At 45.9% G+C, this 57,671-nt stretch carries 55 protein-coding genes (1 of these 55 only partly in view); 11 read left to right on the forward strand and 44 right to left on the reverse strand.

Annotated elements, in window-relative coordinates:
- From JOC27_RS05310 to JOC27_RS05330, 5 genes are all read right to left on the reverse strand, one after another.
- On the reverse strand, window positions 1–347 hold the 5' portion of the coding sequence (locus JOC27_RS05310) for a histidine phosphatase family protein (RefSeq protein WP_205005973.1). It extends 250 nt beyond the left edge of the window; 347 of the gene's 597 nt are visible here — the first part of the coding sequence; the start codon lies at window positions 345–347; its stop codon lies off the left edge, out of view.
- A 365-nt stretch (window positions 348–712) separates the two neighbouring features.
- On the reverse strand, window positions 713–1,678 hold the full coding sequence (locus JOC27_RS05315; RefSeq protein ID WP_205005974.1) for an ABC transporter permease: 966 nt from the start codon (window positions 1,676–1,678) through the stop codon (window positions 713–715).
- Window positions 1,675–2,742: an ABC transporter permease gene (locus tag JOC27_RS05320; protein ID WP_205005975.1), complete on the reverse strand. Its 1,068-nt coding sequence runs from the start codon at window positions 2,740–2,742 to the stop codon at window positions 1,675–1,677. Before JOC27_RS05320 ends, JOC27_RS05315 begins: the two co-directional genes overlap by 4 nt.
- Window positions 2,739–4,262 carry an ABC transporter ATP-binding protein gene (locus tag JOC27_RS05325; RefSeq protein WP_205005976.1) on the reverse strand — a complete coding sequence of 508 codons (1,524 nt, stop codon included), beginning with the start codon at window positions 4,260–4,262 and terminating at the stop codon, window positions 2,739–2,741. Before JOC27_RS05325 ends, JOC27_RS05320 begins: the two co-directional genes overlap by 4 nt.
- 607 nt (window positions 4,263–4,869) lie before the next feature.
- The gene (locus tag JOC27_RS05330; RefSeq protein WP_205005977.1) at window positions 4,870–5,946 is read right to left on the reverse strand and encodes a BMP family ABC transporter substrate-binding protein; all 1,077 of its coding nucleotides are present in this window, start codon (window positions 5,944–5,946) and stop codon (window positions 4,870–4,872) included.
- 358 nt (window positions 5,947–6,304) lie between these two features.
- Here JOC27_RS05330 and JOC27_RS05335 point away from each other — a divergent pair, with 358 nt between their 5' ends.
- Window positions 6,305–6,664: a Lin0512 family protein gene (locus tag JOC27_RS05335; RefSeq protein ID WP_205005978.1), complete on the forward strand. Its 360-nt coding sequence runs from the start codon at window positions 6,305–6,307 to the stop codon at window positions 6,662–6,664.
- Between the two features lie 190 nt (window positions 6,665–6,854).
- On the opposite strand, the gene JOC27_RS05340 is transcribed toward JOC27_RS05335, so the two are convergent.
- Both JOC27_RS05340 and JOC27_RS05345 read right to left on the reverse strand, forming a co-directional pair.
- A complete protein-coding gene (locus JOC27_RS05340) occupies window positions 6,855–7,790 on the reverse strand; it encodes a nucleoside hydrolase (protein WP_205005979.1) in 936 nt (311 codons plus the stop codon).
- Window positions 7,787–8,122 (reverse strand): MazG nucleotide pyrophosphohydrolase domain-containing protein, encoded by a 336-nt coding sequence (locus JOC27_RS05345; RefSeq protein WP_205005980.1) that lies wholly within the window; start codon window positions 8,120–8,122, stop codon window positions 7,787–7,789. The genes JOC27_RS05340 and JOC27_RS05345 overlap by 4 nt, the downstream gene beginning before the upstream one ends.
- Before the next feature lie 205 nt (window positions 8,123–8,327).
- Here JOC27_RS05345 and JOC27_RS05350 point away from each other — a divergent pair, with 205 nt between their 5' ends.
- Window positions 8,328–9,542 (forward strand): MFS transporter, encoded by a 1,215-nt coding sequence (locus JOC27_RS05350; protein WP_205005981.1) that lies wholly within the window; start codon window positions 8,328–8,330, stop codon window positions 9,540–9,542.
- 137 nt (window positions 9,543–9,679) lie between these two features.
- Here the strand turns inward: JOC27_RS05350 and JOC27_RS05355 are convergent, their stop codons facing one another.
- The 4 genes from JOC27_RS05355 to JOC27_RS05370 all read right to left on the reverse strand — a co-directional run bounded on the left by JOC27_RS05355 (window position 9,680) and on the right by JOC27_RS05370 (window position 12,824).
- The gene (locus tag JOC27_RS05355; protein WP_205005982.1) at window positions 9,680–11,125 is read right to left on the reverse strand and encodes an MDR family MFS transporter; all 1,446 of its coding nucleotides are present in this window, start codon (window positions 11,123–11,125) and stop codon (window positions 9,680–9,682) included.
- A 217-nt stretch (window positions 11,126–11,342) separates the two neighbouring features.
- The gene (locus JOC27_RS05360) at window positions 11,343–11,714 is read right to left on the reverse strand and encodes a hypothetical protein (protein ID WP_239529837.1); all 372 of its coding nucleotides are present in this window, start codon (window positions 11,712–11,714) and stop codon (window positions 11,343–11,345) included.
- A complete protein-coding gene (locus tag JOC27_RS05365) occupies window positions 11,711–12,172 on the reverse strand; it encodes an RrF2 family transcriptional regulator (protein WP_205005983.1) in 462 nt (153 codons plus the stop codon). Before JOC27_RS05365 ends, JOC27_RS05360 begins: the two co-directional genes overlap by 4 nt.
- 142 nt (window positions 12,173–12,314) lie before the next feature.
- A complete protein-coding gene (locus JOC27_RS05370) occupies window positions 12,315–12,824 on the reverse strand; it encodes a YbaK/EbsC family protein (protein ID WP_205005984.1) in 510 nt (169 codons plus the stop codon).
- Window positions 12,825–13,002: 178 nt separating this feature from the next.
- Between JOC27_RS05370 and JOC27_RS05375 the strand changes: the two genes are divergently transcribed.
- Window positions 13,003–13,374, forward strand: a complete 372-nt coding sequence (locus JOC27_RS05375; protein WP_205005985.1) for a ParB N-terminal domain-containing protein — start codon at window positions 13,003–13,005, stop codon at window positions 13,372–13,374.
- Window positions 13,375–13,440: 66 nt separating this feature from the next.
- Here the strand turns inward: JOC27_RS05375 and JOC27_RS05380 are convergent, their stop codons facing one another.
- From JOC27_RS05380 to JOC27_RS05400, 5 genes are all read right to left on the reverse strand, one after another.
- Window positions 13,441–14,163 (reverse strand): amino acid ABC transporter ATP-binding protein, encoded by a 723-nt coding sequence (locus JOC27_RS05380; RefSeq protein ID WP_205006042.1) that lies wholly within the window; start codon window positions 14,161–14,163, stop codon window positions 13,441–13,443.
- Window positions 14,163–14,819, reverse strand: coding sequence for an ABC transporter permease subunit (locus tag JOC27_RS05385; protein ID WP_205005986.1), 657 nt, complete (start codon window positions 14,817–14,819; stop codon window positions 14,163–14,165). The genes JOC27_RS05380 and JOC27_RS05385 overlap by 1 nt, the downstream gene beginning before the upstream one ends.
- A gap of 83 nt (window positions 14,820–14,902) precedes the next feature.
- The gene (locus tag JOC27_RS05390) at window positions 14,903–15,718 is read right to left on the reverse strand and encodes a basic amino acid ABC transporter substrate-binding protein (protein WP_205005987.1); all 816 of its coding nucleotides are present in this window, start codon (window positions 15,716–15,718) and stop codon (window positions 14,903–14,905) included.
- Window positions 15,719–15,937: 219 nt separating this feature from the next.
- A complete protein-coding gene (locus JOC27_RS05395; protein ID WP_205005988.1) occupies window positions 15,938–16,576 on the reverse strand; it encodes a nitroreductase family protein in 639 nt (212 codons plus the stop codon).
- A gap of 73 nt (window positions 16,577–16,649) precedes the next feature.
- Entirely contained in the window at window positions 16,650–16,997 is a 348-nt protein-coding gene (locus tag JOC27_RS05400) for a winged helix-turn-helix transcriptional regulator (RefSeq protein WP_205005989.1), read from the reverse strand.
- A 242-nt stretch (window positions 16,998–17,239) separates the two neighbouring features.
- Between JOC27_RS05400 and JOC27_RS05405 the strand changes: the two genes are divergently transcribed.
- A complete protein-coding gene (locus JOC27_RS05405) occupies window positions 17,240–20,167 on the forward strand; it encodes an insulinase family protein (protein ID WP_205005990.1) in 2,928 nt (975 codons plus the stop codon).
- 201 nt (window positions 20,168–20,368) lie between these two features.
- Here JOC27_RS05405 and trpB read toward each other — a convergent pair whose 3' ends face one another.
- The 9 genes from trpB to JOC27_RS05450 form a co-directional block, all read right to left on the reverse strand.
- Window positions 20,369–21,556 (reverse strand): tryptophan synthase subunit beta, encoded by a 1,188-nt coding sequence (gene trpB, locus JOC27_RS05410; RefSeq protein ID WP_205005991.1) that lies wholly within the window; start codon window positions 21,554–21,556, stop codon window positions 20,369–20,371.
- Window positions 21,557–21,920: 364 nt separating this feature from the next.
- Window positions 21,921–22,394 (reverse strand): DUF5362 family protein, encoded by a 474-nt coding sequence (locus JOC27_RS05415; RefSeq protein ID WP_205005992.1) that lies wholly within the window; start codon window positions 22,392–22,394, stop codon window positions 21,921–21,923.
- A 93-nt stretch (window positions 22,395–22,487) separates the two neighbouring features.
- Window positions 22,488–23,372 carry a zinc metalloprotease HtpX gene (gene htpX, locus JOC27_RS05420; protein WP_205005993.1) on the reverse strand — a complete coding sequence of 295 codons (885 nt, stop codon included), beginning with the start codon at window positions 23,370–23,372 and terminating at the stop codon, window positions 22,488–22,490.
- Window positions 23,373–23,401: 29 nt separating this feature from the next.
- Window positions 23,402–23,950, reverse strand: a complete 549-nt coding sequence (locus JOC27_RS05425) for a LemA family protein (protein WP_338062775.1) — start codon at window positions 23,948–23,950, stop codon at window positions 23,402–23,404.
- Window positions 23,951–24,123: 173 nt separating this feature from the next.
- Window positions 24,124–25,338: an MFS transporter gene (locus JOC27_RS05430; RefSeq protein ID WP_205005995.1), complete on the reverse strand. Its 1,215-nt coding sequence runs from the start codon at window positions 25,336–25,338 to the stop codon at window positions 24,124–24,126.
- Window positions 25,339–25,745: 407 nt separating this feature from the next.
- Window positions 25,746–26,516 (reverse strand): tyrosine-protein phosphatase, encoded by a 771-nt coding sequence (locus JOC27_RS05435; RefSeq protein WP_205005996.1) that lies wholly within the window; start codon window positions 26,514–26,516, stop codon window positions 25,746–25,748.
- A gap of 224 nt (window positions 26,517–26,740) precedes the next feature.
- Window positions 26,741–27,310 carry an LOG family protein gene (locus JOC27_RS05440; RefSeq protein ID WP_239529846.1) on the reverse strand — a complete coding sequence of 190 codons (570 nt, stop codon included), beginning with the start codon at window positions 27,308–27,310 and terminating at the stop codon, window positions 26,741–26,743.
- A 235-nt stretch (window positions 27,311–27,545) separates the two neighbouring features.
- Window positions 27,546–27,866: an AzlD domain-containing protein gene (locus JOC27_RS05445; RefSeq protein ID WP_205005998.1), complete on the reverse strand. Its 321-nt coding sequence runs from the start codon at window positions 27,864–27,866 to the stop codon at window positions 27,546–27,548.
- Window positions 27,859–28,554, reverse strand: coding sequence for an AzlC family ABC transporter permease (locus JOC27_RS05450; RefSeq protein WP_205005999.1), 696 nt, complete (start codon window positions 28,552–28,554; stop codon window positions 27,859–27,861). Before JOC27_RS05450 ends, JOC27_RS05445 begins: the two co-directional genes overlap by 8 nt.
- A 94-nt stretch (window positions 28,555–28,648) precedes the next feature.
- Between JOC27_RS05450 and JOC27_RS05455 the strand changes: the two genes are divergently transcribed.
- Entirely contained in the window at window positions 28,649–29,197 is a 549-nt protein-coding gene (locus JOC27_RS05455; protein WP_205006000.1) for a helix-turn-helix domain-containing protein, read from the forward strand.
- A 95-nt stretch (window positions 29,198–29,292) separates the two neighbouring features.
- Window positions 29,293–30,546 carry an MFS transporter gene (locus tag JOC27_RS05460; protein ID WP_205006001.1) on the forward strand — a complete coding sequence of 418 codons (1,254 nt, stop codon included), beginning with the start codon at window positions 29,293–29,295 and terminating at the stop codon, window positions 30,544–30,546.
- 93 nt (window positions 30,547–30,639) lie between these two features.
- Here the strand turns inward: JOC27_RS05460 and JOC27_RS05465 are convergent, their stop codons facing one another.
- From JOC27_RS05465 to JOC27_RS05515, 11 genes are all read right to left on the reverse strand, one after another.
- Complete coding sequence (locus tag JOC27_RS05465; RefSeq protein WP_205006002.1) at window positions 30,640–32,178, reverse strand: GH32 C-terminal domain-containing protein; 1,539 nt, start codon at window positions 32,176–32,178, stop codon at window positions 30,640–30,642.
- A gap of 92 nt (window positions 32,179–32,270) precedes the next feature.
- Entirely contained in the window at window positions 32,271–33,794 is a 1,524-nt protein-coding gene (locus JOC27_RS05470) for a glycoside hydrolase family 68 protein (RefSeq protein ID WP_205006003.1), read from the reverse strand.
- Window positions 33,795–34,640: 846 nt separating this feature from the next.
- Entirely contained in the window at window positions 34,641–35,408 is a 768-nt protein-coding gene (gene aroD / locus JOC27_RS05475; protein ID WP_205006004.1) for a type I 3-dehydroquinate dehydratase, read from the reverse strand.
- 3 nt (window positions 35,409–35,411) lie between these two features.
- Complete coding sequence (locus JOC27_RS05480; protein ID WP_205006005.1) at window positions 35,412–36,302, reverse strand: shikimate dehydrogenase; 891 nt, start codon at window positions 36,300–36,302, stop codon at window positions 35,412–35,414.
- A 58-nt stretch (window positions 36,303–36,360) separates the two neighbouring features.
- Window positions 36,361–37,371, reverse strand: a complete 1,011-nt coding sequence (locus tag JOC27_RS05485) for a D-2-hydroxyacid dehydrogenase (RefSeq protein ID WP_205006006.1) — start codon at window positions 37,369–37,371, stop codon at window positions 36,361–36,363.
- Between the two features lie 307 nt (window positions 37,372–37,678).
- Window positions 37,679–38,458, reverse strand: coding sequence for a glutamate racemase (gene murI, locus JOC27_RS05490; protein ID WP_205006043.1), 780 nt, complete (start codon window positions 38,456–38,458; stop codon window positions 37,679–37,681).
- Window positions 38,459–39,034: 576 nt separating this feature from the next.
- Window positions 39,035–40,351 carry an Nramp family divalent metal transporter gene (locus tag JOC27_RS05495; RefSeq protein ID WP_205006007.1) on the reverse strand — a complete coding sequence of 439 codons (1,317 nt, stop codon included), beginning with the start codon at window positions 40,349–40,351 and terminating at the stop codon, window positions 39,035–39,037.
- Window positions 40,352–40,541: 190 nt separating this feature from the next.
- Window positions 40,542–42,458 (reverse strand): heavy metal translocating P-type ATPase, encoded by a 1,917-nt coding sequence (locus JOC27_RS05500; protein ID WP_205006008.1) that lies wholly within the window; start codon window positions 42,456–42,458, stop codon window positions 40,542–40,544.
- An 810-nt stretch (window positions 42,459–43,268) separates the two neighbouring features.
- Window positions 43,269–43,634, reverse strand: coding sequence for a fluoride efflux transporter FluC (locus tag JOC27_RS05505; protein WP_205006009.1), 366 nt, complete (start codon window positions 43,632–43,634; stop codon window positions 43,269–43,271).
- The gene (locus JOC27_RS05510; protein WP_205006010.1) at window positions 43,624–44,019 is read right to left on the reverse strand and encodes a fluoride efflux transporter FluC; all 396 of its coding nucleotides are present in this window, start codon (window positions 44,017–44,019) and stop codon (window positions 43,624–43,626) included. Before JOC27_RS05510 ends, JOC27_RS05505 begins: the two co-directional genes overlap by 11 nt.
- 73 nt (window positions 44,020–44,092) lie before the next feature.
- Complete coding sequence (locus tag JOC27_RS05515; protein ID WP_205006011.1) at window positions 44,093–44,767, reverse strand: YczE/YyaS/YitT family protein; 675 nt, start codon at window positions 44,765–44,767, stop codon at window positions 44,093–44,095.
- A 230-nt stretch (window positions 44,768–44,997) separates the two neighbouring features.
- Here JOC27_RS05515 and JOC27_RS05520 point away from each other — a divergent pair, with 230 nt between their 5' ends.
- The 3 genes from JOC27_RS05520 to nfsA all read left to right on the forward strand — a co-directional run bounded on the left by JOC27_RS05520 (window position 44,998) and on the right by nfsA (window position 47,782).
- Complete coding sequence (locus JOC27_RS05520; protein ID WP_205006012.1) at window positions 44,998–45,885, forward strand: DMT family transporter; 888 nt, start codon at window positions 44,998–45,000, stop codon at window positions 45,883–45,885.
- A gap of 330 nt (window positions 45,886–46,215) precedes the next feature.
- Complete coding sequence (locus JOC27_RS05525) at window positions 46,216–47,040, forward strand: alpha/beta hydrolase (RefSeq protein ID WP_205006013.1); 825 nt, start codon at window positions 46,216–46,218, stop codon at window positions 47,038–47,040.
- Window positions 47,030–47,782 (forward strand): oxygen-insensitive NADPH nitroreductase, encoded by a 753-nt coding sequence (gene nfsA, locus JOC27_RS05530; RefSeq protein ID WP_205006014.1) that lies wholly within the window; start codon window positions 47,030–47,032, stop codon window positions 47,780–47,782. Before JOC27_RS05525 ends, nfsA begins: the two co-directional genes overlap by 11 nt.
- Before the next feature lie 413 nt (window positions 47,783–48,195).
- Here the strand turns inward: nfsA and JOC27_RS05535 are convergent, their stop codons facing one another.
- A complete protein-coding gene (locus tag JOC27_RS05535) occupies window positions 48,196–48,873 on the reverse strand; it encodes a type 1 glutamine amidotransferase (protein ID WP_205006015.1) in 678 nt (225 codons plus the stop codon).
- Between the two features lie 287 nt (window positions 48,874–49,160).
- Here JOC27_RS05535 and JOC27_RS05540 point away from each other — a divergent pair, with 287 nt between their 5' ends.
- Window positions 49,161–49,781, forward strand: a complete 621-nt coding sequence (locus tag JOC27_RS05540; protein WP_205006016.1) for a pentapeptide repeat-containing protein — start codon at window positions 49,161–49,163, stop codon at window positions 49,779–49,781.
- A gap of 127 nt (window positions 49,782–49,908) precedes the next feature.
- Here the strand turns inward: JOC27_RS05540 and JOC27_RS05545 are convergent, their stop codons facing one another.
- The 7 genes from JOC27_RS05545 to JOC27_RS05575 form a co-directional block, all read right to left on the reverse strand.
- Complete coding sequence (locus JOC27_RS05545) at window positions 49,909–50,805, reverse strand: G1 family glutamic endopeptidase (protein ID WP_205006017.1); 897 nt, start codon at window positions 50,803–50,805, stop codon at window positions 49,909–49,911.
- 535 nt (window positions 50,806–51,340) lie between these two features.
- Window positions 51,341–52,693, reverse strand: a complete 1,353-nt coding sequence (locus JOC27_RS05550; RefSeq protein WP_205006018.1) for an aspartate kinase — start codon at window positions 52,691–52,693, stop codon at window positions 51,341–51,343.
- A 276-nt stretch (window positions 52,694–52,969) separates the two neighbouring features.
- On the reverse strand, window positions 52,970–53,659 hold the full coding sequence (gene queC, locus JOC27_RS05555; RefSeq protein WP_205006019.1) for a 7-cyano-7-deazaguanine synthase QueC: 690 nt from the start codon (window positions 53,657–53,659) through the stop codon (window positions 52,970–52,972).
- Between the two features lie 40 nt (window positions 53,660–53,699).
- A complete protein-coding gene (gene queF / locus JOC27_RS05560) occupies window positions 53,700–54,188 on the reverse strand; it encodes a preQ(1) synthase (protein ID WP_205006020.1) in 489 nt (162 codons plus the stop codon).
- The gene (locus JOC27_RS05565; RefSeq protein ID WP_205006021.1) at window positions 54,185–54,871 is read right to left on the reverse strand and encodes a queuosine precursor transporter; all 687 of its coding nucleotides are present in this window, start codon (window positions 54,869–54,871) and stop codon (window positions 54,185–54,187) included. The genes queF and JOC27_RS05565 overlap by 4 nt, the downstream gene beginning before the upstream one ends.
- Window positions 54,872–55,080: 209 nt before the next feature.
- On the reverse strand, window positions 55,081–55,728 hold the full coding sequence (locus JOC27_RS05570) for an alanyl-tRNA editing protein (RefSeq protein ID WP_205006022.1): 648 nt from the start codon (window positions 55,726–55,728) through the stop codon (window positions 55,081–55,083).
- Between the two features lie 164 nt (window positions 55,729–55,892).
- On the reverse strand, window positions 55,893–56,279 hold the full coding sequence (locus JOC27_RS05575) for a winged helix-turn-helix transcriptional regulator (RefSeq protein ID WP_275587784.1): 387 nt from the start codon (window positions 56,277–56,279) through the stop codon (window positions 55,893–55,895).
- 126 nt (window positions 56,280–56,405) lie between these two features.
- Between JOC27_RS05575 and JOC27_RS05580 the strand changes: the two genes are divergently transcribed.
- A complete protein-coding gene (locus tag JOC27_RS05580) occupies window positions 56,406–57,431 on the forward strand; it encodes a zinc-binding alcohol dehydrogenase family protein (protein WP_205006024.1) in 1,026 nt (341 codons plus the stop codon).
- Window positions 57,432–57,671: the final 240 nt, after the last annotated feature.

Here is a 57,671-nt window from a genome sequence, read left to right on the forward strand (position 1 = left end):
TGAACCTGCTCAAATCGCTCCATGCCGGGGATATTCATATCCGGAAAATGCTGATCCCGCTCGGCAACAGTCATACCCGATGCTTCTCCGTAATCTTTTTCAATAAAATCGGCGCTCTCAATAAGGGGAAGCGCTCCGATGTAGGAATTGATCACTTCTGCGGTCTGCTTGGCGCGAAGAAGTGGGCTTGTGTATACTGCCGCAAATGATTCCTTACTCAAGAATCTGCCCACAAGATCCGCCTGCTGTCTGCCTCTTGCGTTAAGTGGGATGTCTTCACGGCCTTGCAGTTTCCCCATCGCGTTCCAATCTGTTTCCCCATGCCTGACCAGGCATATTGTTGTCATGACTCAGCCTCCATCATTAGTACTCCAGCAAATACTTGCTCTCGTTTGATGCTTCCTTTTAGTATAACGAAAATAAAGTGACTGTGTCTTGTACAAATATCGCCAATTTCACGAAAATTGTCAAATGACGTCGAGTAATTAGAAAAACTAGGCTTTTTTTAACAATTGCGCTCTGGTCGCTCGCTTGCCGCGGGCGATCCGTGAGCCTCCTCGAACAACCTAGAATCCGCGGGGTCTCACTTGGCTCGCTTTTCCCGCAGGCGTCTCGCGCCTTCGCTACATTTTTGCGTAAAGTCATATACACTCTTTATAAAAATAAACAGGGGCGGAATTCGCTACTCCACTCCTGTTCTCAGATCAAATTTTTATCTTTGGCCTTTTATATATGGCAAACCATCTGCTTTCGGCGCAACTGCTCGTCCAACAAATCCTGTCAACACGATGAGCGTAAGCACGTACGGTGCAATCAGCAGATACACAGATGGGAGTTGGTCCAAATAGGGAATCTGCTGGCTTGTGATGCTCAGGGACTGGGCAAAGCCGAAAAACAGTGAAGCACCAAGCGCGCCAAACGGATGCCATTTACCAAATACAAGTGCAGCTAGCGCAAGAAACCCTTGGCCAGCAATTGTCGAAACATTGTAATTCGAGGTAATCGTCACGAGATAGACAGCACCGCCGATTCCGCCGAAGATACCACTCAACACAACCCCGATATAACGCATTCTAATAACGTTTATACCAAGTGTATCAGCGGCTGCAGGGTGTTCGCCGACCGAACGCAATCTGAGTCCAAACGGTGTTTTGAAGATCACATACCAACAAACAAAGGCTGCGAGTATCGCCAGATAAGATGTATAAGTCACTTGTTGAAAAAATATCGGTCCAATGATTGGTATTTTGGAAAGCAGCGGAATATTGATTTTATCAATATTATTCTCAATATAAGGTGTCTGCCCTCCGCCATTATAAATTAATTTGACAAGAAAGATTGTCAGTCCTGCAGCCAAAAAATTTAAAGCTACACCGCTGACCGTCTGATCCGCGCGGAAAGAAATTGACACGACCGCATGGATTAGCGAGAAAATGCCACCTGCAACTCCTGCAATCAGAATGGCTAGCCAAGGCGAAAAAGCACCAAAGCCCGAATGCTCTAAAGCTAGTGTAGCAACCGCCGCAGTAAAAGCCCCTACGGACATTAAGCCCTCGAGACCGATATTGACGACACCCGATCGCTCGGTGAAAACGCCGCCGAGCGAGGTGAAAATCAACGGTGCCGCTGTCAGCAGGGTCGAAGGAACGATGATGCACAGAACTTCGAAGAAACTCATGCTTTATGTCTCCTTCCCATGAAACGGCCCCATGCCCACTGGACAACATATCCCGAGCCGACAAAAAATATAATCAAGGCGATAATAATTTGAATTAATTCAATCGGTACACCGGCAACTGATTGCATGGTCAGGCCACCTGTCTGCAAACCAGCGAACAGAGCGCCTGACAAAACAACGCCAATCGGCGTATTCAGCCCAAGTAGCGCAACTGCGATTCCGTTAAAACCAATCCCGGTGAATGTCGCATTAATCATCATATACTGATAGGTGCCCAAACCTTCCATAGCACCTGCAAGTCCGGCAAAAATTCCTGATATCGTCATCGATAGAATGATATTGCGGCTGACGTTCATTCCCGCATATTGCGATGCATCCTGACTGAAGCCTACGGAACGGAGCTCAAAGCCCATTGTTGTCCGCCACAGAATAAACCACATGGCGATTACTGCGAGTATGGCAACAATGAACCCCCAGTGGAGCCGAGAACCTTGTGTCAGGTTGGCAAGGAAATTTGACGCAAGTGACGCAGCAGGCGGTATCGTTGGTGTGCGTTCACCTTGCGTGAATAAGAACGTTTTAATCAAATAGCTTGTCGTATAAAGACTTATGTAGTTCATCATGATTGTCGATATGACTTCATGCACTTTAAAGCGCGCCTTAAGAAAACCTGGGATGAGCCCCCATAAACCGCCGGCCACTGCGCCGGCCAAAATGCTGAGCGGCAAAAGGATAAATTTTGGCAGGCTGTCAAATCCGATGGCGCAGGCAACCGAGGCGAACCAACCAGCCATCAGCTGGCCTTCAACACCGATATTGAACAAACCCGTGCGAAACGCAAAAGCAACCGCAAGTCCGGAAAGCACGAGCGGAATCATCGCTCGTATGGTCTCCCCTGCGTAATAAGGCTGTAAAAAAATCGACTGGACAATGGAACTATACGCGAGCAGGGGATCGTATCCTGTAGCCCACATGATAATGGCACCGCAGAGCAGGCCGAGTATGACAGAGATCACTGGAATCAGCAAAGTCATCCAGCTGATTTTCTTCAATAATTGATTCATGCTTGTTCTGCCCCCTTCTTACGCCCAGCCATTAGAAGACCGAGTTCACGTTCATCTGTCTCCTTTGGATTGACAATATCAATGATTTTCCCTTCGTAAATCACAGCAATCCGATCGCTGAGATGCAGAATTTCATCGAGTTCGAAGGAAACAAGCAGAACTGCTCGCCCCTTCTTTTTCTCTTCGATTAATTTTCCATGGATAAATTCAATGGCCCCAATATCGAGACCACGTGTCGGTTGCGCAGCAATCAGCAATTTTGGGCTGCGATCTACTTCACGGGCAACAATGACCTTTTGTTGGTTGCCTCCAGATAGCGAACGGGCAAGAACTTTTTCCGAAGGTGTCCGCACATCAAATTCCTGAATGAGCTGCTTCGCCTTTTTAGAAATAACACTGTGATTCAGAACACCCAGATTTGAGAATGGTCGCTGATAGTAGGTCTGCAACACCGTATTTTCGCCGACGGTGAAATTCATCACCAAGCCGTGCTTCTGCCTATCTTCCGGAATATAGCCAAGGCCTGCCTCAATGATTTTCCGAGTATGCCGATTCGTGATATCTTTCCCATCTAAAGCGATGGATCCTTGCGTTACCTTGGCCAAGCCGGCAATCGCTTGAACCAATTCCTGCTGACCATTGCCGTCGACGCCGGCGATACCAAGAATTTCTCCGCCATGAACCGTCAAATTCAGTCCATTCACCGTATGAACCTTGCGGGCATCCTGAACAACGAGGTCCTTAATTTCGAGAACCGCTTCTTTCGGTTCATAAGGTGCGTTGTTGATTTGTGTATTGACTTTGCGTCCAACCATCATATTCGCAAGTTCTTCAGGACTCGTTTCGTCAATCTTGACGCGATCAATCATTTTGCCGCGACGAATGACCGTACATGAGCTACAAGATTCAAAGATTTCTTTGAGTTTATGTGTGATCAGGATAATCGACTTGCCCTCTTGAACGAGCTTCTTCATAATCTCTATGAGTTCCTGTATTTCAAGCGGCGTCAATACAGCGGTCGGTTCGTCCAAAATCAGAATATCGGAACCGCGATACAAGGTCTTGAGAATCTCGACACGCTGCTGCATGCCCACAGTGATATCTTCAACTTTTTTCAACGGATCCACTTTCAGACCGTATCTTTCCGATAGTTCGCGAACAATCCGAACGGCCTCTTTCATATCCAGCCTGCCAAATCGTTTCGGTTCTTTTCCAAGCACAATATTTTCTGCTACTGTAAAGTTCTCAACGAGCATAAAGTGCTGATGAACCATGCCGATTCCAAGTTGATTGGCATCATTCGGATTATGAATTTCCGCCTTTTTTCCGTGGACATAAATTTCGCCTTGATCGGGCTGATACAGGCCGAATAATATATTCATCAGCGTTGATTTTCCAGCACCGTTTTCACCGAATAGCGCGTGAATTTCTCCTTCTTCGACTTGGAGCGTTATATCATCATTTGCGACAATGCCCGGAAACTCTTTTCGGATATGTCGCATTTCAATTGCATAGGGCATGCCTTTGTCTCCCATCTCAGAATATGTAATGACAAGCAGATGAAGCAGCTTCATCTTCCTTTAACTTGAATGAATTGTCTCATTTCGGATGAAAATTTATTTATTTTCTCACCTAGTATAGCAAACATGTTCATTTATTGACTATGGCTTTCCGTAACAAAAAAATCGAGAAAACGCTGTTTTACTTATTAAGATAAACTTGGTATAGCCAAGTCTTTTTTAACAATTTTGCTTCGGCTGCTCGCTTGTAGCGGGCGCACCGCGAGCTCCTCAGACAAGCTGGAATCTGCGGGGTCTCGCTGGTTCGTTTTTCCCGTTGGCGTCTCGCGTCTTCGCTACATTCTTGCGTAGAAAAATTTGGCATAGCCAAAGTCCTTTTTTGTAACAATTGCGCTCTGGTCGCTCGCTTGCCGCGGGCGTCAGAGCGCAGTTGCTGCGTTTTTCGCGCAGAATCATAAAATTCCTTGTAAGATAAACTTGGCGTAGCCAAGTCCTTTTAGGCGCCAGAGCACCTCGCTACATTTTTGTGCAAAAATCTTTATACTTTCTTAAAAAAACGAAGGATGAGGCGCATGTGTTCGGCGCCTCATCCTTCTTGAAAGACAGATTATTTTAAAGTTGCAAGGAAGCTTTTGTATGCTGCATCCGTCGCAGGAACTTTAATGCTACCGTCAATAATCTTCTGCTTATATGTCTTGACAGCAGCAAGTGCTTTAGGCGAAATGTTTTTGGTTGTCGGTGCAATGCCAACACCATTTTGTTTCAAACCATAAACGAGTACTTTGCCACCAGGGAATTTGCCTGCTTTTGTTCTCGCCGTTACATCATAGATTGCTTTGTCGACGCGTTTTACCATCGAAGTCAGCGTAACGTTTTGAGGAAGACCCTGTGCGTATTGATCCTTGTCTACACCAACTACCCAAACTTTCTTGCCATTCTTTGTCCGGTTTTTCGCTTCAGTGAATACACCGTTTCCTGTATCGCCTGCGGCTGCATAGATAATATCAGCGCCTTCAGTGTACATCGTCGAAGCGATGCTGCGTCCTTTATCTGGTGCGTTAAAAGCTCCAGCATATTGTACGTAAAGAGTAGCTTTCGGATTAACGGATTTAACACCGGCTTTGAAGCCGTTTTCGAATGCCTTGATCAATGCGGAATTGATACCACCGACAAAGCCGATTTTGTTCGTCTTTGTTGTCAGTCCAGCAACAACACCGACAAGAAAGGATCCTTGTTCTGCTTCAAACGTCATGCTCGCAACGTTTTTCAAAGGTTTGTTGTTTTTGTCGACAGCAACTGCATCGACAATACCGAGATTTGCTTTAGGATTCTGTTCCGCAACTTTCTGAATGTCGCTCTGCATCAGATAGCCGATACCGAAGACAACGTTGTAGTTCTGGTGAACCAATTGGTTCAAGTTCGGAGAATAATCTGAAGCTTGAGTTGATTGAAGGTATTTAACCTGACTGCCTACCTTGAGGTTATTATCCTTACCGAATGATTTCAGGCCTTCCCAAGCTGACTGGTTGAATGATTTGTCATTGACACCGCCTGTGTCCGTAACCATACCTGCTTTGAAACTTTTCTTGGCAGTTGTACCTGCACTGCTATTTCCACAACCTGCGAGCGCAGTTGCCAGAACAACGACGAAAGCAAGAAGAACTGCTAGTCTCTTTTTAAGCACACAAAAACCCCCTACACATTTTTCCAAACTCACATTTTTTACTATAGATCATCTATCCCAAAAAAGAAACAGAAAATGCAACAAAAAGCGTAAATTATTGTAACTAAATAAAATAGTGTTCGTCTTTAATGCAGTTTCCTCTTAAAAAAACATTCAAAAGCAAGCAAATCCATCTTTTTAGCAAAGCAACTGTGTCATATAATATATTACCTTATTTTGTGAAAAATATGTGGCTTTCTGTCGGATTTTCTGACAAATCGTTTATTGACACTATTTTTTTAAAAAGACATGCTTCCACTGCCAATTGGAAAACTTGTGTTAAAATGAACGAAGCAAAAAAATATCAGGAGGAATGATGATGGATCATTTACTGTTTATTGAAACCGGCGTCGGTATCGATGTGCATGGGCAAAGTGTGACGAAAGCCGCCGTTCGCGCTGTCATCGACGCTGTGCACAGAAATTCGATGCCTGGATTGACAGAATTGCTCCCCAAAGGTGATCTGAACAATATGAAAGTGACCATTCGGCTGGCGGTGCCTCGAGATAAAGATACGCTTGACCTTGAACGGATCAAAAAAGAGATTCCATACGGAACAGTCACAGTGACTGTCATGGACGGCGGCATGATCGCGCCCAGCGGTATTGTTCTGAAAGATAAAGAGGACAAAAATGACTTAATGTATATTGTCAATGCTTCTGTTGAAGTCGGGTATTAACTTGCGTGCCGCAGAATGAATAAAGAAACCCACAGCTAAGAAACGGCACCGAAGATAGTTGAAAAAGCGGGTCACTTGTCTCCTAACAAATGATCCGCTTTTTTATCTTTTTTTGGACGTGTGCCCTTACTTTAGAGAAATTAATTTCTGAGCTTATGCAGGACACTTAATCGATTCATTGAGCCAACCATTAATCAACTTTCTGAGCCAGTTCCTCTATCTTATTAAAGAAGCCAGTAGAATCAACGTCATAAACGAGTTCGATCATACGACCGCTCTCTGATGCTTCAATCCTTCCCTGTGCAGGCTCCTCCGTGTGAACAATTGTCCGCACATCGCGCGTTCTAACGAGTTCAGGAAATCCTGCTGACACGGCCGTCAGAACATCCCAAAGAAAATACGTTGAATTGGTTTCCTGATGCACGAGCGGCGGCACCGCCGCATAACACTGACCGAGAAAATCAATCCCTGTATATTTTCTCCGTCTGGCCCATTGCTGTCGAACGGCTGGAGTGAGCGGTACCTGATGCGTGCTTTCCAGTGCAACCATCCGGATAGTCAAACTACTTTGCCACACCCGAGCGACGGCCTGCGGATCCCAGAAGGCGTTCCATTCAGCCGTACCATCATGTTCCGGTTCCTCAACATTGCCGACTGGCTGCAAAGTACCGCCCATCCAAATCAACTTGTCAATCTTAGCTTCAATATCCGGCGCTTCATCCAAGGCACGCGCGACATCAGTCAAAGGTCCGGTGCAGACAAGTGTGGTTTTCTCCTCATCCCGGCGTACACATTGAATTAAATGTTGATGTGCGGGCAAATCGCTTACCGTTGTCGCCACATGACCCGATTCATTCAGCAGTGGCAGCGCATCGACAAAGAAAGGGTGCATCCGCCACTCTTTCGGAAATGGATTCATCCCTCGCGAATTCGATCGCGCTGTATCCACACGTTGTCCATGCCCAAAGCGGTCAATGATTTTCCGACTCGCCTGAATCCCAGGCGTCAGATAGCCGTCCGCTGGAATAACGGAAACGCCATTCAACGTGACCTGCTCCATTTGAAGTAACAAAAATAGTGAAATTAAATCATCAATGCCAGCGTCATGATTAAAGTAAACGTTCATTTTGTCATGCTCCCTTCATTTTTATAGCGCAAAGTCAGCTTCTTTCGATGGGCATCTACTAAATCCTCAAGTGTTAAATCATAGAGGTCAGCCAAAATAGACAGATTTGATAGGACGTCGCCCAATTCTTCAGCAAGATTGGCTATTATCACTTCTCTCGTGCAACGCTTCTCGCCAGGATGATCACGACCGATTTCAAAGGAACGAACCGCGCGAGAAACTTCACCAAGTTCTTCAATTAGAAATCCGATGCGTGTATAAGGCGGAAGATCGATCCAGCCTCGTTCGGTATAGAAATTTTTTTCCCATTCCTGAACTTCATTTAAATGCAACTGCTACACCCCCAAATGCCTTTACCTTATCCTGCCTAGTTTATCATGAGCTGACGGACAGGCGAAGCGAGAGCGGCAAATATTTCTACTGTCTTTACACCTGTAAAGTTTCTATATATAATGAGTGTCAAGTAATGAGCCATACTATTCACGTGCGCTCTTTCTAAAGAATAAAGCGCCGCACGCATTCATTCAGGAGGAAATTATGTCAAAAACGACGCAACAAACGGAAAGGAAGCTGCTTGGTGTCGCCGGCTTTGCTTGGCTGTTCGACGCTATGGATGTTGGCATGCTTTCGTTCATTATCGCGGCATTGGCCGCTGAATGGAAATTGAATGAAGCGCAAATGGGCTGGATTGGCAGTGTCAGCTCGATCGGGATGGCCGTCGGGGCCCTCATCTTCGGCATGATGGCCGACCGTATCGGGCGGAAAAATATTCTGATTGTCACCCTGCTTGTCTTCTCAATTTGTGCTGGATTATCGGCATTGACGACCGGACTTGGCCTTTTTCTATTCCTTCGCTTTTTTGTCGGCATGGGACTTGGCGGTGAATTACCAGTCGCTTCAACGCTTGTTTCCGAGAGCGTCGCGCCAGAGAAGCGCGGTCGCACGGTTGTACTTTTGGAAAGCTTTTGGGCGGGCGGTTGGATTGTCGCCGCCATTATTTCGAATTTCGTTATTCCGTCATTTGGCTGGCGAATCGCGCTCGTCATCGGTGCCCTGCCTGCTTTTTACGCCTTGTATTTGCGCTGGAACATTCATGATTCATCAGCGTACACCGCGCAGAAAAAGAAGCAGAGTCCTGGTTTCCTTGCAAACACAGCTACTGTCTGGTCGAGAACATATGCCCGTCAGACAGTCATGCTCTGGATTCTCTGGTTTTGTGTGGTCTTCTCCTATTACGGCATGTTTCTTTGGCTGCCAAGCGTGGTTGCCATGCGCGGCTTTGATATGATGCACAGCTTCCAATATGTACTGATCATGACCTTGGCACAACTTCCGGGTTATTTCTCAGCAGCCTGGTTGATCGAGAAATGGGGTCGAAAAAGCGTTCTGATTGTCTATCTGCTCGGCACAGCAATTAGTGCCTATTTCTTTGGCAGTGCCGCGTCACTCGCAATGCTCATGACATTTGGCATCTTGCTCTCGTTCTTCAACCTCGGTGCTTGGGGCGCGCTCTATGCTTATTCTCCAGAACAGTACCCAACATCCATTCGAGCAACCGGAACGGGTATGGCCGCTGGCTTCGGGCGGATCGGTGGTATCTTCGGACCGCTGCTTGTCGGTTATCTGCTCGTACGTCATGTGACGATGCCAGTGATCTTTACGATCTTCTGCATCTCGATCATCCTTGGTGTGCTGGCTGTTGCTTTTCTTGGAAAAGAAACGAAGAACCAGGAATTTCAAGAAGCTGCTTGATCCTCTGAATAAAACGCGAGCCCTGTTGGCTATTCTGCTGCAGGGCTCTTGTTTCGTTTTATTACTCAGTGCAGCGATCAAATCATTCGTTCATCCGTAAAATGAAGAAGATAAGGTGAATGCCGTTTAAAATCGGTTCAGTCTGTCTCTCCTGAAGGTTTGCCCGCAACATCCGCCGCCTCCGTCCGTTTGAGAAAAAAGGCAAGTGCAAATGCGGTAAGCGTCAGAAATAACGCACACAAAAACGCTGTTCCTAAGCCATGAGTCAGCGCCAAAATCTGCTCTTTCTTTGCCCCAGGATGTGCAGACTGGTTCAAATAATTTTTCTGGGTACCTACCATAATGCCGACAAATACCGCAGTACCTATCCCACCGGAAACTTGCTGTAATGTGTTCATGATCGCTGTTCCATGTGGATAGAGCGACTTCGGCAGTTGGTTTAACCCGGTTGTCGAAACAGGCATCATCACCATGGAAAGACCAATCATCATCACCGCATAGAGAATGGTCACATAAAGCGCACTTTCTGTAGTAGTCAGTCTACTAAACATTCCGAGCACAACAACGACAATTGCGAGCCCTGGCACAGACAGCCAGACAGGACCAAACTTATCAAAAAGCTTCCCGGTTAAAGGGGAAAGCAGTCCGTTAATTAGCCCCCCAGGTAATAAGATCATACCGGCACTGAACGAAGTGAGCAAAAGGACACGTTGCATATAGAGTGGCAAAAGGATCATCGTTGCAAACAACGCCATCATGAGCAAGATCATGAGTAGGGTAGCAAGTGTGAACATCCGGTAGCGAAACACCCGCAAATCAAGAACCGGTTCTTCCAGATGCAATTGCAGCCAGACAAACCCAAGTAGCGCGAGCACTCCGACACCTAACAAAACGAGGCTGATCCAGCCGCCGGACGTCCCTGAACCCATTCCGTACACGAGACTGCCGAAACCGATTGTCGACAGAACAATAGAGCGAATCTCTACTTTGGGTTTGGTCACTTCGGAAACATTCTGCAAATAACGTACCCCAATCAAAATAGAAATCACAGCTAGTGGGAGGATTAGGAAAAACAGCCAACGCCAGCTTAAAATAGAAAGAATGAATCCGGAAAGTGTCGGTCCGAGCGCCGGTGCAAACATTATTACAAGACCAATAAGTCCCATGGCACCGCCACGTTTTTCAGGAGGATAGATCAACAAAATCGTGTTCATCATCACTGGCATGAGCAGACCGGCCCCTGCCGCTTGAACAATCCGGCCAATGAGCAGCATACTAAAATTTAGTGAAAAGCCGCCAATTAAGGTACCAAACAAAAACAGAGTCATCGCGCCGAGAAACATCTGACGTGTAGACAGCCAGCCGGTAATCAGCGCTGTCACTGGCATCAGGATGCCGATAACCAACAGATAGGCTGTCGTCAGCCATTGAATGGTCGTTGCTGGAACATGAAAGTATCGGATCAAATCAGACAAAGCGATATTCAAAAAGGTTTCATTTAGTATAGCAACGAACGCACCAATAATTAGCGTTACTGTAATCGGTCCCCGCCTAATTTCATTCTTGGTTCCTTGGTATGTCATTTCTCGAACTCCTTTAATAAATGGTTGCCGCTTTTAGCAAAAGCATTGCTGTACGTTCTATCATAATCAAAAACGCCACGGCCGACAAAAAGAAGAACCCGGCGGAAGCAGAAAGCCAGGTTCAATTCGTTAAAATTTTTCTTAAAAAAGGACAGATATCAGTATCCTCTTTCTTTGACACTGCACCTGTCCTATATTTATCCTGATTTCGTTCATTTTATCGTTGCGCTGACCAGTACCACGGATCTTCCTGCACGCCAGCCTTTTCCTGATCGTGCCGCGCTTCATCGGCTAATTGCGCTGTCAACTCCATAAACCAGTCGCGATCCGCTGTAATCAGTGCCAGATCCGTCATGCTGCGCAGTTGAACGTTAGTGAGCGGCAGTGTCGGAAAAGGTTTGAGTAGGTAGCTCAGCGTCTCAATCGTACGGCCAACCGTAGACTCTCGGTCACAGGCTACAACATGAACCTTAACTGTTCCGTCTTCGTCGTTATACTCCATGACATAACCGTGCATCAACTCACCGTTGACCGTTCTGCCCTTGACCCAATCGCCTTTTTTCCATTTTGATTGCTGCTGCATCATCATTCACCACCATTCTGATTTGTTAGCGCGACCTGATCCTGCGAGGCGCTTTTCACCCTGCGCATGCTTCCTGCCAAAACATCCAATGTCCAATGATCGAGGAACCCGTTTAAGAGATTCTCCGCATTGGCAAAGACTTGATCAAGCAGTTTGCGGATATCCGCACAATCGTTCCCGTCAGTGCCCTCAGCACGCCAATTCAGTTTCAGAGCTTCACAGGAAGTTGCCTGATAGATTCTGGCTAAAGAGCATTGCGCCGGTTTGCAGCCCAACCGGTAGCCGCCGCCAAGTCCCTCTTTTGTCGCAACAAGACCGTGCTCGCGAAGTGCACTCATAATTTTGCGTACTCTCGCCGGATGCGTATGCACCTGTTCTGACAGAGACGCGCTATTCCATAAACGATTCGGCGCACTGGCTAAGACCACCAGGCATTGAACCGCTATAGTAAACTCGCTATTCATGCGGTTTAATCCTCTTCTGAAAGATTAGTGTAATTATAATAGACACAGTTTAGAAAATCAATGGATAGGCTCAAAATAATAGTTTCCATTTTTTATTGTCTATTTATCTATCTTAAGTTTACCCGAAATGCAAACCGAGCAATCATTTTTGTTGATCGCAAGCTGTTTGTGCATCGTCTTGCCAGCCTTTGCAGACATCGACCCAGGATTTGCCTTTACCGAATGTATAAAGATCATCAATGGTTAGTTCAATCGCTGAGTTGGTACTGCCGCAGGCCGGGAAAACAGTCTCAAAACGTTTCAACGATTCATCCATAAAAACAGGCCAGTCTTTTTTTAAAGCAAATGGGCAAACACCGCCGATCGCATGACCAACAAGTGCGAGTGTATCCTCAGGCGACAGCATGCGTGCTTTAAAGCCGAATGTGCCACGAAATTTTTTATTATCGACTTTGCCATCACCAGCCATCACCACCAGCATTGCGCCTTCCTTGCCCTCGCCGCTGAATGCCAGTGTCTTGGCAATCCGCTCCGGTGCGACATGTAAATGCTCAGCTGCCAGATCAACTGTCGCGCTCGACAATTGAAGTTCAATCACATCTTTTTCACGGTCAAATTGCTGGAAATATGCTTTGACATCTGCTACAGACATTCCTATCCCTCGCTTCATCCATTATCTTTTTAAAATTCAGTTTAACAAAACAGAACAATGTGTCAAATGAGAACAATGTGTTAATTGCGATGGACACTTCTTTTTTTTGCAAATTAAAGCACGATCATATAAATTAAAAGGTATCAGAAAAAGAACTGCCTTTACGAAGGGATGGCCTATGATCGAAAAAATTACAGGTAAAGAAATCTGCAGTAAGTATAGTGATATTGAGAATGACGCATTCGGTACGGACGACCACGTCTTTATATTGACAAAACTGCCAAAAGAGCAGCTTTACGATGCGCCCTGTCCGTTCAGCAGCAACGGAAAGAACCTTGTAACCCTTGACGAGTGGGCCAAGGATCCGGAAAATTACGATGATTACCATACTGATAATGTGAAACAGATGGTCGAGTACATTCAAGGCGGCGGAAACTTGCCGCCGTTGATCGTCGATAAAAGCCACGGCTTATTCGATGGTCAGCACCGATTGACCGCGTACAGTATGCTGCCGGAAATTAAAGAAATTGACGTTTATCAGGAAATCTGATCGCCACATGTCAAAAAGGAGTGCCTTACTTAAAAGGCACTCCTTTTGATTTTCCATAGGATATTTTTACAGAACTTTGCTCAAGAAGGAGATCGTCCGCTGTTCGTGCGGATGACTAAAGAGTTCGTTCGGTTCATTCTCTTCGACAATATAGCCGCCATCCATAAAAATGACGCGATCGCCGACTTCCCGAGCAAAACCCATCTCATGCGTGACAACAACCATTGTCATCCCGTCTTTTGCCAATTGTTTCATGACATCTAAAACTTCGCCAACCATTTCCGGATCAAGCGCCGAAGTCGGTTCGTCAAACAGCATCATCTTGGGTTCCATCGCGAGCGCGCGAGCAATTGCAATACGCTGTTTCTGTCCACCGGAAAGTGAATCGGGATAAGCGCCTGCTTTATCCGCCAGCCCAACTTTCCCCAGCAGTTCACGCGCTTTTTCCTCGGCCCTCGCTTTCGGCACTTTTTTCACCTTGATCGGAGCAAGCATGATATTATCGAGCACTGTCATATGCGGGAACAGGTTAAATTGCTGAAAAACCATACCGACATCTTCGCGTATTTTGTTGATGTCCGCCTTCTTGTCGGTGATGTCCACGCCCTCAATCCGAATATGTCCGGAAGTTGTTGTTTCCAGCAAGTTAATGCAGCGTAGCAACGTCGATTTGCCGGAACCGGACGGACCGATAACGACCACAACTTCTTGCTTCTCAACGCTCAGATTAATATTTTTCAGAACTTCATTGGTACCGAAACTTTTCTTCAGATTATCGACTTCAATCATCATTTGGTCGCCATTCTCCTTTCCAGGAAGCTGACAAAGAAGCTCATTGTCAGCGTCAGAATGAGATAAATAAAGGAAATGGTCAGGTATGGTGTCCAGACAATAGAGTATTGCGCGCCCATCGCCTGCGCCCAATAGGTCAGTTCCGGAGCGGCAATCGCCGATACAAGAGAAGAATCCTTAATCAAACTGATGAATTCATTGCCCATTGGCGGCAGTACACGGCGGACGGCCTGAGGTAAAACAATATAACGCATCGCCTGACGCTGACTCATACCAAGCGAACGGGCCGCTTCCGTCTGCCCGCCATCAATCGACTGAATGCCTGCACGGAAAACTTCGGCAATATAAGCCGCTTCATTCAGTGAAAGCGCAACGATACCGGCAACGATGCCGTTGGACTGGCCGAGAATGAGCGGAACAAGTCCGAAATGAACAAGCAGGATCTGAACAAAAAGTGGTGTTCCTCGGAAGAATGTAATATAGCAAATAAAAGGAAACCTCAGATATTTGTTATTCAACATTTTTCCAAAACAAATACCTAATCCGAGAATAGTTCCGAAAACAACTCCCGACAAAGAAAATGCAATCGTAAGCAGGGTACCGCTCCAGAAGAAGGGAAGGTAGCTCGTGATTAAATGAATGACTGATTGCACGTAAATCTCTCCTAACCTAAAAAGTTGCTTAACGCTCCCGTTAAACAACTTTTTATATGTTACTCAATTTTTATGGTTAATGCTTATTTCTGCTGCGCGAGAAGGGTTTTGACATCCGGTTTCACTTTAAACCATTTTTCATAGATCTTTGTATACGTGCCATCTTCCAGTATTTTCTTGATTGCTTTGTCGAATACAGGAACATATTTGCTGTCTTTTGGATACATCAGACCATAATATTCATTGGCGAAAGCTTTCTTATCCGGAATCACTTTCAGGCCCTTACCCGGGTTGTTCATCGCATATTGGCGGATAACCGTGTCATCGGCAACAACCGCATCAGCACCATGATTGAGCATTTCCATGATCGCTAGTGTGATCGTTTTGAATTTTTTGATTTTCGGATTGTTCTTGCCCATAATTTTTTCCATAGCGACTTGTCCGGTCGTTCCCTGTTGAACAGCAATCGTTTTACCCTTTAGATCCTGAGCTGTCTTAATCTTGCTGCTTTTCGGAACAAGAATCATGTTGGTCGACAGGAAATAAGGTTTAGAGAAATCATACGTCTTCGCACGGTCACTTGTAATTGATATTGCTGAAACACCAATATCAGCTGTTTTGTTTTTCAGTTCCGCAAAGACTGGATCCCAACCGACATTTTCCAACTTATACTGATAGCCAGAAGCTTTACCGAGCGCCTTCATGACATCAACGTCAAATCCAACCATTTTACCATTTTTGAGGTATTCAAAAGGTGCGTACGTTGCGTCATTGACGACACGAAGCACTTTTTTCTGTGATGTACTCTTTGTACTACTTGAACTGCTACCTGCGGATCCACAGGCGGACAAAGCAAGAATCAATGCCAGAACAAGCGAAAAAAACGTTATTTTTTTCATTGTTGCATTTTCCTCCCTAATACTCTTTTTAATATGTATTGTCACTGTCAAATAAATTAACATCATTATACCCTTAGCAATTCTTTAATAGCAAGACAATTTTAAAAATTAGTCTGCTAAAGCACTAAAATCATCTTTTCTGGAAAATAAAGAGAGACACGCTATAAATAGTGTCTCTCAATATTCCTTAATTATTTATCAGTAGCCTCTAGAAAAACGTTAGCCAATAACCTTTACACGTTCCTCAATCGGTTGAAATTGCTTTTCACCGGCTGGTGCTGCAATATTGCCGAATGGCATTTGGCCTCTCAGCTTCCAGCTTGCAGGCACATAGAATTCATTTTGGACGGCTTCATCAATCAGCGGATTATAGTGTTGGAGCGAGGCACCAATGCCAATCTCCGATAACGCAGTCCAAACTGCATACTGGGTTATACCTGTGCTATGTTCTGACCAGACTGGGAAATTATCTGCATACAGCGGAAATTGTTCCTGTAATTTTTTTACGACTGAAGTGTCTTCGAAGAAGAGAATCGTACCGGCCCCAGCGTTGAAGGAAGCCAATTTCTGTGCTGTACCATCAAAAGACTGGCCTTCTGGTAGAACGGCGCGAATTGCTTTCTCTGCAATGCCGCCTTCGCCCCAAAGTTTTTCATGTTCCTGGCCGAACAAAATAACAACACGAGCAGTCTGGGAATTAAACGCTGATGGTGCGTACTTGACCGCCTGCTGAATGGTTTCAATAATTTCTTCCTTGCTCACCTTAATTGCCTTATCTAACGCATAGATGGTACGGCGTTTTTTTGCTGCTTGAAGAAATTCGTTTGAAGTTAATACAGATTCATGGGTATTAGCCATTATTGTCAACTCCCTTAACTTATTTGTTCTTATTTACTTACGTAAGTATAGTTAAAGACGATAAAAAAGTAAATCATTTAGTCTCCAAATCAAAAACCGAAGCGGTATCCCATTTCTCGGCCCAGTTGTGCACAGCTTCCAAAATCGGCTGAATTTCTCTTCCCTTTTCCGTTAGTCGATAACGGATACGTACAGGAAATCCCGGTGCGGCCTCCACAATTCGTTCAACAACAGCTAATTGTTCCAGTTCGCGCAAGCGTGCAGCAAGCATGCGATCACTGAGATCCGGTATCGCTTCTGCAATCCGATTAAAATGCGTTTCACCGCGCGTTAGCACTTCGATAATTAATCCATTCCATTTCTTCCCGATGATTTGAAAGGCACGCTCAAATTTCGGACAAATTGATCGATTTTGCTCCATTGGGATCCCTCCTTCTTATAGTGTACTATATCCATAAAAATATACCCACTGTCAGGCTGTCTGATATTTAACGCGATAAACGGACAAAATAATATTGATTTTTTTGCCTTTGCGAACCAAGCAAAGGTCAAAAAGGAATGATTCTGGCGTTGATCCTGTATAATAGAAGAAAAAAGTTTTATCTAGTATTTATTTCGCATGAATACGAAAGCATTCGTCTTTAAAATAAGGAGGTCTATTTATTGGCTGCATTGATACCAGGCAAGAGCTACCATGGATTTAAATTGCTACATACTGAAAAAGTGGCGGATATTCATTCAGAAGCTTTCCAATTCGAGCATGAAAGAAGCGGCGCACGTCTACTCTTTCTAAAAAATGACGATGATAACAAAGTATTTTCGATCAGTTTCCGAACCCCGCCTGAAGACAATACAGGTGTCTTTCATATACTTGAACATTCGGTGCTTTGCGGTTCGGATAAATACCCGATTAAAGAACCATTTGTCGAATTGCTGAAAGGATCCCTCAACACGTTTCTCAACGCGTTTACTTTTAGTGACAAGACGATGTACCCGGTAGCAAGTAAAAACGACAAAGATTTTTTGAATCTGATCGACGTCTATATGGATGCTGTTCTGCACCCGAATATATACAAACACAAAGAAATTCTGCAGCAGGAAGGCTGGCATTACGAGTTGGATAAAAAAGAGGATCCGCTGCACTACAAAGGCGTTGTTTACAATGAAATGAAGGGCGCGCTATCTTCGCCAGAAAGCCTCTTGATGCGCCTCAACCAGAGTTCCCTCTATCCGGACACACCTTACGGCTATGAATCAGGCGGTGATCCGGATTTTATTCCTGATCTGACCTATGAGCATTTTATCGACTCGCATCGCAACTATTACAGTCCGACTAATAGTTATCTATACCTTTACGGTAATATCGACATTGAGAAAAAACTCCGTCTGCTGGATCAGAATTATTTATCTGCTTATGATCGAATTGACGTCCAATCCAATATTGCCGAACAGACAGCAGAACGGTCGCCGAAAGAAGTCAGCGAAACGTACCCCATCTTGCCTGATGAAAAGGAAGCGGACAAGACGTATCTCAGTCTCAACTTCTCTGTTGGCCGGGCAACAGACCCTGAAGTTCACCTGGCATTTGACATCTTAAATTATTTGCTGCTTGACAGTCCCGCTGCGCCGCTGAAAAAAGCATTGCTTGACGCCGGCATTGGCCATGATGTTTTCGGCATTTTTGATGGTAGTGTGCAGCAGCCCTATTTCTCAATCAATGTGAAAAACGCCAACGAAACGCAAAAGGATGCGTTTCGTCAGACAGTAAAAGAAACGCTGGCGCGCCTTGTAACACACGGCTTAGACAAAAAACTCATTGAAGCGGCAATCAATGTCAAGGAGTTCCAGCTACGTGAAGCCGATTATGGCTCCATGCCGAAAGGATTGATTTACAGTATTACCGCGATGGACAGTTGGCTCTATGACGGTGATCCGTTGACACACCTGCGTTTTGAGGCAACGCTTACAAAAATCAAACAAGCATTGACGACCGATTACTTTGAGCAATTGATTCAGAATTATTTACTGGATAATCCGCAGCACACGCTCGTCATTGTCAAACCATCGAAAACAAAAGCCGCTGAAGAGGACCAAGCGCTCGAGAAAAAACTGGCAACGTATAAAAAAGGCCTAAGCGAAGAAGCACTCGATCAAATTGTCGCTGAAACGCGCCAGCTAAAAGAACGTCAGGAAAGCGACGATCGTCCGGAAGATTTGCGCAAAATACCGATGCTTCAGTTATCGGATATTGACCAAAAATCAGAAGAACTACCACTCGAGAAAGTGGAACTGGACGGCGTACCTGTGCTTTATCATGATCTGCCAACCAATAAAATCATCTATTTAAGTCTCTATTTTAATGCTTCATCGATTGCACCTGAGCTACTCCCTTATCTCGGTCTTCTTCAGGAATTGCTTGGGCGAATCGATACCGATCAATATAGCTATGAATCGCTCGCAAATGAAGTCAATATTCAAACCGGCGACATTCATTTTGAAAACAATTTAATGGCGGACAAGGATGATGACACGTCTTACGAGACGCGTTTTACCGTCCGTGCAAAGATACTTGAGGACAAGTTGCCAGAAGCATTGCGCTTGATCAGCGAAATCCTTTATCATAGCCAGTTCAGTGACAATAAACGTCTTGCAGATGTGATCAAAGAAACAAAATCACGGCTTGAAATGGTGTTCAACCAAAGCGGACAGTCTGTCGCGTTGCGCCGTCTCAGCGCCTACTATTCAAAAGCAGCCGCCTATAAAGAAAAATTGAATGGCCTTAGCTTTTACCAATTCATTTGCGCGCTCAACGATGGTCAAAAAGCCAAGGAAATTCAAAACAATCTGGAGAAAATCGTCAGCCAACTCTTTAATAAGAGAAAACTGATCATCGGCCTGACCGGCGACCAAAGCCTCATGCAATCAATGAGAGCTGCCTTTTCTAACCTGCAACTGGAAAGCAATACTGCCGGAGAACAGCCGCCAGCGACAACAATTCAGCTGTTGAAGCAGCATAATGAAGGCTTGATGACATCCAGCAAAGTCCAGTATGCGGCAAAAGGCGGCAATTTCCGAGCGCTCGGCTTTGCGTACACCGGCGATATTCTTGTCTTAAAACAAATTCTGACACTCGATTATTTATGGAATAAAGTACGCGTCATGGGCGGTGCCTACGGCAGCGGCATTTCCGTTGCCTCCTCAGGAAACTTTGTCTTTTGGTCGTACCGCGATCCGAATCTCAGCGAAACACTACACGTTTATGATCAAGCAGCTGATTTTGCACGCAATTACCAAGCTGATGACTTTACCATAACAAAATACATCATCGGCACGATCTCTAACCTTGATGGCCCGCTCACGCCGAGCGGAAAAGGCGAGCTCGCCGATGATCGCTATTTCAGCCACGTTGCGCAAAGTGATGTGCAGCGTATCCGTGACGAAGTGCTTGCCACGCGTGCCGAAAACATTCGCAATCTGGCACCCTTGCTTGAGAAAGTCACCGGACAAAATCTGTTTTGCGTACTCGGCAATGAATCCAAAATCAAAAAAAATGAAAAATTATTCGACAGCTGTGTGCGCGTCTTCTCCTAATCGATAAAGTGCTCGCAAAATAGCTGGAATAAAAAAGAAGCGGTTTGATCATCCTTGATGATCAAACCGCTTTCTTATTTTTTCAATAGAGACCTTTTTGAAAAAGCATACTCGTTCCAGCTATGAAACCAATTTAAATAGAAAAAGCAGCTGTAAATCAACTAAAGGTTCACAGACTGCTTGATGTGTAAGGCCTATCTATTATTGCTTGTGCAGCATCTCAAATACTTGTTCAACATCTTTATCGCCGCGACCGGAAAGATTGACGATAATACTCTCATTCTTAGGCAGCGTTTTTGCCAACTTCATTGCATAAGCAACAGCGTGCGAACTCTCAAGTGCCGGGATAATCCCCTCAACTTTTGAAAGTGTCAGAAAAGCGTCTAGCGCTTCTTTGCCAGTCACCGTCACATACTCACCGCGGCCCGAAGCTTTAAGATAACTGTGTTCCGGACCAACCCCCGGATAGTCGAGACCGGCGGCAATCGAGTAGGTCGGCTTGGGTTGATTATTTTCATCGACGAGCGCGTAGCATTTGAATCCGTGGATGACAGCTGGCACGCCCTCAGCGATACTTGCCGCTTCAGCCGGCTCTACACCAATCAACCGAACGTCTGGTTCATCAATATAGTGTGCAAAAGCACCAATGGCATTGCTACCGCCACCAACACAGGCAACCACTGCGGCTGGTAGTCTGCCTTCTTTCTCTAGAATCTGCGCTTTAGACTCTTCGCTGATGATCGACTGGAAATGGCGCACCATCGTCGGATACGGATGCGGGCCAACGGCAGACCCGAGCAAATAAAACGTTGACTCATGGTTTTTTACCAAATCTTCAAGGGCCACATCCACTGCGTCTTTTAGCCGACCCTGCCCCTTTTCAACTGGAACAACTTGAGCGCCAAGCAATTCCATCCTGAAAACATTCAGTGCCTGACGTTCCGTATCATATTTTCCCATATATATCGTACAGGGTAGTCCAAATAGTGCAGCGACCGTCGCCGTAGCGACACCATGCTGTCCGGCACCGGTTTCAGCGATTATTCGTTTCGCACCGAGCCGTTTGGCCAACAAAATCTGGCCGATCGTATTGTTAATTTTGTGAGCTCCCGTATGGTTCAAATCTTCTCTTTTCAGATAGATTTTCGCTCCGCCCACTTGCTCCGTTAAATTCTTTGCAAAAGTCAGCGGATTGGCGCGACCCACATAGTCTTTCATATAGCCACGCAATTCTTTGTTGAACTCTGGATCATCCTTGTATCTGTCGAATGCTTCAGCGATTTTCGCCAAAACATGCTGCAAATCCTCTGGAACGTAACTACCGCCGAATTCCCCAAACATACCTGCTTCTCTCGCCTGGCTTACACCTGTACCTATACTTTTACTCATCTCAGGCTAGCTCCTCTACTGTTTCGCGTTTGCCCTGTGGCAGACGCCGAAATTATTGTGCCTCTTCAGTTTTTAATAAATCACTGGATTTGTCAAGAATAATTTTTGTACTGAATGGAATTTTCACAATATTTTAATCTCACCATTTCGGTGACAGATATTTTTTTGATGTGCACACAATGATTAGAAAACTGGGCACAGCTAAGTCCTTTTTTGTAACGAATGCGCGCCCGCTGCTCGCTTGCCGCGGGCGCACCGTGAGCCTCAACAAGCTAGGATCTGCGAGGTCTCGCTGGCACGCTGTTCCGCAGGCGTCTCGCGCCTGCACCCCATTATTTACACAAAAAATCATATCCTTATCATTCTAAAAATAGAGATGATTCGATTCCTGGTAAAAAGCAACGCCAACCACAAAAAGGAAAATAAGTGCTACAACAAAAATCGCGATTCCGATAATCATTAAAATGCCAGTCATCTGAACATATTTCGCGTAATAGTCCAGCATTTCTTTGTAACTTTTCTGGTCGGCTTCAATATTTCCGGCAGCCGTTGCCGATTTTAATAAATAAATGCCAATAAAGATTTGCAGAACACCAGGTGCCGCGCCAACAATAAAGGCAAATAAGCCGCCAACAGTACTGAATACCCCGCTGATAATCAGCATAATTCCAGAGAATTTACCCCAGCCGGCAATTTTTCGATAGAGTCGCAACTCATCCTCTGGCTGCTGCCTTTCATCGCTTTCAGCAGGACTTCTCGTTACAGTGGTCGCTGGGCTGGAGCTTTCAGAAAAACTCTCGGCCTCTCCTAGTTTTTGATTATTTTCCTGGTTATCCAAAATAACTCCTCCTGATCAATCATGTGCATCAATTGCGTCCAACGTAGTCAATATTTTTATCCACGAGGGTAACGCAGCAATCCTTGTGGACGATTACATATGCTCTAATCGATCAATCCGATTTTCAATCGGGGGATGCGTATCGAAAAGGCTCGCACGGCGTTTTCGTCCGCTACCGAACGGGTTGGCGATATACATGGACGCCGTCGCATCTTTTGCAGCTTTAACTGTATGCGTGTCTGCACTAATTTTTTGCAAAGCACCGATCAGGCCTTGCGGATCACGCGTCAATTCGACCGCCGATGCGTCGGCAAGGTATTCACGATTGCGTGAAACAGCTAGATGAACAAATTGCGCCGCAAGCGGAGCGAGTATGAGCACGACAAGTGATGCGATCATAAGCAGCGGATTCTTCTGGTTGTCACGCTTTCTTGCACCGCCGAAAAAAAACATACGCTGTCCGAGATCGGCAATCACGACAATCACGCTGACAAGCGCGATACAAAGCGTCATCAGCCGGATATCATAATTGCGAATATGCGAGAATTCATGAGCGGCAACGCCAGCCAATTCCTCTCGATTCAAACGGTCGAGCAGACCCGTTGTAAATGAAATCGCGCTCTTCTTCGGACTTAATCCAGTGGCAAAAGCGTTCGGTGCCGGATCGCTAACAATATAAATCGCAGGCATTGGCACAGCAGCGGCAAGCGCTAGTTCTTCAACAAGATTGAATAGCATCGGATTATCGCTTTTTTTAATTTTTTTCGCGCCTGACATGCTTAGCACTTGAGCGCCGGCACTGGCAAACGTGATCGGTAGATAAACCGCCAAGATGGCGACGGCAAGAATGAGCCCGCCAATGTCACCGATATTGAGAAAATAGCCGATCGCCCAACCGGTAACCGCAACGAGCAGACTAAATAACAACAGCAACACAATCGTTTTTCTCTTATTTTGTTGAATCTGTTCATAGAGCACGCGCGATCACCCTTTCAGCTTCTTCTGGATTAGAAAGTGACCTTAGGTGCCTCACGATTTGCTTCCGGTATCGTCAGTAATTCTTCACGTTTAAAGCCGAAAAGCTTAGCAATGATATTGGAAGGAAACGATTCGCGCTTAATGTTGTAATCTTTCACCGTCTTGTTATAAAGCTGGCGAGAATAGGCAACTTTATTTTCAGTCGTCGTCAATTCTTCTTGAAGGCTAAGAAAGTTCTGATTCGCCTTCAGATCCGGATACGATTCAGCAAGAGCAAATAGCGAACGTAGCGCGCTTTCAATCTGATTATCGGCATCAATTCGTTGCTGCGGCGAGCCGCTGACGAGCTGATTTCTCTTTTCAATGACTTGTGTTAATGTTTCCTTTTCATGCTTGGCATAGCCTTTGACCGTCTCGACAAGATTAGGAATCAAGTCATGGCGCCGCTGCAATTGGACATCAATTTGGCTGAATGATTCCTGCACCCAGTTCCTATACTTCACCAATCCGTTATATGAGAAAATTGCAAAAAGAACAAGAACAACGGCAATAGCAATCAGAATAATCGTTGTCATGATAACCCACCCTTTCTAATACCTTTAGTGTCTCCTCTTCTCTTATCATACCTTACCTTTACGATCAGAAATACAACAAATTACTGAAAAACCAATCAGAATCCGTTATGCTGAAAGCAAGAAACGGCAGGCGGTTTCTTTTTATGAAAACGCATACCGTTCCTGATTATGATCATTTATAATGATTGATCAGACTTTACTGATTCATCGTTCAGTGAGCGAATTGGCAGCAACGTCCCAATCAAGGCGATGCAAGCTGCCGCAATGAATATCACAGGTAATGACTGTCCTCCCGCAAAAAAAGATAAAACAAGAAAAACCATCAAGTCACAGCAAGAATCGATAATGGACAAAAGTGAAATAGTCGTCGCCCGAACGGCAGACGGAATATAATCATTACTGATTTGCGAATAAATCGGATAGCGGACAACCTGTGTCAGGCGCAGCAGAATGAAGGTACCGACTGCCATCCAGATAGGTGCGTGTGACAGCGCAGCCAGAACCAAACCCGCAACAGACAGCAGACCAGTTACCTGCATGAGCAGCAGTCGCGGAAAACGTCGTGTCAGCCAGCCAATCGACCGTGAGACAAAGAAACCGAGCAAAGCCGCAGATGCATAAAGAATGCCGATGATGCTAACCGGAACGCCCGCTGCTTTGAGAAAAGGCTGATCAAAGTTCTTAAAAACCGCACCGACCGGTATAAACACCAACGTGACATTAAGAAACATAACGAGAAGGCGCGGCTTCTTGCGGATGACTTGCCAGCCATCTCTTACTTGGCGAAATGGATGATTCTGCACAACACGCGTGTGCGCACGGGGCGTTCGCAAGAGCACGAGGAAAATAAACTGCAGCAATTGAAAACACAGTGTCAAAAGAATCAGTAGGCGGAACTGGGCTTGCGTCACATCCTTCCCAATCCAGGCGCCTAGTATCACGGCAACAAGCGACGCCGCAAAGTCTGCTGATTGAAGCCGTCCCATGACCTGATCCATCATCTGCGTTTTGCCGTCTTCCCGAAGTGATTCATAGAGGAAAGCTTCATCAGCACCCGAGAAAAACGTCACAGAAAATCCGTTCAGAAAACTGTACAGAAAAAACTGCCAGGGACGATCAGCAAAAAAGAGCACGCCGATACTCGCCATTTGAACCGCTGCGCCCGTTAAAAATGAAAGCTTGGGGCCAAATTTATCGGCAAAGACTCCGGTTGGAATTTCACCGATCAAAACAGCTGCACTCCAGCAAAACATGATCACGAATAAATCACGCGGATGCAGCCCATGTGATAAATAAAAAAGTGTCAATACCGGCTGAAGAAAATTCAAACTGTTGAAAAGATAAGCCCAGAACAAACAACGGCTATTATAAGCCGATAGTGATTGATGCATCGTATCTCCCCGCATTCCTATTTATTATTGCAAATAAAAGGAGAGGAGAGCTCTTCGTTTCACAGATTACAAGCGAACAGCAACCCCTCTGTGCCGCCTTGCAAGAATACGATAGTCTTTTGCATCGTGATAAAACCTCCTGTAATTATTTACTCCAGTATATCAGAAGCACAGGAAATGTGTGATGGCGCCTTGCGGGAACAGCGTGCCAGAGAGACCCCCAGATTATTGCCTGTTCGAGCAGGCTCGTGGTACACCCGTGGCAAACGAACACATGGCCAATAAATGATTAAATAATAACAACAGAATTTAACAGAGCCTTATAGATTTCTCACCGCTCAAAAAAGACGCAAGAAAGGCGCCTCGAGATCGGGAAAGCCGACTTTCAAAGACGCCTACATTGTATTTTATTCAAGGCAAAAATCCATGATTGTCTCGCGAACCTTCTCATTGATGCCGAATTCGCGTGCCAAATAACGGTCAAATGAACCATAATGCTCATTAATCGAATCTGCGGCTGCATTCAGATAAACCTCTTGAACGAGGAAATCTGATTCAAATTGCTGCAGACGTTTGCCATTGATGTATTGCGACGCTTCCGCAAACATTTCCTGGTGAAATTGCTTTAGAAGGCGATTGGACAGCAGATAATCGTCCATAATCGTGTCAAATGGCACGTCAAGCGTCAGCAAAATCAACATCGCACCGACACCTGTACGATCACGGCCTCCTGCACAATGATGCAGTAGCGGCAAATTCCGATCAGGCTGCGACAGATAACGCATCAATTGCCGGTAAGACAAATTTTGGATTGGCATCTCCGCATAGACATTGGAAAAGGACTTCAGTGAAAACGATTGATAAAAGTCCTCAGGATTCCATTCGCTCTTTGCCGTTGTCTTATCCTCGCCGTTCACCGCAATCCGTTCATGGCGTTCTGCAATTGTTGGATCCGGCCGTTGATCCGCCTCAGCCTTGTCACGATAGTCAAAAACAAGACGGAGCGACAATTTTTTTAAATAGGCCTTATCTTTCTCCGTCAAATCCGTCAAATCAGCAGAGCGATAAAACAATCCCTTCTTGATCGTGCGTCCGTCCTTTGTCCGTAACCCGCCCATATCGCGGAAATTATAGGCGCCTTGTACCGGAAGCACCCGTTCCATCAATTTGCGCTCCATCCGCAGCCCCGCCTTCTTCTAATGATTTCACATGACTTGTTTATCGTAACATATTAATGACGTATCAAAGTGAAGCCTGTGTGAAAAATTGGGCTTAACCAGTTCTTTATTTGAAGCAGTTGTGCTTCGGCTGCTCGCTTGCCGCTAATTATATGAGCAGCTTATTCGCACATGTCCTTTGAATTGTCTGTCCCTAACTGTCCCGATCGATTTACACGCAGCATTTATCTGCTGTACGTTCTTCGTTCAGGTGGTACATAGGTTGCAAAACACTGTTCAATTATATCCAGCGAATCAGAAATAATGATTTTCTCCCGATTCCCGCCGCTGAGAAATCCTTCAGAGACGGTTCGGTCAAGGAACGCGGCCAGAGACTTATAATAGCCATTTATATTATAAAACGCACACGGTTTGCGGTGCAGACCGAGTTGCGACCAGGAAATAGCGTCGAAAATTTCCTCCATTGTCCCGATTCCGCCAGGCAAGGCAAGACAGGCATCGGCAAGTTCCAGCATTTTCGCCTTGCGCGCCTGCATATCAGGAACGACAATCAGTTCGTTAAGCTTCGGGTGAGCAATCCCCCGCTGCTGAAGGAGCTCCGGCATGACACCAATCGCTTGACCGCCGTGTGCCAATACCGCATCCGCACAGGCACCCATTAAACCGACTGACGCGCCGCCATAGACAAGCGCCACTTGTCGCTCCGCCAGCCAAATCCCCAATTCATGTGCTGCCTGCATATAGATCGGATCCGTACCCGGATTCGCGCCACAAAAAACAGTCAACCGTTTCAATCCAGACACCCTCTCTGGGATAATATCTTGATAATAGCATGGTTCCATAGATTAATAAACGACGATCCTATAACTTTCGTCTGACCTTCATGGTAATTAAACGTTTAATTAAGCGATATGTTCGCTTTTATTCTCGCATCTTTTTCTTAAATGCCGTTCAACGACCACAGACGCACTCTATCATTGCGCGCTTTCATTTAATCAAACGTTTAATTAAGCGATATGTTCGTCTTGCTCATGATAAAAGTAAATAGCGTGCGGCAAGCCCCAGTACCATGCCAATAATAATTGACGGCAGAAATCGTTTCAGAAAGTGCATAGATAATCCGGCGAATAAACAGCCTATCAAAATTGGAAAAGAAATCGTCAGTTCGCCATGTACCGGCACAAAAATCTGCTTGACAAGCAGCGCGGCAATAATCGCAACCGGCACATAGGTAAAATAGAGGGCCAGCATCGGTCCCGTCTTACGATTAGCCATGAATTCCAGACCAGCTAGCCGGGAGAAATAAGTCGAAACAGCAAGTATGCCGATCAGCAGCCAGTTCTTAAGCATGCGCTTTCCTCCTTGCAAGAAACAGCCCGACAAACGGCGCAACAGCACCAGTAATGATTATCGTAAAGTCATTGCCGGGAAACAACAATTCAATTCCAAACGCAATCCCTACTGCAGCAAGCGCCGTAGCAAGAGCCGGCCGGCCTTTAAGGCTCGGGACCAGCAATGCAATGAATGTGACAGGAAATGTTAAATCAAGCCCCCACGTTTGCGGGTTAATCTGATTACCGGCAAGTGCACCGATTAGGGAAGAAATCACCCAGGCACTGTAAAACATAAGGGTTAGCACGCTATAATAGAGCGGGCTTGGCCCATTCTTTTTGAAATAGGCAGTTGCCAGAACGAAAGGTTCGTCGGAAATGCCTGGTGCGAGCAACCAGCGCAGCTTTCTATTTGTGCCGAGGCCACTCGATAACGCTGCGCCGTATAGCAGGTTCCGTAAATTTAGTAGAATGGAGGTTACAAAGATGCTGGCAATACTTGCGCCAGTCATAATCATCGCAACCGCGACCATCTGAATCGTTCCCGAGAAAACGAACAGAGACATACCAACAGTTTCAGCCCGATTGAAACCCGCTTGCGTGGCCAGAACACCATATGAAAGTCCATAGGTTGCAACAGCCAGCACAAGCGGCGTCGCCTCAGTGAATGCCGTTCGAATCGTGCGTATCCGTTCATCCCGTGTCATCGCTACTTTCCCCTTTAATGTATGTTATAATGATATATATGTATGTTATATAGTACGATTATTTGTTTGTCAATACAGAAACGGAGGACGAAAGATGGACGATCTGCAGCATGATATTGCCCGCAATCTGAAAAAAATCCGTCTGCAGAAGGGTTTGAGTCTTGATCAGGCAGCGACGCGTACTGGTGTTAGCAAATCGATGCTCGCACAAATTGAGCGTGAAAAATCCAATCCGTCAATCAGCACGCTCTGGAAAATCGCCACGGGCCTACAAATCTCATTTTCTTCCTTTATGGAAAAAGAGGACACGGCGATTGAAAAAGTCGTATTCAAGAAACTGACACCTGCCATTGACGATCAGGAAATGTACCGGGTTTACTCACTTTTCTCCTTCCACCCAGAAAAGAAATTTGAAATTTATTCGGCACATCTCGCTGCTGGCAGTTTCCATCACGCCGAAGCGCATAGTGGGGAGGAATACCTTCTCGTCGCAGCAGGAGCGATCAGTCTAACCGTTCATGGTAAAACACAGGTCCTGGAAACTGGCGACGCGTTGCATTTTGTTCCGAATGACGTCCATGATTACACAAACAATGGTGCTGAAGAAGCTGTTTTTTTTGATTTAATCTATTATCCACGGTGAGTCTGTGCGGACGCTTACTGAGATCTATTTTTAAAGTGCTATACTTGGTTTACGGCCCGTCCCAGCATACAACCACGCACGAAATAGGAGTCCTTATGTCTTTAATTAAATCTCTATTCACTACTTATCGCGGGCTTCCCCGCGAAGTCTATGTACTCTTTGTCGCACATATCATCACCAATATCGGCAGCTTTGTGCAGCCGCTGCTCGTCCTGATCCTGACACAGAAAATCGGTTTGACAAGCGGTGCGGCCGGCTATTACATCACGATGCTCAGTGTTCTCTTTGCACCAGGCATGATCATCGGCGGCAAGTTGGTGGACACAATCGGCCGCAAAAAGGTTCTGCTTTTTTCGCAAATCACCGGTGCGCTCGCGACGCTCGTCTGCGGCTTCATGCAGCCTTCGATGAATATGGTTTACGTATTGATGATTTCTTCTGTTCTTTATTCTGCGGGACAACCGGCTTTCGACGCCCTGATCGCTGATATCACCGCCCCGGAAAATCGTAAGGCATCCTATTCGCTGACCTATATGGGCTGGAATCTCGGTTTCGCGATTGGACCGATTATCGGTGGTATTCTATTCAAAGACGCGTTGCCGCTCGTTTTCATCGGCGATGGTCTGACGACGTTTCTGTCTGCGTTGCTGATTGGCTTCTTCGTATCGGAAACCAAAAATCAGGCGGATCATCTGGAACTCGGCGCCGATCGCGCAATGGAACAACGCATCGAAGGTTCCGTTTTCCGGTTACTTTTTAAAAGGCGTATTCTGCTTTACTTCGCGCTGATTCTATTCTGTTATCAGTTTGTCTACAGCCAATGGGATTTCACCTTACCACTGCAAATGACGGAACTGTACAAGAGCAACGGTGCTGCTTTTTACGGTCTTCTGGCCAGCTGTAACGGTATCGTTGTTATCACGATCACACCGCTCATTGTCCGGTTCACGCGGCACTACCACCCGATTCGCGTAATGACCGCTGGTGGTATCTGTTACGCATTATCTTTCGGATTGTTCGGTGTCGCAGCAACCCTACCACTTTTTTATCTTGGCGTTTTCATCATGACCGTTGGTGAGATCCTGATTTCGATTAATTCATCGACATTCATTGCGGACTATACACCAGCCTCGCACCGCGGACGGGTTAGTTCGATTCTGCCGATAATCACCGGAGCTGGTTATACAATCGGGCCGGTATTGATGGGCAACGTTGTTGAATCGTTTTCGATTCGGACTGCTTGGACAATCATCACGGTCATCGCATTGATCGCCGCCGGGATGATGGGCCTTTTGAGCAAAGCGCGACCTATCCCATCTAGAAGCGATGCGTCTCACCAGATAAATTGACAATGGAAAAAGAGCGTCTGAAAAGTCATGCCGACTTTGAGACGCTCTTTTGATAAAGCTATCGCTCGACTTGAAGATGCTCCCCATTCTTTCTTATTGAAATGTACGAAGCACGAGATTCTTGAAAACTGATTGCCCCTTTAAAGAATACAAACTTATTCGATTGTCCGATGCACGCGGAAAAACCAGGTCAGAAATCGTTATTTTCCCGTGATCGGCAAACACTTCAATACTTGTCCGGTCAACGAGGATCTTCAGATGAATGAACTTCTGATTCTTCGGCAACGGTACTCGGTTTTCCACGTAGCGTCCGCTCTTATCCGGCTGATCCGTGAAGCTCCGATTGACATATAGAAAATGCTCCTTCGCAAATACACCAATATCAATATGCCGTTTACCATGTGCCGACTCGCGTAGACGGAAACCGGCGTTCTCAGCTTTATTCCATGAGAGGTCTACATCTAATTGATAGGCGACCGCCTCCGTATCAAGCATTTTGTTTCCTCTCACTTCAAGACGACTTGTTTGTGCCACGGGGATCATGGTCTTCTCGAGCTGACTCGCAGGCTCAGACAACAGCCTATAGGAACGCCCCACTCTGGAAAGGTGAAGCTGACGTGGCACGGATTCAAGTCCATTGAAACCGTCTTTCGTTGTCGGTGTGTTCGTCGGGTAATCCCAATTGTTCATCCAAGCCATCGCGTAGCGGCTCTTTAATGGATCCTGCGCTTGGCCATCCTCAAAAGTGACTGCTGCGTACCAGTCGAAGCCCTGATCAAGCCACTCAGGTTCAAGACGGTCCGCATGAAAAAAAGCACCGTCAAAATTTCCCGTCCAGTAAGCGTAAGTATTAGGAAGGCCTGCAGCCTTACCGTTCGCGCTGGCACCAAGAATCCAATGCATAGTCCGATCATCAGCCCGCATCAAATAAAGATCCGGACATTCCACAATACCGATCCCCGAGGTCTCAAACCCGCTCATATACTGCCATTTCTTTAAATCCATCGATTGATAAAAACCAATTTTTGTACCTTCCGCAAGAACCATGACCCATTTTTTTCGATCATTGTCCCAGATCACTTTTGGATCGCGAAAATCCTTCACAGCCGGATTAGTCAATACCGGTTTCTCGCCATATGGCCGGAAAGTAGTCCCATTATCCTTGCTATACCACAAATATTGCTGTTGCTTCTTTCCTTCTGGCTGCTGTGTCAGAATCGCAATTAGTGTATTTTTGCCTAATCCTGCCGTATTCCTGCTGTCGCGGATTATCGAACCCGACCAGACATCCCCGTTCCCGTTACTGAATTTAGGAATAGTTGTTCCCCGATCATGCCAATTTATCAAATCTTTGGAGACGGCATGTCGCCAAGCTGTTCCATTCCCTGTCGGATAATCCTTATTATAGAGATAAAAAAAATGATATTGGCCATCAAAATAAATCGGTCGCTGCGGATCATTCATCCAGTGATCGGGTACGGTAAAATGATAAACCGAACGCCAGGTGGCACTTGGTTTTTCAACGATCGATTTCTTATTCACAGCATATGGTTTGTAGAAATACGTTGCGATAAGCAAGACAAGAAGTACGAACCCGAGGGCCACATGCCATCGTTTGCGAAAATACGTCACGTCGTTGCAGCCCCCTTCTTTTGGGTTATTCTTTCAAAAAAAGCAAAAGGAATACCAGATAGCCACCGGTATTCCCCTTACCCATTGTGCACTTAATTTTCCACAGTCAACTGGCCTTGAGCCAATATTTGATTCGGTACAACCGAAGTGCTCGTTCCATCCAAACGTATCAAGAAACTCGGTGCAAACGTTGATTGGTGCTCAGCAAACAGCCCGCGATTGGTCATATAGCTCGTGATCACAACATTATTGCCGCGTTTCTGCGGAATAGCAAAATGAGAGTACGTCCAAGTCAAATCATTCGGTTCTAGATTCATCCGCAAGATAAGCCCGCTACCATTGAGCGGACGATAAGGACCGGTCAATGAATGCGACACAAAACCGAGCATATAAACGTCCTTATCGCTGATTCCATCAATCGTCATTTTCGCGCCGCGGGAATCCGTGAATAGATACCATTTTCCGTCTTTTTTAAAAACGTTGGCGCGCTCAATCTCGTCCGTTACCGTATTTGAAGTGATGAGTGGCTTCATCACTTTCTTCAAAGTATAATCATTATTTAATTCAATAATACCAAGCGCTCCATTTGCCGCAGCGGCCAAACGACGCTTCGGACTCTTCAGCAAGTTGGCACGTTCCTGCTGGAAAAAGCGGAAATTGCCGCCGTAATAAGCCCGATTATCCAGCTGTTCCTCACCTTGGTACCCATCTTCGTTCCCGGTATTGGCTTCGAAAACAAGATATTTATGGCCATTGTCTTCAACATAATGTGGATCCCGTAACGTATGGTTATCCAGTGGATCCTGTATGCTTTGATCAGCCGTCTGATAATACTTGGTATCGCCAGCAAAAATGGATTTATAATCTTCCGTGCCGTCAATCTTCAGAAGATCTTTGTCCTGCTGGCTGACATTGACCTGTGCCGTGGTCAGTATCTGATTCCCGTACAGCTTTTGCTCCGGAGCCCAAGGCTCACGGTTCGTATAGAAAAGTCGAATTTTTCCGTCTGCCGTCAATGTAGCCGAGCCGGACCACTCTTCGGCTTGTTGCTTCAAATAAGAATCGTCTGTTTTCAAATGCGCGTCTGGTTCAAAGACGCGACCGGCATTTTTCCAGCTGTCAATCGATGTATCACCGATTTTTTGGTAAAAAAGATAAATGAACGTGTCGCTGGCATTTTTCGGATTGCCTGCTAGAGCAAATACAATATGGTAGCCCTTGTAATCGGCAACTGTTCCGTCCGCATTCTGCAACGGCCAGCTGTCCCAAACATCGAGTGCGTACGGATTTCCCGAACTGTCTTTAGCCGTTGCGGATGCCAAATTTTTAATGGCAGAAGCATCAAAATCAGGCACTTTAAAACGCGAACTATCCTGCTGTTTGACGATTTCCGCCATATCCGAACGCGTGAGATGAGAAATACCGTATGATTGATTAAATAAGTTGTCGTCTGGATAACGGTTATCCTGATGAGAGTCCTTCTTATCGTAATTTCCGTAATTATTGTCGCCCGTATCATCTGCTGGACTAGCAAATGCGTGTAGAGCGCCGCCAAAAGATAGCGCAACAGTAAAAACTAATGCAGACAATCTTCTAACCATTTTGTTGGATTTCATTCGTTGATCGCTCCTTAGCAAGTTTTCAGCGGATGCTGCAAAATGTTTTTCCTGATGTCTCCATTGCGCGCGCTGCAAGGAAATTGTGTTTTGTCGATTTATAGCGACGTGATTGCCTCCTAATGATAGATTTGCGCTACCTGATCCGTCAACTGTAAAAAGGAGGATCTATTGCTTATTTGTTCCAAACAGTCAAACTCTTGTTTCATGAATAAAGTGCAGATTTTTATGACGTTTATGACAAAAATTCTTTATTTTAGATGGCCATTCTACCTTAAAAACAAGTCTATAAGACAAATTCTTCGGTTGATTTATGCAATGATTATCGTTACCTAGCTGTTATCCTTCTGTAATAATCACAGGACGAAAGTTGGAAAATAGATATTTATTAAAAAGGACTGTTAAAAATTGTTATTGTCTATCTATGCGTCATATGCTCGTTCGCCGTGGGCGCTACCCACGAGCCTCCTCGAACAGGCAATAATCTGCGAGGCCCATTTCCCATTTGGCCTATTTAAATGGGAAACCGCTAAGCCTAGCTCAAACTAAGATAAACTTTGGCATAGCCAAGTCTTTTTTGCAAAAATTGCGCGCCGGCTGCTCGCTTGCCGCGGGCGATCCGTGAGCCTCCTCAGACAAGCTAGAATCTGCGGGGTCTCACTTGGCTCGCTTTTCCCGCAGGCGTCTCGCGCCTTCGCTCCATTTTTTTCACAAAATCTTATACATTCTTGTCTTTTCAAAAAAAGCACAGGAAGAAAAACTCGAGTTTTTCTTCCTGTGCTGCTACAATTTATGCCGAGATCTTAACTTTACAAAGAAGTTTCGCTCAAATTTCGCAGCTTTTTTCTACAATCTGTCGTGAATAACCGCTAACGCTTGCCTGAGCTCTTTGACTGGAATTTGTCCGGGTGCTGAAGCTGTTTGACCAACGCCAAAGGTCATTGCGGATCCGAACACTTCGCCGCATAGACGGCTGATCGCACCTAATCCGCCCATAGCCATCGTAATCATCGGACGGTCGGCATATTTTCTGTTCATTTCTTCCGTTGCCTCTAACAAGGTAAGCACATCCGCTTGGCATCGTGGCATGACGGCAATTTTTGGGATATCGGCGCCATAGGTTTGCATTTGTCTCAGACGCGCGACCAGCTCTGATTTGTCAGGCGTTCCGTTGAAATCGTGACTGGACATAATCACACGGACAGCATTTGCCTTGGCGGAAGCAACGAGCTCTTGAACAATTTTTTCTCCAGCAGACCATTCCACATCAATGAAATCTGCCTGATTTGTATGAATGATCCATTTGTTAAGCGCCACATAGTCCGCTTTGCTGATTTCTTTCTCGCCACCTTCATCCTTGCTCCTAAACGTGACAATCAGTAGTTTATCGGCAAGCCGTTCATGAAGAAGAGCCATCATCTCTTGAACTGCCGCGAAGTCATTCGAATTTTGAAAGGCATCCAAGCGCCACTCAATCGCATCAGGCTGTAAATCTAGAGCGCTTGCTAGTTCCTGCATGATCCTGTCTCTCGTTTGTCCAACAAGTGGAATAATGATTTTCGGGATACCTTCACCGATACTGACATGCTTAATCCGCAGAATCTTGCTGATCATCGCTTAGAATCCCATCCGTTCTTTGACAAAGTCAATCGGCATTGCTTGACCGAACCAAATTTTAAAAGCCTCAGCACCTTGAAAGAGCACCATATTCAAACCGTTGCTTATCTTCTTGCAGCCGGCTTCTTCCGCCAATTCCAGCAACTTGGTTTTCCGTGGCATATAAATAACATCGGACACCACCAGTTCGGAACGCAGCCAACTCGAATCAGGAATCAGACTTTGTCCTTCTAACGGACGCATGCCGACGTTCGTTGCATTTGTCAGAATATCGCTCGTGCGGATTTCTTCCTTCAGTCTCTCCGTATCTTCAAGCGAATAGAAATGGGCCTGGCAGGATGTGCCCGTCATTTCATCATTTATTATGCGCGTATTACGTTCAGCATTTGCAAGAGACGGACCCTCGTGGTTAAAAATAGAAATTTCTGCTAAACCATCAAGCGCGGCCTGAATCGCGATTGCCGTTGCCGCGCCGCCCGCACCTAAGAGCGTCATCTTTTTTCCATTGATGCCGACTCCCGTTTCTTTCAAGCCATGAACATAGCCGAGACCGTCTGTATTGTGTCCGATCAGTCTCCCATTTTCGTTGACGACCGTGTTGACCGCGCCGGCAAACTTAGCGGCAGGCGATAGCTCGTCCAAATAAGGGATGATTTTCTTTTTATTCGGCATCGACACATTCCAGCCGCGAATAGCCAATGCGCGAAATCCCTTAATCACATCTTCAAGCTGCTCACTGCCGACTTCAAAAGCCATGTAAGCCGCATTCAGTCCCAATTTCTTCAGCGACAAATTATGCATTCGCGGGGAAATTGAATGGCCAATGGGTGTCGCAAGTAATGCAATCAGTTGCGTCCTTCCGTCAATCCGATCTTCGTGAAACTCTTCCATCCTTCTCAATCCCTCAAGCGATAGTATCCGCACGCATGCCGCAGTTTGTGCGGTGATATTATTTCTTGCTGATCAGAACCTGATTCACTTGATTTGGGCTCGTCCCCGTCTTCAGTACAGACAGCACATCATTCAGACTGATCTCCACCATGTTCTTCACGGCAAGATTCGTATAGAAACCGATATGTGGCGTGATCAAAACGTTAGTCATTGCGCGCAGTGTCTTCAAGTGTTCGCTTGGAATATCTTTGCCGCGCAAATCGATATTGAAGAATTTTTCCTCACCAACTAGTGTATCGAGCGCTGCGCCGGCGATTTTTTTATCGTTCAAAGTCGCAATTAAAGCGTCTGTATCGACAACTGGGCCACGGGAGGCGTTAATCAAGTAAGCATCCGGCTTCATCAATGCGAGCGCTGCTGCGTCTATCAGTTTCTCAGTCGTATTCAGCAGTGGGACATGCAACGTAACAATATCAGCCCGCTTCAGCAATTCTTCTTTAGTCACATAGGTCAGGACATCGCGCAGATCTTCGCGTTCAACGATATCATTTGCAATGACTGTCGCACCGAGTCCTTTGAACAAGCGAGCCACCGTACCGCCAATTCGGCCGGCGCCAATGACACCGACCGTCAGTGAACGAATTTCGCGTGCCATCAGACCGGCCCAGCGAAAATCTTGTTCTGCCTCACGTGCTTCGAACTGCGGCAGATTGCGAATCAGACGCATCGTCTGCGTCACCGCCAGTTCCGCAACAGAATTTGGTGAATAGGCCGGTACATTGGTGACGATCAGCCCATTCGCAGATGCTTTTTCTAGATCAAACACATCGTAACCGGCTGTGCGCGTAGATAGTTGCTTTATCCCGTACGTGCGAAGCGTCTTATAAATACTTTCATCATCGAGGCGATTACGCTGTTGGATGACAAGTCCATCATAACCTTTGACTAGTTTTACCGTTTCTGTGTCCAGTTCAAGCTGATTGGTATCCACAACCGCATCGTGAGCATCCGCCCACTCGCGAATCGCCTGCTGCTCATCATCACGGACCGAAAACATCAATATTTTCATCAATGATTCCTCCAATTTTTCTTTTATCTTATCTTTTCTTTTACTCTATCAAAGCAAAATTGTACTTCTAAACTTTTTAGAAACTGGGCTCCGGTCGCTCGCTTTTCCCGCAAAGAGCAGAGCGCTAAGCTGGATTTTGTCCGTAAATAGAAGAACTCCCTCTATTTCCATGTTCAGTAGTGTCCCGCCGCCCCAAGCGGGTCCTGAATGTTTCTCATCTTTTTAATAAAAACCACACGGACTTTTTTATCCATGTGGTTGTTTTCCCAAGAAGTGATTCCAGTTATAGCAAATTGCAAAATATCTGTCAATATAAATCATCTAATCTTTTGAAAATATCGTGATAATGGCTCAAGAGCTGTGGATCAGCTACCGCGATGCCCGAACGATAAAAAGTGATCGCTCCGGCCCCGCCACCAATCTCCCCACGTTCTGCCAACTGATGTCTCAGATGGTTTGACGTGCCGATACTGCCGTCAATGATGTCTGTATCCTCCGGGAAAATCTGTCGAATGCTATCCTTAAAAAGTGGGAAATGCGTGCAGCCAAGCACGACGGTACCATATTCAGAAAGATTAAGACCCGAGGCCGCTTTCTTTAAATAGGGAATCACTTGCTCCGGATCGAAAACGAAACGCTCGGCAAAGCGGACAAGACCTGGTAACGGCAGACTGTCGACAATCTCATCATGGTCAATCCGTTCAACAAGATGATGAAATTTAGCCTCTTTAAGCGTCAATTCTGTCGCAAGCACCAGCACCTTTCTCCGCTTCCTTGTGCTGACCTGAACAGCCGGTTTCACCGCAGGTTCGATGCCGATTATCGGGAAAGCGTAGGTCCGACGCAGTTCCTCAATCGCTATGCTCGTCGCTGTATTGCAAGCAACGACAAGTGCCTTGACGCTTTGCGATGCGATGAAATCAGCCGCTTCAAGAACAAACGCACGGACCTCCTCTTTTGATTTTTCCCCGTATGGGACATGCGCTGTATCTGCATAAAAGAGATAATCTTCATCGGGAAGTATCTTTCTGGCTTGGTGCAGTACGGTCAAACCGCCAATGCCAGAATCAAAAAAAGCAATTTTCAACGTGTTCACACTCCATACTGACTTTATAACCACAATTGCTATTATAATACCTGGACGCGCCGCAGACATTAAAATTATCCAAACATGAACGACTGTTTTTAATGAAGGAACCGGCGCAATGCCCTGTTTATTGCCCATCAGTGGGATAAGCTTGGCGTAGCCAAGTCCTTTTTTGCAGAAATTACGCGCCGGCTGCTCGCTTGCCGCGGGCGATCCGTGAGCCTCCTCGGACAAGCGAGAATCTGCGGGGTCTCACTTGGCTCGCTTTTCCCGCAGGCGTCTCGCGCCTGTGCTCCATTTTTTGTGCAATATCTTATATATTCTTATCTTTTAAGAAAAACTAGGCTTCATCAATCTTTTTTATAACAATACGCTTCGGTTGCTCGCTTGCCGCGGGATATGCAACAAATGTGTTCCGGCTGCATTATCACGCAAAAATTCATATATTTTATTTGCAAAAAAAGCCCCTCTGATCCTGCTTCAGAAGGGGCTTTATGAATAACAGAAGATTTTCGAAACGGCGGTGAACTTTACTTGTATTCGGGGCTGTTTCGAACAACTCCTGTATTTCTCAGGTCAGCCTGCAATAATCTGGGTGAGAAGAAAAACATTCAGGCTGACGATAACGCCGGTCACTCCCCACGCTGTTATCGTTGTGAGTCGTTTATTAACCAGACTACCCATAATCGACTTTTTGCTAGTAAAGATAACAAGCGGTATAATCGCTAGCGCGATGCCGAAGGAGAGTACGACTTGGCTGAGAACCAACGCGTTTGTCGCGTTCGCACCGGAAATAATAACCGCGAGCGGCGGAATCATCGAGCAGACTCTTCGCAGAAAGACAGGAATTCTTTTGTGAATAAAGCCCTGCATCATGATGTCACCGGCAAGTGTGCCGACCGATGAACTGGAAAGTCCGGCGAATAAGAGACCTATACCAAAGAGAAGCGACGCGCTCGGCGCGATATAAACGCCGAATTCTTTGAATGCGATATCCAAATCTGTGATGACCATATGTCCATGGAAAGTGGAGGCGGAAACTGCTAGCATAATCATGTTAATGACACCGGCAATCGCCATTGCAATCAGTATATCGACAACTTCAAAATGGAAAATTTTCTTTTTCTCAACAGCGTTGCTTCCGATCACGCGGCGGCAAGTCAAACCCGAATGCATGTAAATCGCATGGGGCATCACTGTTGCCCCAAGGATGCCTGCCGCTAGCATCACGCTACCTACACCTTGAAATTGGGGAACAAATCCAGCCATCAAAGGGGCCATTTGCGGCATGGCAAAGAATATTTCGCAGGCAAAAGCGATAACGACAATGAAAACCATGGCAGCGATAACCATCTCGAGTGGTCTGAATCCCTTCACCTGGAAAGCCAGAATCAGCATTGCACAGACTGCTGTCAAAATCGCCGCTGGTATCATCGGCAAACCGAAGACAAGGTGGAAACCAAGCGCCGCGCCAATAAATTCGGCAAGATCGGTGGCAATAACCATGATTTCGCCTTGAATCCAATAGAAAACGGCTACGCCTGGTTTCCATTGATCACGAAGCACCTCGGGAAGGTTGTGAGCCGTGGCAATGCCAAGCTTTGCAGACAACGTTTGGATAAGAACCGCCATCAAGTTCGAAAGTGCCACGACCCACAACAATAAGTAGCCATACTGGGAACCGCTTTGAATATTCGTTGCATAATTCCCCGGATCGATATAAGCAACTGCAGCAACAAACGCTGGCCCGATAAAGGGTATGGCCTGTTTCCAGCCTTTCTTCCGGCCAATTGCCTGTTGAAAAGACTCCGACTGTCCCTGACCTTTTCGAATCGTCAGTACACCTGCTCCGTCACCAGAACCAACCACTGCAACATCTTCTGTATAGCGCATCGAATCACCTTCCTTTTATTGCTTGGAGAATAATTGTTTCTTTAAGGAAACTTTTATTCCTATAATCAATGTATAGCAATCGCCCCCGTTTTGCAACCCATACCCAAGTTTTTTTTCATGAAATCCCTTTTATAAATGAAAAAGCAATGAACGTTGTGTTCATTGCTTTTTCATTTATTTTTTTCACAATTTACCCTCGAAGCATCCGCAGACCATTCAAGATGACAAGAATTGTGCTTCCCTCATGGCCAATAACGCCAAGCGGCATTGAAATGAACTGGAGCAAGTTGACTGCCATCAAAAATGCAATCATCGAAAGCGCGAAAGCCATATTCATTTTGATAATCCGATTCATGCGTTTTGATAAGCGAACCGCGTCAGCAATCCGCTGCAGATCATTCTTCATCAGAATGATGTCAGCAGTCGCCAATGCCGCATCGTTCCCCCCGCCCATCGCAATACCCACTGACGACTGAGCGAGTGCCGGCGTATCATTGATCCCGTCACCAACCATGCCGACCGCACCGTATTTTTCAGCCAATTGTTTAATCGCCTGAACCTTGTTTTCGGGGAGGCAATTTGCGATATAGGCGCTCACGCCAGTCTCCTGCTGAATCGCCCTGGCTGTTTTTTCATTGTCGCCCGTCAGCATGATCGTTTGAATGCCGTATTGATGCAACGTTTTTATCGCCGCAACGGAAGAGTCTCTGATCTGATCTTTCAGAGCGAAGGCGCCAGCCATTTTCTGATCAACAGCAACATAGACGAGCGTGTGGTTTCTCGGTAATTCCCGCTCATACGTATTCATAAATTGTTGCATGGTCTTTTCATCAAAAAGTTCTGCCTTGCCAATCGTGTACAGACGCCCATCGACTTCTCCGGAAACACCGAATCCTGGTTTGACTTTAACGTTTTCCGACTCAAGCGGACTTGCCTTCGTCACTTTCTGCGAATAGGCAACAAGTGCTTCTCCCAGTGGATGCGACGCGTTATTCTCAATTGCAGCCACTGCTGCATAAAATTCCCGATCAGCAAAACCACTCACGTTCAGCGCCCAATCAACTTCTGGTTTCCCTCGTGTCAACGTTCCAGTCTTATCGAAAGCGAGTGCTTTAAGACCAGCAAGCTGTTCGAGGTGAACCCCTCCTTTGATCAGAATTCCCTTGCGTGCGCCGTTGGCTACAGCAGACAACACAGCCGGCATTGTCGAAGCAACCAGCGCGCACGGCGAGGCGACAACAAGCATCACCATTGCTCGATAGATTGTATCACTCCATGACCATCCGAAAAGATAATGCGGGAGGAAGAGCATTAATACAGTTAACGCAATCACTATCTTGACGTAAATTTTTTCAAAACGTTCAATAAAGAGTTGGGACGGTGCTTTCTCCGTCTGCGCCGTCTGGACCAATTCAATAATCTTACTGAACATCGAATCCTCGTTTTTCCGAGTCACTTCCGCGTGCAAATTACCGTCGATATTGACCGTTCCCGCCATGATTAAATCATCGATTTTTTTCAATACGGGAACCGATTCCCCGGTCATCGAGGACTCATCGATCGTTGTTTCACCAAGAATAATGCGGGAATCAGCCGGGATACGTTCTCCTGGCTTAACATGAATCACATCGCCCGGTTGCAATTGTCCGACAGCAATCTGCTGTTCCTGATTATTGATGATAAGACGCGCAGTTTCCGGCTGCAGATCCATTAGCGAAGAGATCGCTCGAGAGCTCTTAGCCATCGAATAGGTCTCCAAAGCACCGCTTAAAGCAAAAATAAAGATTAGGACAGCGCCCTCAAGCCAATGACTGATGCACGCTGCGCCAATTGCCGCGAGACCCATCAATAATTCAACATTCAATTCTCTGTTCTTAATCGTATCCTTAATACCGGTACTAATTTGGTAGTAGCCACCAATCAGATAGGCAACTAGATAGATGTACCAGACATTTGTGTCCGTGATCTCACTCACGACATAGCCCGCAAGTGTCAGCACACCGCCAAGCAATGCGGCAATCATTTCCCCATGCTTTTTAATTGTTGCCCGCCACTGGTCAAGCCGGCTGCTGTTCGCAGCAAGATGCAAATCCATTTCCTTCAGCATACATAGTCCTCCTCTATCCCATTCATTGAACCACTGTCTATTCAACCAATCATTTTTTCTTTTTAATTAGATTAATTATTATTACATTCAAATTCTATCATCATTTTATGCAATTGCAAGCCTTTTGTTCTCAATTATTTATTTTAATTGAGAATGATAACAAGTATCGTTTAGATAGTCATATCAAGAATGATTTTCATTAACAGTTGTCATAATCGCTGATATTTCAAACATTAACTATTTTTATTCTGATAAATAGCCTCCATGTGTTTTAAAAATTTGCCGAATATTAATTTATATTTATATTAATATAATATTTTATATCAATAAATCATTAGTTACTATTAAGCTTCATTTATTGATAATGGGCAACCGATAGTCTATTCTCAAGAACAGGAAAAGGTGAATAAGTAAAACTTGGCTAAGCCAAGCCTTTTTAACAATTGCACTTCGGCTGCTCGCTCGCAGCATCTTTCACCAAAAGTCATTTACTTTCTTTTCTCTTGGCTTTATTAAAATCTGCTGTTGTTTTTTTAATCGTTTATTACCCTGTGTTCACTTGCCGCGGGCGCACCGCGAGCCTCCTCAGACAAGCTAATATCTGCGAGGCCCGTCTGGCACGCTATTCCCGCAGGCGTCTCACACATTGCCTTTTCATCAAAAAACAAAATTAAATTTAAACATAGCTTTTCTCTTAAAAACAAGAGCGTCTGCGCGATCAATCGATCGTGAGACGCTCTTTCAATAACACTTTTCATATTTTTGTATATTAACGTATCATGCGCCAACTGCTTTGCATAAGACTAATCACTAGTTCAATCTGCTGCCAAGCAGGAGTCCACTGAAAACAGCCATCATGCCGAAAACATAAGACCCACCGATGTAGATCCAGAAAAACACCCGCTGCTTTCGCCGCATCAATTCAAAACTTTCAACCATCAGCGTTGAAAACGTTGTATAGGTACCGATGAATCCAGTTCCCGCAAGTAGTGCCAATGGTTTGGAAAAGCCAATCGCTGTAATGAAGCCCAGAGCAAATGCTCCGCTCAGATTAATCACGAATGTGGCGAGCGGAAAGGGCCCGTGCCAGAGTTGCTTCATCCATTTGGTCGCGAAAATACGAGCGAAGACACCAAATAATGCCCCGAGTGCGACAGCAGCGTAATTAACGAGCATGAGTCGTCCTCCTCTTTCGCGTCAGCAAGTATTTGCTGAATTTGTACCCAATTAGGCAAGCGATCAAGCCGCCAATAGCACTAAGCAGAAAGTAAACCGCTGCTGTCAGATACGCCCCGCGTTGCATTGCCTGTGCCGTCTCCAACGTGAACGTAGAAAAAGTTGTAAAGGAGCCGACAAAGCCCGTACCGATTATCGACACAAAGCGCTGTGAAAACCCGGGAATCCAAACTAAAAAGCGAGTAACAAATGCGAGCAAAAAGCAACCAACAAGGTTAATTAACAAAGTCGCAAATGGAAAAGCATGGGAGGGTATCATCCATTCCAACGAATATCGGGCAAGAGCCCCTAAAATACCAAATAAAGCAAAAAGAAAATAAGACAAAATCGGCTCCTCCTGACCAAAAATGTTCCCTGAGGAATGAAATCGACCACTTAGATGAATCCTACCCTCAAGTTCACGCGTTTATGTGTTCCAAATGTTGATGCTTCAATGCCGGAAAAACAATCCTATCAAAAATGCCGACCAGCGGTCCCTGGAAAGCCAAGGCAAAAATCGTCCCTACGTTGATGGCATAGAGCTGGCCCATTTGAAACCAGCAGAAAAGGATGATCAGTACCGGTGGCGCGAACGTAACTAACTGAGCGATTGCCGCACTGCCTTTAAAATACTTAAAACGAATAATTTGCATCAGATCATCACACGGATGCAGCATCAGATTCACACGTTGATAAATCGAAATAGCCATTGCAATGAGGACAACCCCCGTGCAATCGAGTAGAATACGGAACACGACCGGAAGGGTATTGATATTTTCATTCAAAAAGACTTGGCTTGTCAACCCAACCAAATAACTGAACGGTATGAGAAAGATTAAATTGCCGATCAGGCGCTGCCACTCGATCCGGCGAAGAATAAGTGCATTAATCACCATAACAAGCACACCAAACCCAAATAACGTTGTGCCAACGGGTATCCCTGTTAAATACGTCATGTTTACTGAAGAAGCCGTCCATAAAGCACTTCCAAGATTAATAGACACCGTTAATGCGTTGCCTAACGCATTAATAACAATTGATAAAAGAAAATAGGCGATATTTTCATACATGGGTACACGTCTTTCGTGAATCATTTGCACATTAATTTCCCCTTCATCTGAAACTCTAAATCTAACTTTAATACTTAAGCCTTTCATCCATCAAGATCAATTTTTTCAAAAGCTTCGGTTAAGCGCCTCCGTTGCAATTCCAGCGCTACAAATAGATTTGTCCCGATGATCGCAGCCATTCAAATGCCATTGATTCTATGGAATCATTTGATTTATGATGGATGCATCAGGTTCTAAGTTAAGGATGTGTTCGAATGAAGCCGATCGGTTCGAGTCTGTCTTACCTTCTGCTATTCTTCGGCGTCTTCGCCTTGTCGACATCAGGTATCTTTGCCGTACTTGCCGATGCGCCAGCACCAATTACCGCAGGCTATCGGATGTTATTCGCCGCACTAATCCTTTTACCCGTCCTTCTGTTTAATCGGACACATCTGCTTGAATTGCGTCATCTTTCTATCAAACAATGGCTGCTTGGCCTGCTTTCAGGCATTTTTCTCGCCGCGCATTACACCCTCTGGTTCGAGTCGCTCCATTTCACTTCCGTGGCTAGCTCTGTCGTTCTTGTCACCTTGCAACCACTTTTTGCATTCGTTGGCGGTTATTTTCTGTTCCACGAACAACTGACCGGACGGATGATGGTTGGTGGTTTATTAGCAATTGCTGGCAGCGCGCTGATTGGCTGGCAGGATTTTCAGATCAGTGGCCTTGCACTTATAGGCGATGGACTGGCATTCCTCGCTGCTGGTGTGATTACCGGCTATTTCTTAGTCGGTCAAGAGATGCGCAACTATCTGTCGCTTGTGCCTTATTCGATCATTGGCTATGGTAGCAGTGCTGTAGTCCTGTTCATTGTCTCTGGTATTTCTGGTGTCTCGTTGATCAACTATTCTGCTCGCGACTGGCTCTGTTTCATCGGCTTGGCGCTTGTTTCAACCATCATGGGACAGACCATCTTCAACTTTCTGCTGAAGTGGATGAATGCCTCGACCATTTCGATGAGTATTCTCGGCGAACCGGTCGGCACATGTATCCTTGCTTTCATTATTTTGAAACAAGGAATTAGCCTGCAGCAATTTACCGGTATATTGATCATTTTAAGTGGTATTACAATCTTCTTGTTCCGCCCGAAAATTCGCAGCTGATTTTTTCATTAATGATTCCGCCGTGAATCGTTCGAACCCCGTGTTAATCATGCGAATGAAGCAACAGAGCAGTTGCTTCATTCGTTGTAGCTTGTCTATTTATTATAAAGGCTCTGTAAAGTCTTTTGTTGTTTTCAATCATTAAATTGCCATGTGCTCGCTTGTCGCGGGCGCACCGCGAGCCTCGAACAGGCAATAATCTGCGAGGCCCGTCTGGCACGCTGTTCTCGCAGGCGTCTCACACATTGTTTTTTACGGGAAAAACAGCATTATAATTTAACAGAGCCATAATAAAAGTGTCGCAATACATATAATTGGAGGGAAAAATCAATGGCATTAATGACAATTAGCTTCCGTTCCGAAGTCTTAGACTTGCAAACCCACGTCAATGTGTTGATTCCTGACCAATGGTCGCCAGATAACCCGCCAGCCACACTCTATTTGTTGCATGGCTTGTCCGGCGACTACTCCAGCTGGATACAGAAGACTTCCCTGTTGCGCTATGCTGAAAAATTGCCGCTTACAATTATTATGCCGAGCGCCGATCGCAGCTTTTATACCGATATGGTTTATGGCAATCGTTACTGGACTTACCTGACAAAGGAATTGCCGGAACGCTTGCAGACTTGGCTGCCGCTTGCCACCACTCGCAACAAATGCTTTGTTGGCGGCCTATCCATGGGTGGTTACGGTGCGCTTAAGTGGGGGTTGAATTATCCCGAACAGTTTTCCGGTATTATCTCAATGTCCGGCGCCGTTGATTTACAGGCGATGGTCGAGCGCGCGCCAGAATATCTGCCCGGTTTCCAAATGATTTTCGGCGATCTGAAGAAATTCTCGCAGTCTGCCAACGATTTATTCAGTCTCGTCGATAAAGTATCCGATCAGGGCCGCTATCTCCCAGACATTCTGCAATTCTGCGGAACTGCAGATTTCCTTTACGCAGATAATCTTGTATTTAAAGCAAAGCTTGACCGTTCGAAGCTGCCGCATCGTTTTTCCGAGAAAAACGGTGTCAAACATGAGTGGTCCTATTGGGATGAGACAATTCGGTATACGCTCGATTGGATTGCAGAAAAAATTGGGGACACAACAGATAACACATCAAATAACACTTCATCCAATAGCCAGGAGGGGCAGGATCATGACAAATAAAACCATTGACCTTTTATTGAATCATCGTTCCATTCGCAGTTTCACCGATCAAAAGTTGACCGAAGAACAGGTTGATACACTCGTTCAGGCGGCGCAACACGCATCGACGAGCAACTTTTTTCAACAATACACCATTATCGATGTGACCAACCCCGAAAAAAAGAAAAGACTAGCGGAAATCGGCAACCAGGCTTATATCGCCGAGGCGGCGCGCCTTTTCATTATGGTCGCGGATATGCAACGCAATGCGACTATTGCCAGAGAAAAGGGGCAACCGGACACCGTCTACCGATCAGCCGACTTTTTTCTTCGCGCCTTTAGTGACACGGTGATCGCCGCGCAAAATATTGTCGTTGCTGCGGAAAGCATGGGCCTTGGCGCGGTTTACCTTGGCAGCGTCCTGAACGACGCCCAGGCTGTGATTGACTTGCTGCGTCTGCCGGAGCTGACCTTCCCGGTTTTCGGCCTTGCCATTGGCTATCGAAATCAATCGCCGCAGCTTAAACCACGGCTACCGAAAGAAGCCGTGTATCATCAAAACAGCTATCAGCCGATCGAAGATCCGCTTGATGCGCTCCAGGCTTACGACAAGACGGTGAATCAATACTATGATCTACGCGATGCGAACCGCCGTGTCGATACATTTACGAACCAAATTGCCAAGGCAGCGTCTTCTGTTCAGTCCGAAAACCGCAAGCAGATGCTGAACACGTTGAAACAACAAGGATTCCTTCAATACTGAAAAACAAGGTCTTTACCGGACGTTAATGAGAAAAATGAGGCTTTGCCAAGTTTTTTTATAACAATTTCGCTCCGACTGCTCGCTTGCCGCGGGCGCCGCGCGTCTCCTCAAACAAACTGGAATCTGCGGGGTCTCACCTGGCTCGCTTTTCCCGCAAGGCGCCAGCGCACCTGCGCTGCATTTTTTATACTTTTGACCTGGGCAAATCCTTTTTTGTAACAATCCGCTTCAACTAACGCATTTTATTCGTTGATGATTCTGGCTAAGAAAAATGGGTCACAGCCAGGCCTTTTGCAAAAATTGTGCTCTGACACTCGCTTGTCGCGAATGCCAGAGTGCCTTCGTTGGATTTTTCGCCAAAAGATATATGCTTTACTGAATAAAAAGAATCGGATCGATTGACCCGATTCTTTTTATTTTTTATTGCTGCGCCGCAACCAATTGAGCAATTGAAAGAGCGTCTGTTGATTTTCTTCAGGCATTGGGAATTTTGCAATCTCTTCTGCTGTCTGCACATAAGGCGATGCATCAATATAGTCACGATCATGCTCAAGGAGCGATGCGACACTGTCCGTCTTTGCTTCCATATGGAATTGGAGACCAACTGCCTGACACTTGTAGACAAACCCTTGATTCGCACAGGCGTCGCTTTCAAATAAGCGAACAGCGCCTTCGGGTACACCGAACGTTTCGCCATGCCAATGCAGCGGCGTCAAAGTTTCCGGAAGGAACGGAAGCAGCGTCGCTGTACGCCGAATGGGAAACCAGCCAACTTCCTTCTTACCAACACCTACTGTCGCGCCGAGTGTTTTGGCAATCTGCTGCGCGCCCAAGCATACACCGAATACCGGAACATTAGCCGTCAACGCCTCAGCGATGCAGCGGCGTTCTTCCGTAATCCATGCGGGCCCCTGATCATTCACACTCATCGGGCCACCAAGAATCACAAGAAATTCAAGGGTATCGCCAGGCGGCACTGCATCATTTTCAAAAAGTTTATGTATCACCAATTGGTCTTGATGACTGGCCGCCCAATCACTGATCGCCGCCGGTCCTTCACAGGCGACATGCTGAAACACATCGATTCTCATTTCGCCATCCCCATCCTGCTCATTTACAGTGAATCTTATCATTGTTTCTTTGTGGCGACAATCGATTCTGTAAAAACGTATGAAAGTTCATTGACAGGTGCACGAACATCCGTTTATTTTAAACGTGTGGAGCAAAAGGCGTAACAAAGCGTCTCGTTTTCCACGACTGACCATTATACTGCTTTGTATCATTTCTTGCCTGACTATTCCGAAGCTATATAATAAACCGCAACCAAACAAACGGTAATGAACATTGCATGATAAGCTGATTATAAGGAGACCGACAGATGGCCGACACTGTGCTGATTGAAGATCAAACTGTATTTATTGAGTCGCTTGAAGCTGATATGCATTTGAAAAATTGCCGGATTGACAGCCGCGGATTCAGAAAACTTCTGACCGACGTCACTTTTACCAATTGTGATTTCCTGATTCGCGATTTTTCGCGAACCGAATGGCTGGATTGCGTTTTCTCTAATTGTGATTTCTCTAATTTTTCTTTTGCGCATGCCGTTTTATACCGTGATCAATGGACAACATGCAAGATGGTCGGCACAGATTTCAGCCAAACGTCCAGCAAAGATTCACGTTTTAAGGATTGCCTGATGACGTATGCATCATTTCCAGACGCAACGCTGACCAACATCAATTTTGAGTCCTGTCAGTTGAATGAGAGTTTTTTCCAGCATGTCCAGCTCAAGAATGTCGTTTTTAAGCAGTCCCACCTTGAGCAAGCGGATTTCAGTGAAACACTGCTGAAAGGGGTGGACTGGTCAAGCTGCACGATTGATGGCATCCGGATCGATATGCCGCTTGCCGTTGGCTTAAAAATAGACGCTTTCCAAGCGGCACCACTTGTCGCCTCATTGGGTATTGAAATAACTGGTGAAGGCACTGGGTGTATTTAACAGTTGTTGAAACGACCGCCGCGTGTTTCCACAAGTGAATCCTGTTTTAGTCCATTCTGAAATAAAAAAGCCAAAATTGACGCAACAATCGCCTATCCGTTCACTGGATAGGCGATTAAAACCGCTCTTACCTTCTCACTCGAAAAGAATGATGGCTGATGCGGAACCGATGCCGCGGGAGTCCACGCATAAACGTCATCGACTGCTGCATCGCATTTTTTGTATTAAAGGCTGTGCCGCCGTTCGAAAGATTAGACGGGACAAGCAGCAGACGGCTTGCCGAGCTAGCAACCGCCAGTGGATGAATTCTGTTCGCTGCAGCAGTCACAGAAGTACTATTGGCCGATACATTCGTGTACTGAACCGTCCCTGTATTCGCCAACGGATACAAATTGCCACTTCCGTCTGACGGATCTTCGCTAATCCATTCAGCAGAAGTACCCATACCCTGCACATACGCTGTATCAACACTTACAGTCACCGTTTTCGTGATTCTCTGCCGCTTTGGTGTTGTAATAGAAAAATGCAGCGCCCATGTACCCTCGTTATTCTGCGAAATACTTGTACTTATCCGCGAACCGACTGGAACAGTACCAATATTCTGGGCAGTAGCCGGTAGTTTTTCCCAAAAAAGTGCAACTACCTCTTGTTTACCGGACATCTCTTCAATCGTGCCAAGTTGCAGCAAATCCGATGAACTGTAACCGCCTAAACCTATCCACTGAGCGCCAAGCGCCCCAGAAGTCCCGTAAGCGATCGGAACCGTCCAGCTGCCCGACACGAGATGGTAAGGTGATGAATGATCAGCTGCCGTAACGGTATATCCGGCCCAATTGGTTGACTTTTCGGTTCCGGCTGGCAATTGAATCCGATTGGAAACCGCGCGTATATTTCGCCGTACGGTATATCTGTATACAACCTTATGAGCTGTTTTTGCTTGAACAGGCGAACTGCCGCTCGGAAAAAATGGAGCAATCACTAGCGCAGTAATGACCAGTAAAAGCGGATATCCTCTTTTGACCATTTTCAATCCTTCTTTCTGGGATGACTTAACAAATTACCATCGTTCCCTCCTGATTATTATCGATCAGTTATTATCAATCCTAAAGACTCGTTACGCGAAAAACGACCCATTTCTTATTTACATCAAATGCATTCCGGTCGCTCGCTTGCCGCAGAGATTCTGGATCTTGGCCACATTTTAGCACACAATCATAGTTATTCTGAACGTATGAAAATTTTTTCACTATTACATTAGCTGCCTTATCTAAAAAAAGATAGAATTTGAGATTCTTGTTAGATAAAGATCTAAGTAAAACTTGGCTAAGCCAAGTCCCTTTTTTAACAATTGCGCTTGGGCTGCTCGCTTGCCGCGGGCGCCGCGCGTCTCCTCAAACAGGCTGGAATCTGCAGGGTCTCACTTGGCTCGCTTTTTCCGCAAGGCGCCAGAGCACCTGCGCTGCATTCTTCGACAAAAATCATAGGCTTTCTTAAAAAAAAAAAGCTTCGTTCGGGAGCTTTTCATTTGCCTTGAATTTTATAAATCTTTGAAACGCAGCTTATTGTGCAAAAAATTCTTCATATAACGCCTGTACGGCTTTTTCCTCGACATTTTCCCGGACACCAAACATCATGCTCGTCTCCGAGGAGCCTTGATTGATCATTTCGATATTAATACCAGCCTTTGCAAGAGCTGTTGAAGCTCTAGCCGCGGTCCCGACTTCTTGACGCATCCCTTCGCCAACAAGCATGATCAGCGCCTGATCATGCTCCACATGAATTTCATCTGCATGCAGTTCTTCTTTAATCCGCCGGACAATCGTGGCTTCAATTTCGTCATTCATTTGATCCTGGCGAACAATGACGGTAAGGTCATCAATACCTGATGGCACATGTTCAAAAGACAAGCCGTAGTCTTCCAATATCAATAAGATTTTCCTACCAAACCCGACTTCCCGATTCATCAAGTATTTGCCGACATAAATACTGCAAAAACCATCGTCGCTGGCAATCCCAACAAGCGGTCCATTCGTGTTCTTGCGCGCGCTGACAATTCGCGTTCCTGGGGCCTCTGGATTGTTGGTATTCTTGACGTTGACCGGTATTCCTGCTCGAAAGGCTGGAATCAACGCTTCATCATGAAAAACAGAGAAGCCGCCATAAGACAATTCGCGCATTTCCCGATAAGTCAGCTCACGTATTTCTTTTGGATTCTTGACAATATGCGGATTGACCGTGTAAACGGCATCGACGTCGGTAAAGTTCTCATAAAGATCGGCTTTGACCGCATTCGCAAGGATTGAACCGGTGATATCGGAACCACTGCGCGAGAATGTAACCACTTCGCCCGCTTTATTGATACCGAAAAAGCCAGGAAAAACGATGATGCCCGCATGATTTTTCAGATTGCTTAGCTGTTCATAGGCCTCAGGAAGCGCTTGGGCATTGCCCGGATCGCTGCTGACAAGCAAGCCCGCCTCTTGCGGTGATACATAACTCGCCTCCATGCCTTTATGTTGAAAGACCGCTGCGATCAGTTTCGCGTTATTGTCCTCGCCGCTCGCCTTGAGCGCTTCCGTGAAAGCCACCGGATTCGATTGATCGCCCTTAAGTAGCGTATTTAGATCATCCGTAATTCGAGCGATAATTGTATAGGAAAGCTTGAGTTCCTCAGCAATACGTTGATAACGCTCAATGATCGCGTCCACAAGCTTACTTGTGTCTTCTCCATGCAGCGCGCGCTCGGCGCAGCTGATCAGCATATCTGTAACTTTCAAATCATCGGCAAACCGCTTACCGGGAGCCGATACAATGACGATTCTTCGTTCTGAATCAGAAGCAACAATATGGCAGACTTTCTCAACCTGCGTGCCGGAAGCGAGCGAGCTTCCGCCGAACTTAACAACTTTCATCCCCACAACCCCTACTTTTTTGCGAATGTATCACTAGTATCACTCATTTCATACCAATAATCAAAACTATTTTGCAATTTTGACGGTTTTTTTCTTTAAATTTCAAAGATTTGTAACGCCCGCTCTTCTCACTTTTCTGGTGAATGATGCCCCGTTTATGAAAAGCGCTCCTGTCACTAAGTGGACAGAAGCGCGTTATCTCATTTTATTATTGGGGTTATCAATCTCCAGCCTACGGATGGCCGATTAAATCTACTATTACCAAAAAGCCTTTTATCAGTTCCATTCAATGGGAATCGCATAGTGAATCGGATCTTTTCTGCCAGCTTCCTTAAAACCTTTAATACGAAGTCGGCAACTATCACAGGTTCCACATGCTTGCTCATCGCCGTTATAGCAGGACGTCGTCAATTCATAGGGTACCTTTAATTGAGTGCCCAATTGAATTGTTTCCGCTTTGCTTAGTTGCATCAATGGCGTTTCAATAGTCAGACGATGATCGCTGACACCCGCACGCGTTGCCCGATTGATTGTCTCCGTCATGCTACGGATGAATTCGGGGCGACAGTCGGGATAACCACTATAATCCACTGCTGAAACGCCAGTAAAGATCACCGAGGCACCGATTGTTTCAGCGAAAGCCGTAGCTAAGGAGAGAAAAATTAAATTACGTGCGGGTACATAAGTCACTGGGATGCCCGGATTCTCTTCATTTTGCGGCACATCAATTGCTCGATCGGTCAATGCGCTTCCGCCAATCTGTTGAAAGAAGTCAAGCGAGACAATCCGGTGTTCCACCGCGTCAAAGAAGGCGGCGATTTTGCGCGCCTGCTCCACTTCACGAGCATGCCGTTGCCCGTAATCAAAAGTGATCGGGTATAGTTCATAACCCTGGTAACGAGCAATGCCCATACAGGTTGCACTGTCCAACCCACCGCTTAATACCACGACTGCTTTTCTGCCCAACGTTCCTGCATCTCCTTTTTCAGGTGCTCCTACTTATCAATCAGCGATTGTCTATTTTCTCCGGATACAAATCATGATGGCTGAGCCGTTCAAAAGCAACCTGTTCCCAACGTGTGCCCGGCTTTCCATAATTCACATACGGATCGATGCTGATGCCGCCGCGAGGCAGGAATTTTCCCCAAACCTCAAGATATTTTGGATCCATTAACTGGATTAGATCATCGGCGATTTTATTGATGCAATCCTCATGAAAATCACCGTGGTTACGAAAACTGAAAAAATAGAGTTTGAGCGATTTGCTCTCGACCATCCGTTGGGCAGGTACATAGCTGATATAAAGCGATGCATAATCCGGTTGATGGGTAATGGGGCAAAGGCTTGTAAATTCAGGGTAATTGAATTTCACAAAATAATCGCGATCTGGATGTGCATTCTCAAACGTCTCGAGTAAACTCGGATCATAGTCGAAAATAGAAGCAGCCTTGTTATTGCCAAGCGACTGTAAATGATCCTTTTGACGATCCGTCATCCCGCGTTCTCTCCTTCCAATTGACTTTCTCCTTGCAGCACGCCTGTTTTTCTGCCGCGGATCCAGTGCACGATAAGGTAGATAAACGGCACGCCGATAACAGCATAGGAAAATTTCAGGACATATTCTGTCCCAATCGTTGCTAAAATTGCTGGTATGGGTAAGATACCGGCGAAACCAACAAACATAAAGACCGTCGAATCGGCCAATTGGCTAATCGCCGTGCTTAGCAAACTACGCAGCCAGAGCATTTTCCCATGCGTCCGCCGCTTCAAGCCAGTGAAAAGAGCAATATCCAGTGTTTGCGAAAGGCTGTAGCCACACAAAGAGGCCAGCACCGTACGCGGCATGGCGCCGAGTATTGTTGCAAATGCTGGTTCATTTTTCCAAAACGGCGCTGCTGGCAAATGTATCGCTGCCTGTAACAGGAGGATAAAGAGCACATTGGCAAAGAGACCGATCCAGACGATTCGTTGGGCAACCGGCTTGCCCCAACATTCTGTGATACTGTCCAAGACAAGAAAAGTGAGTGGATAGATGATAATGCCAGAGGTCATGAAGAAGCCGCCGACGGAGAAAAGTTTCGAAGCGACAAGATTCGCTGCGATCAAGCAGGTCGAAAAGACCATAGCAAGGATGAGTAGCTTAAAGGATACAGCTGTTCCGTGTTGCGAAGAATTCATAGGTTTTAACACTCCCGTAGTTTTTTTGGTAGGGCAGAGGAGGGTCTCGAACTCTGCCAAGCCTGCAACTACTGAGTATAACGGCTTTTCAGAAAGCCGGCAAGTGCAATACCAATAGAAAATTGTAACAGGTAATCCCCCGTGGAAATCAGATAAAAAAGAAAATCCTCGATCTCTTGCTTTGTGATCAGACGAAGCCCATCCAGGAATCAGTCTGCTTGCAAGTAGATCTCAATTCGCTCTTTTCCTTTGCCAAGGTTTCTTCTTTTTAAATGAATCGGTCCGATTTCCCCTGTGCGTCGAATGTGCGTCCCGCCGCACGGCACTTCAGCAAAGCCATCGATTTTCCAATATCTTCTTTGATTCACTTCATCGCTGAATGCGCTGATAATCGGCCTATCGTCTGCGATCATTTGATTGACCCGATTGCTCAATTCAGGGAAAATTTGGGCGATGCTCCCTTCCCAATAAAAATCGATTCTTGCCTTATCTTCATTAATATTGGCGCCGATTTTCTCTGGATGTCCAAAAAATTGATAGACATTTTCGAGCACAAGTTCCGCCGCAAAATGAAGGCGCATTAAACGATAGCGTTTGGGCCAGTCGATAGTGACGATGACCGTGTCGCCAACTTGCAGTTGCTGACTCTCAGTCAGTTCATAGACAATTTCTTTTCCATCTTTAGTGGCGGAAAGGATCGGATAGTCACCTATCGTTCCGGCATCCGATTCTTGTCCGCCGTTAAACGCATAGGCAATCGTCTGATCGAGCGTCACGAAGCGCCCAGAAACACTGGTGATAACTGCGTTTATTTCTTGCAAATAAGGATCCCGCCAAAAAATCTTTTGAACGGCCATGCCTTTCAACCTCCACATATGACTCGGTCTTGCAACTAGTATAATCAATTAACAAGCATTATTCTATAATTATTAATAATATTCTATCAATTCTAACTATCACTAAACATTTTTGCACGAAAATCCCATATTTTTCACTAAACGGCCGCTACAAGAGGATGAAATTAGTCATTGTGCGCGAGTTGCTCTTTCTTTAGTTCGCGAATGTCCTCCTGATGCACTTTGCCCCATTGCCGCATGGCTAAAATGATCGGAGACAGTGTTGCCCCAAACGGCGTCAGCGAATATTCAACTTTCGGTGGGACGACAGGATAGACTTCTCGATGGATCACTCCGTCTTCTTCCAACTCGCGCAGTTGCAACGTCAACATCCGCTGGGTCACGTCCGGAATCAGTCGCCTGAGTTCATTGAACCGCAATGGCTTATTTTGCAAGTGATAAAGAACGACACCCTTCCATTTCCCGCCGATGACCGACAAGGTGACTTCGACAGGACAGGCCCTATTCAGAAAGTCTAAATAACTCGCATAGTTTTTTTGATAATTTTTCAATTCAAGCAGCTCCAATATCACAGTATCTTTTTGTATACTATACCACATATTTGTTTGTACTTATATTTTTGCTACCAATGTATTATAGTTAAATTATTGAGCGCGTAAATCTTGGAGGGATGTCTCATGACAGAAATGAAAGCCGTTGGTCTGTATAAATACTTGCCGGCAAGTGATCCGGAATGCTTTGTCGATGTATCTGTGCCCAAGCCAGAGCCAAAAGGCCATGACTTGCTTGTGCGTGTTCAAGCGATTTCGATTAATCCAGTCGATACGAAGGTACGCGCACCAAAGGATCAGGTTGAACCAACGCCGAAAATATTAGGCTATGATGCGGCTGGTATCGTCGAAGCTGTTGGTGAAGCAGTGACGCTCTTCAAACCAGGCGATAAAGTCTATTATGCAGGCGCCATTAACCGCTCAGGCAGTTATGCAGCCTATCAATTAGTGGAGGATGCCATCGTCGGTCCGATGCCTCAGAATCTGAGTTTTGCGGAAGCCGCCGCAATGCCGCTGACAACAATCACCGCTTGGGAAGCATTAGTGGATCGTCTTGGCATACCCGCCGAACGCGGTGCAAGCAAAGGAAAATCGATTTTGATTATCAATGCGGCCGGCGGTGTCGGCTCGGTCGCAACACAGCTCGCCAGCTATTTCGGTCTGACCGTGATCGGCACAGCTTCACGCCCGCAAACCGAAGCCTGGACGAAAAAGCATGGCGCCGATTTTGTCATCAGTCATCGGCAGGAATTTCTGCCGCAGCTACAGGCCATCGGGTTTGCGGAGGGCGTCGATTACATTCTCTGTCTCCATTCTACTGACCGCCATTGGAAAAATATGGCCGAGGCCATCAAGCCACAGGGACGGATTGCTTCGATCGTGGAAAATGAACAGCCGCTTGAACTCGGTTTACTGAAAAGCAAGAGCGCCTCTTTCTCATGGGAATTCATGTTTACTCGTCCCGTCTATCAAACGCCGGATCGCATCAAACAGCATCAATTGCTAGAAACCGCAGCACAGTTAATGGAGCAAGGCATGATTCAGTCGACGATGCATGAACAGTGGCAGGGCATCAACGCTGCAAATATTCGCCTTGCCCACCAACAGATTGAGGCCAATCAATCGATCGGTAAGCTCGTTATTCTCGCCTGAGACGCTGTTCCCACAAGGCGTCTCACACATTACTCTTGGGTCAGAAAAACAACATTAAATTTAAACATAGCTATTGAGATAAACTTGGCCTAGCCAAGTCTTTTTTTCCAAAAATTGCGCTCCGGCTGCTCGCTTGCCGCGGGCGATCCGTGAGCCTCCTCAGACAGGCTAGAATCTGCGGGGTCTCACTTGGCTCGCTTTTCCCGCAAGGCGCCAGAGCGCCTTCGCTCTATTTTTTGT

Origin of the sequence: Sporolactobacillus spathodeae (assembly GCF_016908935.1) — a bacterium.
In the GTDB taxonomy this organism is placed as follows: domain Bacteria; phylum Bacillota; class Bacilli; order Bacillales; family Sporolactobacillaceae; genus Sporolactobacillus; species Sporolactobacillus spathodeae.

Excerpts from the sequence above, each read along its gene's own strand:
- JOC27_RS05435 (WP_205005996.1), bottom strand. The coding sequence starts at position 26,516 with ATGGAGCGCAAATTGATGGAACGGGTGCTTCCGGTACAAGGCGCCTAT.
- JOC27_RS05445 (WP_205005998.1), bottom strand. The coding sequence starts at position 27,866 with ATGCTTAAGAACTGGCTGCTGATCGGCATACTTGCTGTTTCGACTTAT.
- JOC27_RS05565 (WP_205006021.1), bottom strand. The coding sequence starts at position 54,871 with ATGAATTCTTCGCAACACGGAACAGCTGTATCCTTTAAGCTACTCATC.
- JOC27_RS05535 (WP_205006015.1), bottom strand. The coding sequence starts at position 48,873 with ATGAGAATCGATGTGTTTCAGCATGTCGCCTGTGAAGGACCGGCGGCG.
- JOC27_RS05375 (WP_205005985.1), top strand. The coding sequence starts at position 13,003 with ATGATCGAAAAAATTACAGGTAAAGAAATCTGCAGTAAGTATAGTGAT.
- JOC27_RS05545 (WP_205006017.1), bottom strand. The coding sequence starts at position 50,805 with ATGGTCAAAAGAGGATATCCGCTTTTACTGGTCATTACTGCGCTAGTG.
- JOC27_RS05315 (WP_205005974.1), bottom strand. The coding sequence starts at position 1,678 with ATGAGTTTCTTCGAAGTTCTGTGCATCATCGTTCCTTCGACCCTGCTG.
- JOC27_RS05580 (WP_205006024.1), top strand. The coding sequence starts at position 56,406 with ATGACAGAAATGAAAGCCGTTGGTCTGTATAAATACTTGCCGGCAAGT.
- JOC27_RS05525 (WP_205006013.1), top strand. The coding sequence starts at position 46,216 with ATGGCATTAATGACAATTAGCTTCCGTTCCGAAGTCTTAGACTTGCAA.
- JOC27_RS05400 (WP_205005989.1), bottom strand. The coding sequence starts at position 16,997 with ATGGAGCAAAATCGATCAATTTGTCCGAAATTTGAGCGTGCCTTTCAA.
- aroD (WP_205006004.1), bottom strand. The coding sequence starts at position 35,408 with ATGATCAGCAAGATTCTGCGGATTAAGCATGTCAGTATCGGTGAAGGT.
- JOC27_RS05480 (WP_205006005.1), bottom strand. The coding sequence starts at position 36,302 with ATGGAAGAGTTTCACGAAGATCGGATTGACGGAAGGACGCAACTGATT.
- JOC27_RS05355 (WP_205005982.1), bottom strand. The coding sequence starts at position 11,125 with ATGACATACCAAGGAACCAAGAATGAAATTAGGCGGGGACCGATTACA.
- JOC27_RS05495 (WP_205006007.1), bottom strand. The coding sequence starts at position 40,351 with ATGCGCTATACAGAAGATGTTGCAGTGGTTGGTTCTGGTGACGGAGCA.
- JOC27_RS05370 (WP_205005984.1), bottom strand. The coding sequence starts at position 12,824 with ATGTCTGTAGCAGATGTCAAAGCATATTTCCAGCAATTTGACCGTGAA.
- JOC27_RS05540 (WP_205006016.1), top strand. The coding sequence starts at position 49,161 with ATGGCCGACACTGTGCTGATTGAAGATCAAACTGTATTTATTGAGTCG.
- queF (WP_205006020.1), bottom strand. The coding sequence starts at position 54,188 with ATGACGGATCGTCAAAAGGATCATTTACAGTCGCTTGGCAATAACAAG.
- JOC27_RS05430 (WP_205005995.1), bottom strand. The coding sequence starts at position 25,338 with ATGCATCAATCACTATCGGCTTATAATAGCCGTTGTTTGTTCTGGGCT.
- JOC27_RS05550 (WP_205006018.1), bottom strand. The coding sequence starts at position 52,693 with ATGAAAGTTGTTAAGTTCGGCGGAAGCTCGCTCGCTTCCGGCACGCAG.
- JOC27_RS05320 (WP_205005975.1), bottom strand. The coding sequence starts at position 2,742 with ATGAATCAATTATTGAAGAAAATCAGCTGGATGACTTTGCTGATTCCA.
- JOC27_RS05395 (WP_205005988.1), bottom strand. The coding sequence starts at position 16,576 with ATGGCTAATACCCATGAATCTGTATTAACTTCAAACGAATTTCTTCAA.
- JOC27_RS05450 (WP_205005999.1), bottom strand. The coding sequence starts at position 28,554 with ATGACACGGGATGAACGGATACGCACGATTCGAACGGCATTCACTGAG.
- JOC27_RS05335 (WP_205005978.1), top strand. The coding sequence starts at position 6,305 with ATGGATCATTTACTGTTTATTGAAACCGGCGTCGGTATCGATGTGCAT.
- JOC27_RS05325 (WP_205005976.1), bottom strand. The coding sequence starts at position 4,262 with ATGCCCTATGCAATTGAAATGCGACATATCCGAAAAGAGTTTCCGGGC.
- JOC27_RS05485 (WP_205006006.1), bottom strand. The coding sequence starts at position 37,371 with ATGAAAATATTGATGTTTTCGGTCCGTGATGATGAGCAGCAGGCGATT.
- JOC27_RS05460 (WP_205006001.1), top strand. The coding sequence starts at position 29,293 with ATGTCTTTAATTAAATCTCTATTCACTACTTATCGCGGGCTTCCCCGC.
- JOC27_RS05455 (WP_205006000.1), top strand. The coding sequence starts at position 28,649 with ATGGACGATCTGCAGCATGATATTGCCCGCAATCTGAAAAAAATCCGT.
- JOC27_RS05365 (WP_205005983.1), bottom strand. The coding sequence starts at position 12,172 with ATGAATAGCGAGTTTACTATAGCGGTTCAATGCCTGGTGGTCTTAGCC.
- nfsA (WP_205006014.1), top strand. The coding sequence starts at position 47,030 with ATGACAAATAAAACCATTGACCTTTTATTGAATCATCGTTCCATTCGC.
- JOC27_RS05505 (WP_205006009.1), bottom strand. The coding sequence starts at position 43,634 with ATGCTCGTTAATTACGCTGCTGTCGCACTCGGGGCATTATTTGGTGTC.
- JOC27_RS05390 (WP_205005987.1), bottom strand. The coding sequence starts at position 15,718 with ATGAAAAAAATAACGTTTTTTTCGCTTGTTCTGGCATTGATTCTTGCT.
- JOC27_RS05360 (WP_239529837.1), bottom strand. The coding sequence starts at position 11,714 with ATGATGATGCAGCAGCAATCAAAATGGAAAAAAGGCGATTGGGTCAAG.
- JOC27_RS05350 (WP_205005981.1), top strand. The coding sequence starts at position 8,328 with ATGTCAAAAACGACGCAACAAACGGAAAGGAAGCTGCTTGGTGTCGCC.
- JOC27_RS05570 (WP_205006022.1), bottom strand. The coding sequence starts at position 55,728 with ATGGCCGTTCAAAAGATTTTTTGGCGGGATCCTTATTTGCAAGAAATA.
- JOC27_RS05340 (WP_205005979.1), bottom strand. The coding sequence starts at position 7,790 with ATGAACGTTTACTTTAATCATGACGCTGGCATTGATGATTTAATTTCA.
- JOC27_RS05380 (WP_205006042.1), bottom strand. The coding sequence starts at position 14,163 with ATGATTGAAGTCGATAATCTGAAGAAAAGTTTCGGTACCAATGAAGTT.
- JOC27_RS05520 (WP_205006012.1), top strand. The coding sequence starts at position 44,998 with ATGAAGCCGATCGGTTCGAGTCTGTCTTACCTTCTGCTATTCTTCGGC.
- JOC27_RS05515 (WP_205006011.1), bottom strand. The coding sequence starts at position 44,767 with ATGATTCACGAAAGACGTGTACCCATGTATGAAAATATCGCCTATTTT.
- JOC27_RS05470 (WP_205006003.1), bottom strand. The coding sequence starts at position 33,794 with ATGAAATCCAACAAAATGGTTAGAAGATTGTCTGCATTAGTTTTTACT.
- JOC27_RS05500 (WP_205006008.1), bottom strand. The coding sequence starts at position 42,458 with ATGCTGAAGGAAATGGATTTGCATCTTGCTGCGAACAGCAGCCGGCTT.
- trpB (WP_205005991.1), bottom strand. The coding sequence starts at position 21,556 with ATGAGTAAAAGTATAGGTACAGGTGTAAGCCAGGCGAGAGAAGCAGGT.